This is a genomic window from Burkholderia pyrrocinia, from assembly GCF_018417535.1.
Lineage (GTDB): Bacteria > Pseudomonadota > Gammaproteobacteria > Burkholderiales > Burkholderiaceae > Burkholderia > Burkholderia pyrrocinia_E.
The window spans coordinates 2,578,932-2,635,779 of record NZ_CP070977.1; the positions used below are offsets into that span (position 1 = coordinate 2,578,932).

Here is a 56,848-nt window from a genome sequence, read left to right on the forward strand (position 1 = left end):
CCCGAGCAACCCGCAGCACGCGGGCATCACGCTCGACGTGCTGCGCGAATTTTCGGGCAAGAAACCGATCCTCGGCGTCTGCCTCGGCCACCAGGCGATCGGCGAAGCATTCGGCGGCCGCGTCGTCCGCGCGACCACCATCATGCACGGCAAGGTGAGCCGGATCGAAACGGACTGCCGCGGCGTGTTCGCCGACCTGCCGAAACATTTCGACGTCACGCGCTACCACTCGCTCGCGATCGAGCGCGAATCACTGCCCGATTGCCTCGAGGTGTCCGCGTGGACCGACGACGGCGAAATCATGGGCGTGCGCCACAAGACGCTACCGATTGAAGGCGTGCAGTTCCATCCGGAATCGATCCTGTCCGAGCATGGCCATGCGCTGCTCGAGAATTTCCTGAAGCTTGCGCGCGCCGCGGCCGCGCAAGCCGCTTGACGGGAGCCTCACGATGACGATTACTCCGCAGGAAGCGCTGCAGCGCACGATCGAACACCGCGAGATCTTCCACGACGAGATGCTGCACCTGATGCGGCTCATCATGCGCGGCGACATGTCGCCCGTGATGGCCGCCGCGATCATCACCGGGTTGCGCGTGAAGAAGGAGACAATCGGCGAGATCGCCGCGGCCGCAACCGTGATGCGCGAATTCGCGAACCACGTCGAGGTGCAGGACAACTCGAACTTCGTCGACATCGTCGGCACGGGCGGCGACGGCTCGCACACGTTCAATATCTCGACCGCGTCGATGTTCGTCACGGCGGCCGCCGGCGCGAAGGTCGCGAAGCACGGCAACCGCGGCGTGTCGAGCAAGTCCGGCAGCGCCGACGTGCTCGAGGCGCTCGGCGTGAACATCGACCTGCAGTCGGACCAGGTTGCCGCGTCGATCGCCGAAACCGGCATGGGCTTCATGTTCGCGCCGAACCATCACCCGGCGATGAAGAACATCGCGGCCGTGCGCCGCGAGCTCGGCGTGCGCACGATCTTCAACATCCTCGGCCCGCTGACCAATCCTGCCGGCGCGCCGAACCAGTTGATGGGCGTGTTCCATCCCGACCTCGTCGGCATCCAGGTGCGCGTGATGCAGCGCCTCGGCGCGCAGCACGTGCTCGTCGTGTACGGCAAGGACGGAATGGACGAGGTATCGCTCGGCGCCGCGACGCTCGTCGGCGAATTGCGCGACGGCAAGGTGCACGAATACGAGATCCATCCGGAGGACTTCGGCCTGCAGATGGTGTCGAACCGCACGCTGAAGGTGGAAAATGCCGACGAATCGCGCACGATGCTGCTCGGCGCGCTGGACAACCAGCCGGGCGTCGCGCGCGAGATCGTCACGCTGAACGCGGGCACCGCGCTCTATGCGGCGAACGTCGCCGAATCGATCGCGGACGGCATCCAGCTCGCCCGCGAAGCGATCGCGAGCGGCAAGGCACGCGCGAAAGTCGACGAACTCGTGCGCTTCACGCAGCAGTTCAAGCGCTGACTCCCCTTACGAATCAAGCAGGAATCCACATGAGCGACATTCTCGACCGAATCATCGCCGTCAAGCGCGAAGAAGTCGCGGCGGCCATGCGCAGCACGCCGCTCGAGGCACTGAAGCTGGACGCATCCGCGCGCGACCTGCGCGACTTCGTCGGCGCGCTGCGTGCGAAGCACGCGGCCGGCGACGCCGCGGTGATCGCCGAAATCAAGAAGGCAAGCCCGTCGAAGGGCGTGCTGCGCGAGCATTTCGTGCCGGCCGACATCGCACGCTCGTATGCGGCGCACGGCGCCGCGTGCCTGTCGGTGCTGACCGACGAACAGTTTTTCCAGGGCAGCGTCCGCTACCTCGAAGAAGCGCGCGCGGCCTGCACGCTGCCGGTGCTGCGCAAGGACTTCATCGTCGACGCGTACCAGATCCTCGAAGCACGCGCGATGGGCGCCGACGCGATCCTGCTGATCGCCGCCGCGCTCGACACGCCGCTGATGCAGGACCTCGAAGCGTATGCGCACTCGCTCGGCCTCGCCGTGCTGGTCGAAGTGCACGACCGCAACGAAATGGAACAGGCATTGACGCTCAAGACGCCGCTGCTCGGCATCAACAACCGCAACCTGCGCACGTTCGAGACGTCGATCCAGACCACGCTCGACATGCTCGACATGATTCCGCAGGACCGGATCGTCGTGACCGAATCGGGCGTCCTGTCGCGCATCGACGTCGACACGATGCGCGCGGCGAACGTGAACACGTTCCTCGTCGGCGAAGCGTTCATGCGCGCCGAGCAGCCGGGCGAGGAACTCGCGCGGATGTTCTTCTGATGGCGATCGAAAAGGAAATCAAGCTCGCGCTGCCGGCCGGTCAGGCCGAGGCCGCGCGGCGCTTCTTCGAGACGCTGACCGGCGAACCCGGTCACGACATCACGCTCGCGAACGTCTATTACGACACGCCCGATCTCGCGCTGGCGCGCTCGAAGAGCGCGGTGCGCGTGCGCCGCACGCCGCACGGCTGGTTGCAGACCTTCAAGACGGTCGGCAGCGCGGAAGGCGGCCTGCATCGCCGCCACGAATGGGAACTGCCCGTCGCCGGCGACGCGCTCGAGATCGATGCGCTCGTCGCGGCCTGCGACGTGCCGGAAGCCGCCGCCGCGCTGAATAGTGCGGCCGGCGCGCTGTCCGCGCTGTTCCGCACGGATTTTTCGCGTACGCTGTGGCGCATCGCAATCGGCGGCGCAACCGTCGAAGCCGCGGTGGACCTCGGCGAAATCGTCGTCCAGGCGGAACACGAAACGCGCCGCGAACCGATCAGCGAAATCGAACTCGAACTGATCGACGGCCCGGAAGCGTCGCTCGCGACGCTCGCCGCCGAACTGCAGCAGGCGCTGCCGGGCCTCGCTCCCGAAAACATCAGCAAGGCGCAACGCGGCTACCGGCTGCGCGCGCAATAAACACGCATCACGCATGGCAACCCGCAAGACTTCCCGCGCGCCGCAACAGGCGTCGCTGTTCGATGATCCCGTGCCGGAAACGGCACCGGCCGATCTTCCGTCCCCGGCTTCCGCGTCGTCCACCGCCGGACGCAAGCCCGCCAGGAAAGCCGCTGCGCCGGCCCCGGCCTCCACGGCACCGCAGTCCGTTGCCGCCGACGTCCCGCACCTCGCCGCGCAATTCGACGCGCTGCCGGCCATCTGGCGAGATGTACTGAAACCCTTTACCGACAGCGACGCGTACGCGCCGCTGTGCCGCTTCGTCGACGACGAGCGTGCGGCCGGCAAGACGGTCTACCCGACCGACGTGTTCCGCGCGCTGCGCCTCACGAGCCCGGACGACGTGAAGGTCGTGATCCTCGGCCAGGACCCGTACCACGGCGACGATCGCGGCACGCCGCAGGCGCACGGCCTCGCGTTCTCGGTGCCGCCTGCCGTCCGCACGCCGCCGTCGCTGCGCAACATCTTCAAGGAAATCGCCGCGAACTTCGGTCACGACACGCCGCGCCACGGCTGTCTCGACACGTGGGCGCGCCAGGGCGTGCTACTGCTCAACACCGTGCTGACGGTCGAGCGCGGCGCGGCCGCGAGCCACGCGAAGCGCGGCTGGGAGCAATGCACGGACACGCTGATCCGCGAACTCGCCGGCCGCCATCGCGGGCTCGTCTTCATGCTGTGGGGCGCGCACGCGCAGGCGAAGCGCGCACTGTTCGACGCGAGCGCGCACTGCGTGCTCGAGGCGCCGCATCCGTCGCCGCTGTCGGCGCACCGCGGCTTCCTCGGCTGCCGCCATTTCACGCTCGCGAACGACTATCTGGTCGAAGCTGGCCGCGAACCGATCGACTGGCGCCTGCCGGAAGTGGCCGAAACGCTCGCGTAACGGCCGCGCCGGTTCTGTCGCCGGCCTGAATGCAAAAACGCCGCGCCCCTTCGGGGACGCGGCGTTTTTTGTTGGACGATGCGGCGGGTGCGTCGCACCCGCATCGACCTTACGCGGCGGCGATCGCTTCGCGTGCGCTGGCGAGCGCGGCGCTCTGCGCATCCGGGCCAAGGTTCAGGCCTTCCGCGAAGATGAAGCTCACGTCGGTCATGCCGACGAAGCCGAGGAACGTGCGCAGGTACGGCGTCTGGCTGTCGTTCGGCGTACCGGCGTACTTGCCGCCGCGGGCCGTCACCACGTGGACCTTCTTGCCCTTGATCAGGCCTTCCGGACCATTCTCGGTGTAGCGGAACGTGACGCCTGCACGTGCGATCCAGTCGAAATACGTCTTCAGTTGCGACGAGATGCCGAAGTTGTACATCGGCGCGCCGATCACGATGATGTCGGCGGCTTGCAGTTCGGCGATCAGCGCATCGCTCTTCGCGACGATCGCATTCTGCTCCGCGCTGCGCTGGTCGGCCGGCGTGAAGAACGCGCCGAGCACCGATTCGTCGAGGTGCGGCAGCGCATCGGCCAGCAGGTCGCGAACCACGACCTTCGCGCCGGGGTTCGATTGTTGCAGCTTTGCCGTCAGTTCGTTGGCCAGCAGCGTGGATTGCGCGCCTTGCGAACGCGCCGCGGAATTGATTTGCAGAATGGTCGTCATGTCAGGCTCCGGTTGGGTTGCGCTTCGGTAGCGCGAGTGACGCCATTGTGCGTGGCCGCATGAGCGCGAAAAAGCGGGTTCAGGGCGACGGATTGTTGCAGCAGCAGAACAATTACGACTCGTGCCCCGATTCCCGCTACCGTGCGCTCAGCCCTTCAGCCAGGCTTCGCGGGCCTTCGATACCGCGGCCGGCTTCGCTGCCGCCGTCAGCCGGTAGCGCGTGACTTCCGGGCCATCGAGCTTCAGTTTCGCGGTGCGCAGCTCGTCGCGGCGGAATGCGTGAACCTCGACCTTGTCGCCCGGCCGGTAGCGTGCGAGCAGCGTGTCGAGGTTGGTGCCCGTGACGCGCAGCCCGTCGACCGCGATCAGCGTGTCGCCGGCCGACAGCCCCGCGCGATGCGCGGCGCCGCCTTCATAGACAGCCGCGAACGTGCAGTCCGCACCGCCGCGCAGGCGCGCGCCGATCGTCGGCTTCGCGGCCGCGCCGTTCGCGACATCGGGCGCGAGCGTCACGCCGAATGGCGCGAGCAGCTCGCCGAGCGGCAGGTCGCGCGTGCCGTGCACGGCGTCGGAGAACAGGCGGCCAAGCGCGACGCCCGTCGCTTCTTCGATCAGCGTCTCGACTTCGTCTTCCTCGACGCCCGCCTGCTTGCCGCGATAGAAATCGCGACCGTAGCGTTGCCACAGCAGGCGCATCACGTCGTCGAGCGACTTCCGGTTGCGCGTCTGCGCGCGGATCGCGAGATCGAACGCGAGCGCGACGAGCGAACCCTTCGTGTAGTAGCTGACGATCGCGTTGGTCGCGTTCTCGTCCTGGCGGTAGTACTTGATCCACGCGTCGAACGAGCTTTCCGCGACGCTCTGCTTGAGCCGACCCGTGCCGCGCAGCACGCCGCCGACCGTGCGGCCGAGCGCCGCGAAATATTCGTCCTGCGACATCAGCCCGCAGCGCACCAGCATCAGGTCATCGTAATACGACGTGAAGCCTTCGAACAGCCACAACAGCGACGTGTAGTTCTCGCGCGTCAGGTCGTACGGCACGAACGCCGCCGGCTTGATGCGCTTCACGTTCCACGTGTGGAAGTACTCGTGGCTGCAAAGGCCGAGATACGTGCGATAGCCTTCCGTCGTCTCGGGCCGCCCTTTCACCGGCAGGTCGGTGCGGTTGCAGATCAGCGCGGTCGATGCGCGATGCTCGAGGCCGCCGTAGCCGTCGCTGACTGCGAGCGTCATGAACACATAGCGGTCCATCGGCGCCTTCTTCGATTTCGGCTCGAACAGCGCGATCTGCGCTTCGCACACGCGCTTCAGGTCGGTTCGCAACCGCTCCAGGTCGAGCTGCGTCACGCGCCCCGCGATCACGATGTCGTGCGGCACGCCGTGCGCGTCGAACGTCGCGAGCGCGAAGTCGCCGATCGTCACCGGATGGTCGGAAAGCTCGTCGTAGTTCGACGCGCGATACGCACCGAAGCCGTAGCGCTTCGTGCCGCGTGCCTCGGGCAGCGCGGTGCCGACGCGCCACGCGCGGAATGCCGCGCCGGCCGGCTTCGCGATGTCGACTTCGCACGGCGCGTCCTCGCGGCCGGCGACGCTCAGGAACACAGCCGTCGCGTTGAAGAAGCCACCCGATTCGTCGAGATACGCGGAGCGCACCGACAGGTCCCACGCATACACGTCGTAGCGCAGCGTCAGCGCGCCGGTCACGGGCGCGGCCTGCCACGTGTGCTTGTCGGTCTTCGCGATCCGCACCTTGCGGCCCGCGTCGTTGAACGCGCCGAGCGTCACGATGTTGCGCGCGAACTCGCGTACGAGGTAGCTGCCCGGAATCCACACCGGCAGCGAGAAGCGCTGGCCTTCGGGATCGGGATCGGCGACCGTCACCGACACTTCGAACAGGTGCGCGGCAAGATCTTTCGGGACAATCGAATAGCGGATCGGCTGGGTCATCGTGGCAATCGGTCGGTCGAATACGGCGGCGAAAACGAAGAGAGGCGCCGGCAGATCATGCGGGCGCCCCTCGCTGGCCGGGCCTGCGGCCCGGCATGTCGGTCGGTTACTTGCTCGAGGCGAGCGCCTGGTTGAGCTGGTCGGCCGATACCGCGCCCGGCAGGCGGCGGCCGTCCGGCAGGAAGATCGTCGGCGTACCGGTGACGTTCATCCCGCGGCCAAGCGCGAGGTTCTTGTCGAGTGCGCTGGTATCGCAGGTACCGGCGCCGGACGGCGCACGGTGGTCGAGCATCCAGCCCTCCCACGTCTTTGCGCGGTCGGTCGCGCACCAGATCGCCTTCGACTTCACGGTCGAATCCGGCGACAGCACCGGGTACAGGAACGTGTAGACGGTGACGTTGTCGACCGACTGCAGCGTCGTCTCGAGCTTCTTGCAGTACGGGCAGTTCGGATCGGAGAACACCGCGATCTTGCGTGCGCCGTTGCCCTTGACGATCTTGATCGCATTCGCGAACGGCAGGCTCGCGAAGTCGATCTTGTTGATTTCGGACAGGCGTGCGTCGGTCAGGTTCTTGTGCGTCTTGGTGTCGACGAGATCGCCGAGCAGCACGTAGTCGCCCGCCGCGTCGCTATAGATGATCTGCGAGCCGAGGTTCACTTCGTAAAGGCCCGCAACCGGCGATTTCGACACGCTCTTGATCGGTGCGTCGTTACCGAGACGGGCCTGCAGCGTGGCTTTCAGCTTGTCGGTGGTCTGGTCGGCCTGCGCGGTGCAGCCCAGCGTCGCCATCGTGACGGCCAGCGCCAGCGACGCGATGCGGATCGTTTTTTTCATCGAAATCTTCCTTCAGCTCAATCGGTGTGCACGGCACAGTGTACGCCGTAACGGAACCGAGTCCGACCGGCGAAGCGGCCGAAGGTTCGATCAGCCGAGCGCGGCCGACACGAGCCAGCGCTTCACGAGCGGCTGCGCCCCGACGAATGCCATGCCCGCATTGCGTACCGCCTTCGCGAGCGAGCCCGGCACCGCGAACAGCCGCTGCAGGCCGTCGGTCGCGACCATCAACGCGCGGATGTCCTCGCGGCGCGAACGCTCGTAGCGGCGCAGCAGCACCGTATCGCCGAGGTTGCGGAAGCTTTCCTTGCCGGCGATCGCGTCGGCGAGCGCCGCGACGTCGCGCAGCCCAAGGTTCATCCCCTGTCCCGCGAGCGGGTGGATCAGGTGCGCGGCGTCGCCGACGAGCGCGACGCGCGGCGCGATCAGCTTGTCGACCGTCTGCAGCGCCAGCGGGAAGCCGGCGGCCGGCGTCACGCATTCGAGCGTGCCGACCTGGCCGTGCGACACGCGCTCGACCTCGGCCGCGAGCTGCGCCGGATCGAGTGCGAGCAGTTTGTCCGCATGCGCGGTGTGCGCGGACCACACAAGCGACACGTGGCCGTCCGGCAGTGGCAGCAGCGCGACGATCTCGCCTTCGTGGAACCATTGGTAGGCCGTCTCGCGGTGCGGCAGCGACGCCTTGAAGTTCGCGACGACGCCCGTCTGCCGGTAGTCGCGCCGTTCGATCCTGGCCCCCATTTGCGAACGTACCCACGAATGCGCGCCGTCGGCACCGACGACGAGGTCCGCTTCGAGCACCTGCCCCGACGACAGCGTGAGCACGGCCGCATCGTCGCGCACGTCGAAGCCCTGCGCGCGCGCATCGAACCACGTAAGGTTCGGCTGGAACCGCAGCGCGGCGTCGAGCGACGCCTCGACCAGCGACGATTCGGCGATCCACGCAAGCTGCGGCACGGAGGCCTGGTACGCGGAAAAATGAAGCTCGGCGTGCGCATCGCCGTACACGCGCATGTCGTAGACCGGCGCGAGCCGGCTGTGGTCGAGCGCCTGCCAGACCCGCAGCCGCTCGAGCAAGGCCTGCGAGCTGGACGACAGCGCGTAGACGCGCGTGTCGAACGCGAGATCGGCGGGGCGCGGCGTGGCCGGCTGGGCGAGCAAGGCAGTCTTGTAGCCGGACTGGGTCAGCGCGAGCGCGGCCGTCTTGCCGACGAGCCCGCCGCCGACCACGGCAACATCGAAGGTGTGGTGGGCAGTCATGGCGGGCATTATAGCCGCGGGGCCAAACCCTTACGCGGCCGGACTTTGCGGGAAATCAGCAGAATCGCAGGCGGACGCGGCGGCGCGGCGGCCCGCCGCATCGGCCGTTCGGCGCAACCCCGGAATCCGGGGCGTCGGCACGGTACAATAGCGTCTTTGACCGTCGGCCTGCCGCGCCCCAAGCGCCGGCCGCCCTTTTTTCCCGCGCCGCCGTGCCCTGTCCGGCCGCGCCGCCTTACCCGTCCGAAGGATTCCATGAGTCTCAAATGCGGCATCGTCGGCTTGCCCAACGTCGGCAAGTCCACCCTGTTCAATGCGCTGACCAAGGCCGGCATCGCCGCCGAGAACTACCCGTTCTGCACGATCGAGCCGAACGTCGGCATCGTCGAAGTGCCCGATACGCGCCTGAAGGGGCTCTCCGAGATCGTCAAGCCCGAGCGCGTCGTGCCGGCCGTCGTCGAATTCGTCGACATCGCGGGCCTCGTCGCGGGCGCAAGCAAGGGTGAAGGCCTCGGCAACCAGTTCCTCGCGAACATCCGCGAAACCGATGCGATCACGCACGTCGTGCGCTGCTTCGAGGACGAGAACGTCATTCACGTCGCCGGCAAGGTCAGCCCGATCGACGACATCGAGGTGATCAACACCGAACTCGCGCTCGCCGATCTGAGCACCGTCGAGAAGGCGCTCACGCGCTATTCGAAGGCCGCGAAGTCGGGCAACGACAAGGAAGCGGCCAAGCTCGTCGCGATGCTTGACAAGGTGCGCGCGCAGCTCGACCAGGGCAAGGCCGTGCGCGGCCTCGCGCTGTCGGACGACGAAGAGGCGCTGCTCAAGCCGTTCTGCCTGATCACCGCAAAGCCGGCGATGTACGTCGCCAACGTGAAGGACGACGGCTTCGAGAACAACCCCCACCTCGATGCGGTGCGCAAGTACGCGGAAAGCGAGAATGCGCCGGTGGTCGCCGTATGCGCGGCAATCGAGGCGGAAATCGCCGATCTCGACGACGCGGACAAGGAAGCGTTCCTCGCCGACATGGGCATGGCAGAGCCGGGCCTCGACCGCGTGATCCGCGCGGGCTTCAAGTTGCTCGGCCTGCAGACCTACTTCACCGCGGGCGTGAAGGAAGTGCGCGCGTGGACGATCCATGTCGGCGACACGGCGCCGCAGGCGGCCGGCGTGATCCACACCGACTTCGAGCGCGGCTTCATCCGCGCGCAGACGATCGCGTTCGACGACTTCATCACCTACAAGGGTGAACAGGGCGCGAAGGAAGCCGGCAAGATGCGCGCGGAAGGGAAGGAATATGTCGTGCACGATGGCGACGTGATGAACTTCCTGTTCAACGTCTGAGCACATCAACCGACGCTGTTTCGTGCGGCGTCACAGTAACCCGGAACGGCCCGCGAGCAGCGGGCCTTTCTTTATTCCGGAGCGACTCATGAAGGTTTGCGGGAAGCGCTCGTCGACAATCTTTTCGTCATTTCCTTCGTAGCCGCCGTCGCGCAGATCGCCTGTGCCGCAGGACGCATCGAACCATCGCCCCATGCGTTGCGCGCCGATTTTTCGCATGATGTGTCGCGCGCCTTCTTCCACTTTGCGATCCGTGCGTCGAACGCCTTCCTGCGCTGTGGCCGCTCATTCACTTGCTTGTCGACAACCTGCTGCAATTCTTGCTCGGCGACGAGTTGATCGCGCCACGCACAGAAATTCATGCTTGTCTGATTCGAATCGCAGTCGCTGAGCAGTGCGTTGACCTCGCTCGCCGGCAAACCGCTGCGCGCCGCTATCTCATCGGCCGGCGTCTGGCCAGCAAACGCACTCACCGACGCCAGCACGAACAACCCGATCATGGCCCTTCTCACTGCGCCCCCTGCTGTGGCTGGAACGGCGCCGATTCGAGCCGACGCCGGTTAACAAGGCCGGTCGAACGAACAGGTGCCAAGCGGCGCCCATTCGCGTCTCGCGGATGAATCCAGACACGCTGATTCATGTGCGACACCACGCCAGTGTCGTTGCTCTGATTCGCGGAACGGAGCGGGCCAGTGCGCCAGTGCGCCAGTGCGCCAGTGCGCCAGTGCGCCAGTGTTGCCGGCATTGTAGGTATAGCTGACGAGTTCGTCGAATTGCAACTGCGTCAATTGCCGAGTCGGGACATGTCGTCGCACGGCGGCCTCCGCCCGGCCGACACGGACCGCGAGTTGCGCATTCACTTGCGACGGCGTAACCGGCCTCCGCAGTTCTTCCGCGGTGCACGGCCCGGTATGAGCGAGCGTCCCGACGCCATAGGTACAGTTGTTCGCCTGATCGTTGTAGTACGCCATGACCGCGCTTTCCCGCAGACGCAGCTCGGCGCAACCCGCTTCACTCAACCGCATGTTCTCATTCGCCATCTGCCACCCTCCCGGCACGACCGCTAATCGCGCGTCGACTTCATCATTCACTTCGGTTGTCTAAATGATCAATGTAGGAAGTTGTTGCCGCCGACGAAATCAGACGAGTTCGATTTCTGTGACTCCAAATGTCAATGCCGCGCCCTATTGCCGAACGCCCTGCGTTACCACGAGTAAGTGCATCCGCTTACCCCCACAAAACAAATGGCCCGACCGGCTAACGCCGATCGGGCCACTTTCACGACAGGCGGCTCACCGCCATGCCGTCACATCACTGCATCACATCGCCGACACCCGCCGCCCCGCGTTCGCCTGCGCATCGCGACCGCGCTTGTTCAGCCACGACGCCAACAGCACGATCAACGCCAGCACGGCCGTCGCACCGACTTCCATCCGGTGATCCTCGCTGACGAACATCACGGTCAGCGTGCCGCAGATGAACAGGATCACGGCCCACGTGAGCCACGGGAACATCCACATCCGCAGCGTCAGGTCAGCGCCGCTCGATTCGAGCGTCTTGCGCATCCGCAGTTGCGAGATCGCGATCACGAGATACACGAGCAGCGCGATCGCGCCCGACGTCGCGAGCAGGAAGCCGAACACCTGCTCCGGCATCAGGTAGTTCGCGATCACGGTCACGAAGCCGAATGCGGTCGATGCAAGCACGGCCGCACGCGGCGTGCCGGTCGAATCGGTGCGGTGCAGGAACGCAGGTGCGTCCTTGCGCTTCGACAGCGAGAACAGCATCCGCGACGCCGTGTACAGCGCCGAATTCAGGCAGCTCGCGACCGACACGAGCACGATCACGTCGATGATCGCCTTCGCGTTCGGGATGCCGATCAACTCCATCGCGCGCTGATACGAGCCGTGCTTCGGCAGCAGCGGGTCGTTCCACGGCACGATGGCCGCGACGACGAGGATCGAGCCGAGATAGAACAGCGTGATGCGCCAGATCACCGAGTTCGTCGCACGCACGATCTGGCGTTGCGGGTTGTCCGATTCGGCGGCCGCGATCGTCACGATCTCGGTGCCGAGGAACGAGAACATCGTCGTCAGCATCGCCGCCAGCACGGCACCGGCGCCGTTCGGCATGAAGCCTTGATGCGCGAACAGGTTCGACACGCCCGATACGGCCGGCGCCGGAATGATCCCGACGATCGCCGCGCCGCCGATGCACAGGAACACGACGATCGCGACGACCTTGATCAGCGCGAACCAGAATTCGAATTCGCCGTAGTTCTTGACGGAAAAGAGGTTGGTGACGGTGAGCAGCAGCGTGATGCCAAGCGCGAAGATCCAGGTTGCGATACTCGGGAACCATGCATTGAGGATGGTCGCGGCGGCCGTTGCCTCGATCGGGATCACGAGCACCCAGAACCACCAGTACAGCCAGCCGATCGAGAAGCCGGCCCAGTGGCCGATCGCGCGATCGGCATAGGTCGAGAACGACCCGCTGTCCGGATGCGCGACGGCCATCTCGCCGAGCATGCGCATCACCAGGACGACCAGCACACCCGCGATCGCATACGCGAGTATCGACGCCGGGCCGGCTTCCGCGATCGCGTGGCCGGAGCCGACGAACAAGCCCGCGCCGATGACGCCGGCAATCGACATCATCGTCACGTGACGCTGCTTCAGGCCCGTGCCGAGGCCTGTGTTGCTTCCACTCATCTGTCTCTCTCCAATAAACGGTTCCGGTACGACCGGGTGTCGCGTGAAGGCGGCGCGGGGAGTTGTCGTTCTTGAATCCGGCTACGACCGCGCGTGCGTCGCACGCGGGCATGAAGCCGGACTGAGCCGTTCAGGTCGGTGCGCCGCGCAGTCTGCGAAGCTGCGGGTGCGATGCGGCACGCAGGGCGCCGGCGCATCGCGTACGCCCTTTCCATCGGCTTTCGTCAGCCGCCTTCGAAGCGAAGGAGTGTAAGCATCAAACGGTTCTTCACTAAGAACCAATTGAAGAATTTCGATGGAACCACTTGTTGCGTCGACGCGAACCGACGCAACGCTTGGTCCGGTCGGCGCCGGCTCGCGCGCCGTCAGGCCGCTTCCGTCGAAGGCAATCCGGCCGCTTGGCGTGCCGGATACTCAGTTCCCGCCGCGCGCCGCTTCGTCCCGCCATTTGGCAGGCACGATGGCGTGCCATTCTCGCAGAAGCAGGTTTTTCACGGCGTCGGGATGCGCGACAGACAGGCGCACCAGCACGATCGGCCAGCCCGCGTAGTGATCGGTCACGTAATACACGTCGGGCTCCGACTCGATCAGCCACGCGCGTTCGTCGGGGCCGACGCCCTTCACGACGAGCGTGTCGCCGTCCTCGCGCAGCCGCACGAGCATCTTGCCCTTCACCTTGAGTGCGGGCGTGCCGTACGACGTGCCTTCCTCGACGCCGCGCCACGCCAGCGCGATCTGCCGGACTTCGTCGAATGTCACAATGCCTCCCCGACCGTTGGTCGATGGTTGACGGTCCGGCCACCCTATCGGAAATCGCGCGGCACGCCCAGCGGCGCGTGCCTATCCGCCGGCCGCACGTGCGGCCACCGGCGCGCGTCCGGTGGTCGCGACGATGGCGAACGCGATCGCGTTCGCAACGGCGCTCGCGAGGATCGGCACGAGATAGCCGCCCCCCGCATCGTAGATAAAGCCGGCGGCGGCCGGCCCGATCAGCGTGCCGAACGCGACGCTCGTATACAGGATGCCGATGATCGCGCTCACGTTGCGTCCGCCGAAGTAGTCCATCACGACCGCCGGCAGCACGGCGACCCAACCGCCGTAGAACACGCCGAACACGAGTGCGAACGCGGTCAGCGTCGCGACGGTGCCGGCACCCGCCCACGCGACGAGCGCAACGGCCATGCCCGCAAACATCGCGAGCAGCGATGCGCGGCGGCCGAAGCGGTCGGCAAGGCCGCCGAGGAAGAAGCGGCCGGCCGTACTGCCGACGCCGATCGCGCCGAGCAGCAGCACGGCCGTCGACGGCGCGACGCCATGATCGAGCGCGTACGGCACGAGGTGAACGAACGGGACGAACACGCCGAACGAGCACACGAGGCATGCGGCGTAGAGGCTCGCGAACGGCCGCGACGTGACGGCCTCGCGCACCGTCGCGCCTGCGTGCACGGTCGCGCCGGCCGCGGAAGCACCGGCCTTCCGGCCGCCGTCGCCGGCGGTATCGCCGTCCGGCAACAGTCCACGCCCGCGCGGATCGTTCTCGATCAGCAGCGACATGCCCGCCCCCACGACCACCGCGATCACGGCCAGCGTGAAATACGCGCCGCGCCAGCCGACATGCGCGATCAGCGCGGACGCGAGCGGCGGCATCACGAGCGTGCCGACGCCGATCCCCGCGACCGCGAGCCCCGACGCGAAGCCTCGCCGCCGCACGAACCAGCGCTGCACCGCGCCGACGGCCGGCACGTATGCGCAGCCGACGCCGAGACCGACGCCGAGACCGTACGCGACATAAACCTGCACCAGCGTGTGTGCGGCGCCGGCGGCCGCGAGCCCGGCACCCGTCAGCAGCATCCCGGCGACCGCGAGCCGCCGAGAGCCGAAGCGATCGGCCAGCGGTCCGCTGACGATACCGAAGCCGAAATACAGGAAGCCGGCGAGCGAGAATACGAGCGAGATCTGCCCGCGCGATGCAGCGAAATCGCGCTGCAACGACTCGACGAACGCGCTGAACGTATACGCGCTGCCGAATCCAACGAACGTGACGGCGAACGCGGCCGCGACCACGTACCAGCCGTAGAAGAGGCGCGATGCGCCCGGGCGGTTCATGACGATGCTCCTCTCAGGTCCCATCGGCCGCCGCGCGGCGGCCGGATTGCCTCATGGATATAGTTGAACTATGTTGATCGCATCGGCCGCCGCAAGGCAGCCGCGAAGAATGCGATCCGATGCGACAACGGTACTCGCGCGTACGCGTCGCCTCAAACGATATTTCGTCGACCTTTCGCTTTAGAAAAACTAATGAATCGTTCCCGCCTGCCGCCACTCAACGCGCTGCGAGCATTCGAAGCGGCCGCCCGCCACCTGTCGGTGAAGTCGGCGGCCGAGGAACTGTCGGTCACGCCCGGCGCGGTGAGCCAGATGATCCGCACGCTCGAGACGCATCTCGGCGTGCAACTGTTCGAGCGCGTCAACCGCGGCATCCTGCTGACGGCCGCCGGCCGCGACTACCTGCCGCCGGTGCGCAACGCGTTCCGGCAGATCGCCGATGCGTCGCAGCGTGTGTCGGGCACCGCCGACAGCGGCGTGCTGACGGTGAGCGTCACGCCGTTCTTCGCGTCCGCGTGGCTCGTACCGCGCCTCGCGCAATTCCGGTACGCCTGCCCGGACGTCGACCTGCAGATCGTCACGAGCCACGCACTCGCGGATTTCGCGCGCGACGGCGTCGACGTCGCGATCCGGCATGGCCTCGGGCGCTACATCGGGCTGTGCAGCGAGCGCCTGCTGACGGTGGAGATCGTCGCACTCGCGTCGCCCGAACTCGTCGCGCGGCTCGGCATGCCGGCGACGCCGGCCGATCTCGTCGGCTGGCCGCACCTGCACGACGCCGAGCGCAAGGGCTGGCACATCTGGTTCGGCGCGCAGCGGATCGACGATTTCGGCCCGCCGCGCGGCCCCGCGTTCGACGACTCGGGCCTGCTGCTGCAGGCGATCGTCGCCGGCCAGGGCGCCGGGCTGCTGCCGGCCGCGATGGTGCGCGGCGAGCTCGAAAGCGGCCGGCTCGTGCAACTCGCCGACGTCGCGTGGCTCGATGATTTCGCGTACTACCTCGTCTATCCGCCGCATCACGCGGAACGGCCGAAGGTCGCCGCGTTCCGCCGGTGGATTCTCGACGCCGCGCAGGCCGACGGCGCGGCATCGATGTCCGGCGCGGCGTAGCGTCACGCCACTGCGCGGCGCCGGCGCCGATTCGCAGTCGATCGGCTAACATGCGGCGCGGGCCATCGGCCCGACATCGATAACAACAGACCGAGAGAGACCATGCCTGCCCTGCTCCGCCGCGCGACGCACGTTGCGACCCTGTCGATCGCGCTCTTCGTCGCCTGCGCTGCCGTGCCCCCTTCCGCGCATGCGTACCGCGCGCCACCCGGCTACGGCAACGAAGCCGATCTCGACCGTCACGACACGTATCGCAACCGCGACGGCGAAACCGTGCATGCGCCCGCGCATTCGAAATCGGGCCGCGTGCCCGAAGGTGCAAGCGCGCGCTGCCGCGACGGCACGTACAGCTTCAGCCGCCACCGGCGCGGCACGTGCTCGGGACACGGCGGCGTCGCCGCGTGGCTGTGAACGCCGCGCGCCCGAATGCCTGCGCTGCGCCAGCGACACCCGGCGGCGAAGTACAATACGCGCTCGCGCCGCCGACACGCGGCGACGCCGCCGCGCCTTGCGCGGCACGCTCCATACCGAATCACCCGACGACGCCACGCCAGCGCGCTGCGCGACCGTCTCAACTTCTGACTTTCACACCCAAATGGCCCAATACGTTTTCACGATGAACCGGGTCGGCAAGATCGTGCCGCCCAAGCGTCAGATCCTGAAGGACATTTCGCTGTCGTTCTTTCCCGGCGCGAAGATCGGCGTGCTCGGCCTGAACGGCTCGGGCAAGTCGACGCTGATCCGCATCATGGCGGGCGTCGACAAGGACATCGAAGGCGAAGCGACGCCGATGCCGAACCTGAACATCGGCTACCTGCCGCAGGAACCGCAGCTCGACCCGACGAAGACGGTTCGCGAAGCCGTCGAGGACGGCCTCGGCGACCTGTTCCAGGCCAACAAGAAGCTTGAGGAAATCTACGCGGCGTATGCCGAGCCGGACGCCGACTTCGACGCGCTCGCAGCCGAACAGGCGAAGTACGAGGCGATCCTCGCATCGAGCGACGGCGGCAGCCCCGAGCAGCAGCTCGAAGTGGCCGCCGACGCGCTGCGCCTGCCGCCGTGGGACGCGAAGATCGAGCACCTGTCGGGCGGCGAAAAGCGCCGCGTCGCGCTGTGCAAGCTGTTGCTCGAAAAGCCCGACATGCTGCTGCTCGACGAACCGACCAACCACCTCGACGCCGAATCGGTCGACTGGCTCGAGCAATTCCTGGTGCGCTTCCCGGGCACCGTCGTCGCCGTCACGCACGATCGTTACTTCCTCGACAACGCGGCCGAGTGGATTCTCGAACTCGACCGCGGCCACGGCATTCCGTGGAAGGGCAACTACAGCAGCTGGCTCGACCAGAAGGAAGAGCGCCTGAAGCAGGAAGAAGCGTCGGAATCGGCGCGCCAGAAGGCGATCAAGAAGGAACTGGAGTGGGTGCGCCAGAACCCGAAGGGCCGTCAGGCGAAGTCGAAGGCGCGTATCGCGCGCTTCGAGGAGCTGAACAGCCAGGAATACCAGAAGCGCAACGAAACGCAGGAAATCTTCATTCCGGTCGGCGACCGCCTCGGCAATGAAGTGATCGAGTTCAAGAACGTCAGCAAGGCGTTCGGCGACCGCCTGCTGATCGACAACCTGAACCTGAAGATCCCGGCCGGCGCGATCGTTGGCATCATCGGCCCGAACGGCGCCGGCAAGTCGACGCTGTTCCGGATGCTGACGGGCAAGGAGCAGCCGGATTCGGGCGAAGTCGTGATGGGCCCGACGGTGAAGCTCGCGTATGTCGACCAGAGCCGCGACGCGCTCGACGGCGCGAAGACGGTGTTCGAGGAAATCTCGGGCGGCGCCGACGTGCTGACGGTCGGCAAGTACGAAACGCCGTCGCGCGCGTACATCGGCCGCTTCAACTTCAAGGGCGGCGATCAACAGAAGATCGTCGGCAACCTGTCCGGCGGCGAACGCGGCCGCCTGCACCTCGCGAAGACGCTGATCTCGGGCGGCAACGTGCTGCTGCTCGACGAACCGTCGAACGACCTCGACGTCGAAACGCTGCGCGCGCTGGAAGACGCGCTGCTCGAATTCGCGGGCTCGGTGATGGTGATCTCGCACGATCGCTGGTTCCTCGACCGGATCGCGACGCACATCCTCGCGTTCGAAGGCGATTCGCAGGTCACGTTCTTCGACGGCAACTACCAGGAGTACGAAGCCGACAAGCGCGCGCGCCTCGGCGAAGAAGCCGCGAAGCCGCACCGACTGCGCTACAAGCCGATCAGCCGCTGACCGGCGCGGCCCGGGCGCCCGGCACTGCGGCAACGCGGAGCCGGATGCCGAAGGTGGCCGCTTCCGGATCGGCAAAACGACAAAGCGGGCCCGTGGCCCGCTTTTTTTATCCGCCGGGCGCTCGTCCGCTGCTTGTTATGCGAGCGCGCCCAGTTCGCGCAGCCGCGCCTCGGTCTGCGCCGCGCTCGTGTGATGGATGCCGTGCCAGCCAAGTGCCGTCGCGGCCGCGGCGTTCTTCGCGTTGTCGTCGATGAATACGAGCTCGTGCGGCGCGATGCCCGGCAGGTGCGGTTCGATCCGCGCCTGCATCTCGCGGTAGATCGCCGGATCGGGTTTCACGAGCTTCACGCGGCCCGACACGACGATGTCCTTGAACCGCCGCAGGACCGGGAAGTTGTCCCACGCGTACGGAAACGTCTGCGCGGACCAGTTCGTCAGCCCGAACAGCGGCATCCCCTGCGCGTCGAGCCGGTCGACGAGCGCGGCGCCTTCGTCGAGCACGCCGCCGATCATCTCGTGCCAGCGCGCGTAGAACGCGCGGATCAGCGTCTCGTGCGCCGGAAACTTCGCGACGAGCTCGGCCGTGCCTTCCTCGATCGTCTGCCCGCCGTCCTGGCGGACCACCCAATCCATCGCGCAAACGTGCGTGAGAAACCAGCGACGCTCGGCGTCGTCGGGAATCAGTTGCCGGTAAAGGTAGTCGGGGCTCCAGTCGATCAGCACACCGCCGAAATCGAACACCACGGCCTTGATCGTCATGCGAACTCCGTCGCAAGCACGTCGGCGAGCGGCCGCGGTGTCACCGCGTTGCCCGACAGCGAATTGTTTTGCCAGACGAAGTGGTGATGCGCGACGATCTGCGCGGCCGACAGGTGCGCGCGCTCGTTCGTCGTATGCAGGTCGGACACGACGGTCGTCCGGTAGCCGAGCAGCGCCGCGCGGCGCGCGGCCGAATCGACGCAGAACTCGGTCGCATAGCCGCAGATCAGCACCGAACGGATGCCGTGGCGCTCGAGCTGCGCCGCGAGCGGCGTGCCGTGGAACGAATCGCTCACCTGCTTGCGCACGCGCCAGTCGTCGCTCCCGACGACCAGCCCCGCATGCAGCTCCCAGCCCGACGTGCCGGGCACGATGTCGTCGTCCGCATCGCCGTCGTGCTGCACGAAGCACACGGGCGCGTTCGCCGCGCGTGCCGCCGCCGTCAACCGGTTGATGCCCGACACGACCTCGTCGAGCCGGTACGCGGGCTGCGCCCGCTCCACTAGCCCGCGCTGCATGTCGACCACGATCACTGCGGTGTCCGCCATGTGTTGCCCTCGCTGTTGTCGTTCGGCCGGCGTCCGGCCGTTATCGCACGTCGCGTCTCAGATCGGCTGCGTGCGCGCGTCGAGCCACGCCTTTGCAGCACCGCTCAGATGCCGGCCGACACGCTCGCGCACCGTCGCGTGATACGTGTTCAGCCACGCGCGCTCTTCGTCATGCAGCATCTCGATCAGCACGCAGCGCGTGTCGATCGGGCACAGCGTCAGCGTCTCGAACGCAAGGAAATCGCCGAACTCGGTGTGCCCGGCCGCGCGGTTCACGACCAGGTTCTCGATCCGGATGCCCCACTGGCCGGGCCGGTACACGCCCGGTTCGATCGACGTGATCATGCCCTCTTCCATCGCAGTGTGCGGCTCGGCCGGTGCGTAGTGCGAGATGACCTGCGGGCCTTCGTGCACGTTCAGGAAGTAACCGACGCCATGCCCCGTGCCGTGGCCGTAGTCGAGCCCGGCTGCCCACATCGGCGCACGGGCGATCGCGTCGAGCATCGGCGAACGGATGCCGCGCGGGAAGCGTGCGCGCGACAGCGCCATCATCGACTTCAGCACGATCGTGAAATCGCGCCGCTGCAGGTCGCTGACGGTACCGACCGGCACGACGCGCGTGATGTCGGTCGTGCCCGTCACGTACTGGCCGCCCGAATCGATCAGCAACAGGCCGTCGCCGGCGATCGTCGCGTGCGACTCGGGCGTTGCGTGGTAATGCGGCATCGCGCCGTTCGCGTTGAAGCCGGCGATCGTCGCGAAGCTCGGCGACACATAACCGGGGCGCCGTGCGCGCGCGGCCGTGAGTTTCTCGTCGATCGTCAGCTCGGTGATCGTCTCGCGGTTCACGGCCTGCTCGAACCATGTGAAGAATTCCGCGAGCGCGGCGCCGTCGTGCTCCATCGTCACGCGCACGTGCTCGATCTCGGCGGACGTCTTGCGCGACTTCGCGAACGTCGAAGGATTCACGGCCTCGACGAGCTTCACGCCGGCCGGCACGGCCTCGAGCGTGCCGAACGTCACGCGGCGCGGGTCGACCAGCAGCGTCGCGCCATCGGGCAACGCCGCGAGCGACGCGCGCGCGGCGTCGTATGCACGGACGTCGACGCCGTCCTGCGCAAGCGACGCGGCCAGCGCCGGCGACACCTTGCCGTCGGCGACGAACAGCGTCGCGCGATCGGCGCCGATCATTGCGTGCGCAACGAACACGGGATTGAAGTTGACGTCGGCACCGCGCAGGTTGAACAGCCACGCGAGGTCGTCGAGCGTCGACACGAAATGCCACTGCGCGCCCTGCGCGCGCATCGCGCGGCGCACTTCGGCCAGCTTGCTCGCGCGCGTCGTGTCGGCCTGCGGCGCCGCGTGCTCGAACACCGCGTCGCCGGGCAGCCCCGGCCGCTCGGGCCAGATCGCGTCGAGCAGGTCGAGATCGGTGCGCAGCGCGATGCCGCGCGCGCTCAGTGCGGCCGTCAGCCCGCGCGCGGCCGCGACGCCGAGCACGGCGCCGTCGACGCCGACCGTCGCGCCCGCCGCCACGTTCTGCGCGAGCCAGTCGACGTGCGGCGCGCTCTGCTGCCCGCCCGTCATCTTCATCAACTGCACGCCCGTGCCGGCCAATTCGGCATCGGCCTGCACCCAGTAGCGGCTGTCGACCCACAGCCCCGCGAAATCCGCGGTTACAACCAGCGTGCCGACCGAGCCCGTGAAGCCGGACAGCCAGCGGCGGGCCTGCCAGCGCTCGGGCAGGTATTCGGACAGATGGGGATCGGCGGACGGCACGAGATAGGCGGCCAGGTCCTCGCGGACCATCGCGCCGCGCAGCAGCGCGAGGCGGGCCGGTACCGGCGAGACTTCGGGAAGACGGGCATTCATGATTTCACCTGAGAGCAATCACCGACGGGCCGACAGCGCGACCGTCACGGCTACGGCGAGGAACGCGACACCGGTACAGACCGGCCATTCGAGCGTCTCGCCATCGTAAAACAGTCCCGAGAGATTGCCGGCCATGCGGGCGGCAGCCGCGCCCACGACGCCGACGAGCACCGCGATCCACCACGCCGGCCGGCCCGTGCGCCGCATCGGGTGCAGCCATCGGCCGAACAGCCCGACGGCTGCTCCCAGGACAAGGATTCCAAACCAGTTCATTCGACGCCTCGATAAATTCGGATTCGTCCCATAGGCGTGAACGTTGCCAGCGGCTAGCATCGATTCATCCATCGAACCCGAGACCAGCCGGGTGCCGCGAACATTCGAGTGTAGGGGCCGACTCGACGTTATGGCAAGCGCGCACCAGCTGCCGTATTGAAGAAATTCTCATGCGAATCGCTCTGATCGATCCGGAGGCGCGCCATGCCGCACTCTTGAACCGCCTGCTCTTCGCGGGCGGTCACGTGTGCCACGCGTTTCCGTCCAGCACCGCGTTCTTCGAGTGGCTCGCCACCGACACCTGCGACATGCTGATCACCGGCAACTGGGCCGGCGACCAGCCGGCCGAGGAAGTCATACCGCGCGCGCAGACGATCCTGCCCGGGCTGCCGGCGATCGCCGTGATGCAATTGCCGCGCGAAAGCGAAATCGTATCGTGCCTGCACGCGGGCGCCGACGATTGCCTCGTGCGCCCCGTGAGCGGGCCCGAGCTGCTCGCGCGCGTCAACGCGCTGAGCCGGCGTGCCGGCGTGCGCCGGCCGCCGACCCGCTCGCGCGAAATGTATGGCGAATACGCTTTCGACGCCACGCACTGCCTTGTGCGCTTCGGCAACGCAATCGTTTCACTGACGCCCAAGGAGTTCCGCTTCGCGCAGTTGCTGTTCGCGAACCTGTCGCGCCCCGTGTCGCGCGCCCATATCCTCGAAACGGTGTGGGCGCGCCGCCGCGACATGAAGTCGCGCACGCTCGACACGCATGCGTCCCGGCTGCGCAGCAAATTGCAGTTGCTTCCGGAGCGTGGCTACCGCCTGTTGCCGCTTTACGGCTACGGCTATCAGCTCGACCGCGTGCCGATCGAGCCCCCAAATTCCCGGCCCCGCCACGCCGATGCCCGGTATGCGACGAGTGAGGAAATCGCTGAAACGCTATAATATGAGGCTAAACGATAGCCCTCGATATGCAACTCCTCACGATCGGAATCAATCACCACACTGCGCCTGTCGCCCTGCGCGAACGCGTGGCGTTTCCGCTCGAGCAAATCAAGCCGGCTCTCGTCACGTTCAAAAACGTGTTTCTCGGGCCCCAGGCGCCCAATACGCCCGAAGCGGCGATCCTCTCCACCTGCAACCGCACCGAACTGTATTGCGCGACCGATGATCGCGCGGCACGCGAAGGCGCAGTCCGCTGGCTGTCGGAGTATCACCGGATTTCGGTCGACGAGCTCGCGCCGCACGTGTATGCGCTGCCGCAGTCGGAAGCGGTCCGTCACGCATTCCGCGTCGCATCCGGCCTCGATTCGATGGTGCTCGGCGAAACGCAGATTCTGGGCCAGATGAAGGACGCCGTGCGCACCGCGACGGAAGCCGGCGCGCTCGGTACCTATCTGAACCAGTTGTTCCAGCGCACGTTCGCGGTGGCGAAGGAAGTGCGCGGCACGACCGAGATCGGCACGCAGTCGGTATCGATGGCCGCCGCCGCCGTTCGCCTCGCGCAGCGGATCTTCGAAAAGGTGTCCGACCAGCGCGTGCTGTTCATCGGCGCCGGCGAGATGATCGAGCTGTGCGCGACGCACTTCGCCGCTCAAGGCCCGCGCGAACTCGTCGTCGCGAACCGCACGGCCGAACGCGGCCAGCGGCTCGCCGAACGCTTCAACGGCCGCGCGATGCCGCTCGCAGATCTGCCGGCCCGCATGCAGGAATTCGACATCATCGTGTCGTGCACGGCGTCGACGCTGCCGATCATCGGCCTCGGCGCAATCGAGCGCGCGGTGAAGGCGCGCCGCCACCGGCCGATCTTCATGGTCGACCTCGCGGTGCCGCGCGATATCGAGCCGGAAGTCGGCAAGCTGAAGGACGTGTTCCTCTACACCGTCGACGATCTCGGCGCGATCGTGCGCGAAGGCAACGCATCGCGCCAGGCCGCGGTCGCGCAGGCCGAGGCGATCATCGAGACGCGCGTGCAGAATTTCATGCAATGGCTCGACACGCGCAGCGTCGTGCCGGTGATCCGTCACATGCATACGCAGGCCGACGCGCTGCGCCGTGCCGAAGTCGACAAGGCGCAGAAGCTGCTCGCGCGCGGCGACGATCCGGCCGCCGTGCTCGAAGCGCTGTCGCAGGCGCTGACCAACAAGCTGATCCACGGCCCGACGAGCGCGCTCAACCGCGTGAACGGCGCCGATCGCGAATCGCTGATCGACCTGATGCGCGGCTTCTACCAGCACGCGCCGCGCTCGAACGACCAGTCCGGCCACTAGCGCCGGCCGGTCGCCCTGCCGTCGGCCGCGAGCCGGCCTATCCTTTCCGAATACCCTTGCCCCGGGAGCGCCGCTCCACACCATGAAGACGAGCATGCAACGCAAGCTCGACCAGCTATCCACACGGCTGGCCGAACTGAACGACCTGCTGAGCCGCGAAAACGTCACGGCCGATCTCGACCAGTACCGCAAGCTGACCCGCGAACATGCGGAACTCGGTCCGGTCGTCGAGCAGTACGCACTGTGGCGCCAGTCGCGCAGCGACGAGACGGCCGCGCAGGAACTGGTCACCGATCCGTCGATGCGTGATTTCGCCGAAGACGAGATCCGCAGCGCACGCGAGAGCATGGCCCGCCTCGAGATCGAACTGCAGAAGATGCTGCTGCCGAAGGATCCGAACGACGACCGCAACATCTTCCTCGAAATCCGCGCGGGCACGGGCGGCGACGAATCGGCGCTGTTCGCGGGCGACCTGTTGCGCATGTACCTGCGCTTCGCGGAACGCCAGCGCTGGCAGGTCGAGATGATGTCGGAGAGCGCGTCGGATCTCGGCGGCTACAAGGAAGTGATCGTGCGGATCGCGGGCCAGGGCGCGTATTCGCGCCTGAAGTTCGAATCGGGCGGCCATCGCGTGCAGCGCGTGCCGGCGACCGAGACGCAGGGGCGCATCCATACGTCCGCATGCACGGTCGCGGTGATGCCGGAAGCCGACGAGATCGGCGAGGTCGAGATCAATCCGGCCGACCTGCGGATCGACACGTTCCGCGCGTCCGGCGCGGGCGGCCAGCACATCAACAAGACCGATTCGGCGGTGCGCGTCACGCACATCCCGACCGGGATCGTCGTCGAATGCCAGGACGACCGTTCGCAGCACAAGAACAAGGATCGCGCGCTGAAGGTGCTCGCCGCGCGCATCAAGGACAAGCAGTATCACGAGCAGCACGCGAAGGAAGCGGCGACGCGCAAGAGCCTGATCGGCTCCGGCGACCGCTCGGAGCGAATCCGCACGTACAACTTCCCGCAAGGCCGGATGACCGATCACCGGATCAACCTGACGCTGTACCGGCTCGAGGCGATCATGGACGGCGATCTCGACGAACTGATCGGCGTGCTCGTCAGCGAGCACCAGGCCGAACTGCTCGCGTCGCTCGGCGACGCCGACTGAGGCCGCGATGCCCGACACCACCGCCGACGAATTGCTGCGCGCGTCGCCGCTCGACGCGGTCGATGCGCGCGTGCTGCTCGCGCACGCGCTCGGCTGGACCCGCACGCAACTGATCACGCGCGGCGACGCGCCGCTCGACGCTGCCGCGGTCGAACGCTATCGCGCGCTCGAAGCGCGCCGCATGGCCGGCGAGCCCGTCGCGCAGCTCGTCGGGATGCGCGAATTCTTCGGCCGGCCGTTCGACGTGACGCCCGACGTGCTGATCCCGCGCCCTGAAACCGAACTGCTCGTCGAAGCCGCGCTCGATGCAATCGACGGGCTGCCGTATCCGGCCGTACTCGATCTCGGTACCGGCAGCGGCGCGATCGCCGTGTCGATCGCCGCCGAGCGCCCCGATGCACGCGTGTGGGCGCTCGACCGTTCGCCGGCCGCGCTCGCAGTCGCGCAACGCAACGCGGACAAGCTGCTCGACACGCACCGCCCCGGCGGCCCGCTGCACTGGCTGCAGAGCGACTGGTATGCGGCGCTCGATCCGGCGCTCGCATTCGACACGATCGTCAGCAACCCGCCGTACATCGCGCAGCACGATCCGCACCTCGCGCAGGGCGACCTGCGTTTCGAGCCGCGCGGCGCACTCACCGACGACGCCGACGGCCTCAGCGCGATCCGCACGATCGTCGCGGGCGCCGGCGCCCACCTGAAACCGGGCGGCACGCTCTGGATCGAGCACGGCTACGACCAGGCCGAGGCCGTCCGCACGGTGCTGTCGTCGCACGGCTTCACCGCGGTCGAATCGCTCGCCGATCTGGCCGCGATCGAACGCACGACCGGCGGCCGCCTGCCGGGCTGATGCCCGGCCCGCCCGGTTGAAATCCGCTATCATTTCGATCTAACGCCCCGCAAACGCAAGGTCAGTCATGGACACCCAACAACGTATCAAGCAAATCGTCGACGAAAACCAGGTCGTGCTCTTCATGAAGGGCAACGCGCAATTCCCGATGTGCGGCTTCTCCGGCCGTGCCGTGCAGGTGCTGAAAGCCTGCGGCGTTGACCAGTTCAAGACGGTCAACGTGCTCGAGGACGACGAGATCCGCCAGGGCATCAAGGAATTCTCGAACTGGCCGACCATTCCGCAGCTCTATGTGAAGGGCGAATTCGTCGGCGGCTCGGACATCATGATGGAGATGTACCAGTCGGGCGAGCTGCAGCAACTGTTCGCCGCCGCGTAACGCGCCCCACCCGCGCCCCTTTCGATGGCATCTCCCAGCGCGCCGCCACGCCGGCTGATCGTCGCGATCACCGGCGCCACCGGCGCGATCTACGGTGTGCGGCTGCTCGACCTGCTGCGCGCCGCCGGCGGCGTCGAAACGCACCTGCTGATTTCGAACGCCGGCTGGCTCAACATCCAGCATGAACTGAAGCTGCCGAAGGCCGATGTCGAAAGCCGTGCGGACGTCGTGCACCCGGTGCGCGACGTCGGCGCGACGATCGCGTCGGGCTCGTTCGCGACCGACGGGATGGTGATCGCGCCATGCTCGATGAAGACGCTCGCGAGCGTCGCGCACGGGCTGTCCGACAACCTGATCACGCGCGCGGCCGACGTCACGCTGAAGGAACGTCGCCGTCTCGTGCTGATGGTGCGCGAAACGCCGTTCAACCTCGCGCATCTGCGCAACATGACCGCCGTCACCGAAATGGGCGGCATCGTCTTTCCGCCGTTGCCCGCGTTCTACGCAATGCCGGAGACGATCGAGGAACTCGTCGACCAGACCGTCATGCGCGTGCTCGACCTGTTCGCGCTCAGCGCGCCGCTGACTACACCATGGGCCGGCATCCGGCACGCGCAGTAAGCCGACCGCCGCGCCCGCTCTTCGCGCATCTTCGCCGATTCCTCTGGCAACTCATCCGATTTCACGCGTACCGCCCCCTACCCGCGTCAATGCGCGTTGCATCTCACCGATTATCAACAAACGAGAGTCAATCAAATTCCAGGGCGCGGATTTATCAATGCGCGGTGCACGCCTATAGTCACAGGCAAACCCTTTTGCAGGCCACCACCATGAACCGCTTGCCTTCGCTGTACCTGTCCCACGGCGCCCCGACGCTGCCGATCGACCCGACGCTGCCGTCCGGTGCGTTCACGCACCTCGGCGCCGAATTGCCGCGCCCGCGCGCGGTACTGATGCTGTCCGCGCACTGGGGCACGCAACAGCCGGTCGCGAGCGTCGCCGCGCACCCGGAAACGATCCACGACTTCTACGGCTTTCCGCGCGCGCTGTACGAGATCCGCTATCCGGCGCCGGGCGCCCCCGACGTCGCCGAGCGTGCGGCCGCGCTGCTGAACGCGGCCGGCATCGCGACCGCGACGACCGAGCACGGGCTCGACCACGGCGCGTGGGTGCCGATGCTGCTGATGTTCCCGGAGGCCGACGTGCCCGTCGCGCAGTTGTCGATCCAGCCGCGCGCGGATGCGGCCCACCACTTCGCACTCGGCCGCGCGCTGCGGCCGCTGCGCGACGAAGGCGTGATGGTGATCGGCTCGGGCCAGATCACGCACAACCTGCGTGCCGCCGACTTCGGCGCGGCACCCGAGGATGCGGACCCGCGCGTCGCGGAATTCACCGACTGGTTCGAAGCGAAGCTCGCCGCGCGCGACGTCGACGCGCTGCTCGACTACCGCCGGCAGGCACCGCATGCGGCGCTGATGCACCCGACCGACGAGCATCTGCTGCCGGTGTTCACGGCGCTCGGCGCGGCGGACGACGACTACCAGCTCGGCATCCAGTCGCTCGGCACCTATCAGCGCGTGCTCGCGATGACGAACTACGTGTTCGCGAGCGCGGCCGGCTGAATTCCGCGAGACAACCGGCGACAACCAACAAAAAGCCCGCCCGAGCATCGCTCGGGCGGGCTTTGTTTGCTGCTTCCTGCCGCCGCCGAATCCGGCGGCAGGTCAGGCATCAGGCGCCGACTCCTTCGAGAATCTCGTCGTGCGACTCGCGCTCGTCGAGATACTTGGTCCGGTAGCCGGATTTCGCGCCCCAGAAGTAGAACACCAGCGCGATTGCCGCGACGATCAGCATGTCCCAGCCGTACGGCAGGACGCCGTAGCCGCCGAACTCCTTGCTGCCGATCAGCGACAGCACGGCCATCGTCGGCAGGTACGCGACCAGCCACCATGCGGCCTTCAGGTCTTCACCCCAGCCGGTCCAGCCCGACTTCGCCTGGAAGAAGAAGTACACCGGCAGCGCGACGATCATCAGCAGGATGATTTCGCCGGTCAGCGGCCACTTCGCCCAGTACAGGATCAGCGACGCGCAGACGAACGCGAACGGTGCAATCAGCTTCATGCCCGGGATCGACAGCGGCCGCTCGATGTCGGTTGCCGAACGGCGCAGCGCCATCAGGCTGATCGGGCCGGTCAGGTACGAAATCACCGTCGCGACCGAAATCACCGCCGCGAGCGAACTCCAGCCGCGGAAGAAGAACAGGAAGATGAACGAAACCAGCAGGTTGAACCACATCGCCTGACGCGGCACGCCGTAGAGCGGGTGCACGTTGCCGAACATCTTCGGCATCGTGTTGTTGCGCTCCATCGCGTAGATCATCCGCGTCGTCGTCGCCATGTAGGTCGTGCCGGTGCCGCTCGGGCTGACGAACGCGTCGACGTACAGCATGATCGCGAGCCAGTTCAGGTTCAGCGCGATCGCCAGTTCGGCGAACGGCGACTTGAAGTTGAAGTGCGACCAGCCCTTCGCGATGTCGGTCGGATTCACCGCGCCGATGTACGCGACCTGCAGCAGCACATAGATCACGAGTGCGATCAGGATCGACGTAATCACCGCGAACGGCACGCTGCGCGACGGGTTGCGCGCTTCGCCCGCGAGGTTGACCGGGCTCTGGAAGCCGTTGAACGCGAACACGATGCCGCTCGTCGCGACCGCGGTCAGCACCGCCGACCAGCCGTACGGCGCAAAGCTTGCATTGGATGCGGTGCCGAGATTTTCCGAGTGGAAGCTCGTCAGCATCAGGCCGAGGATCGTGAGGCCGGGAATCAGGAACTTGAAGATCGTGATCGCGGTATTCGCACGCGCGAAGGCCTTCACACCCCAGTAGTTCAGCATGAAGTAGATGACGACCAGCACGGCCGACAACAGCAGGCCGGGTGTCGTCAACTCGCCGTTCACGAACAGCGCGTGTGCCCACGGATACGGCCACGTGCTCATGTACTGGATCGACGCTTCGGCCTCGATCGGGATCACGGAGACGATCGCGATCCAGTTGGCCCATGCGCTGATGAAGCCCACCAGCGAACCGTGCGAGTAGCGCGCGTAGCGCACCATGCCGCCCGACTCGGGGAACATCGCGCCCAGTTCGGCATACGTCAGTGCAATTGCGAGAATCACGACCGCGCCGATGATCCATGCGCAGATCGCCGCCGGACCGGCGATCTTCGCGGCCTTCCAGGCACCGAACAGCCAGCCCGAGCCGATAATCGAACCCAGCCCCGTCAGCATCAATGCAAACGGGCCGATGTTCCGTTGAATAGAACTCTTCACATCCTCTCCTGTGTCTCAAAAAGCATGGTCGGCCTGCGGTCCGGGATCGGCTCGGACAGCACCGCGCACGCATTCTTGGGGGGACGAGTCATCCGATCGGGGCAACCCGTCCGCGCGGCGCGTAGTTTAACGGTTGCACCTCAAACGTGGCGCCTAAATCGATCGGCCCCTACAAAAAATTCGCATCGCTTGCAAGCTTTGTAAACCTGATCTACGCAATAACCCTGAGTGCATGGAAATCCGGTTGACCACGCAGTCGATTAGCCGTATAAAGGACTTCGCAGGATTTCAAGCGGCGAGTGAATTGGTTCTTTCGTAGTTCGCCCATCAACGGTACTCCGGTTGGTCCTATTACCCCTTCCTTGATTTTCCGCACCCCATGGGCTTCGGCCCCGTTTTATCTTTTTAGGAACAAGTAACATGGCAACCGGTACCGTCAAGTGGTTCAATGACGCAAAGGGCTTCGGCTTCATCACCCCGGAAGGCGGCGGCGACGATCTGTTCGCGCACTTCTCGGAAATCCGCGTCGAAGGCTTCAAGACGCTGCAAGAAAACCAGAAGGTTGAATTCGAAGTGAAGACGGGCCCGAAGGGCCTGCAAGCTGCGAACATCCGTCCGGTCTAAGCTTGGCGCGATAATTCGTGTTAAAAAGCCCCGCTTCGGCGGGGCTTTTTGTTTTTCTGCGCCAGTCCGGCACGGCGGCAATACAGCCGTCCGCCGTTCACCCAAAGAGGCGCTGCGCGTGAATGCCGAGCCCCGTCGCGACACTCGCCAGGCGGTCGCCGAACACCGGCTGCGCATCCGGGAACGCACCCGCGAGCGCGCCCGACAGGAACGCGAGCCCGGTCGAGCCGCCGGTGAAATACAGTGCGCCGACGTCGCGCGGCGCGACACCCGCAAGCCGCACCGTCTCGCGCGCGGCGTCGACGATACGCGCGGTGTCGTCGCGACTCGCATCGACGAGGCGATCGGAATCGAACGCGATCAGCAGATCCTCTTCCACATCGTTCAGGTCGATCATCGTCTCCCCGCCCGCCGCGACGCCGATCTTCGCTTCTTCCGCGCGCGCCATCAGCGCATGCCCGAGCCGCTGCTCGACCACACTCGTGAGCCGGTCGTATTGCCGCACATCCTGGTACAGGTGCTTCATCAGCTTCAGCTCGCCGAGCCGCTTCGGCGTGTAGACCGTGTTGATCAGGTGCCAGGTCGCGAGATCGAAGTAGATCTTGTTCGGCAGTTCACGCCCTTCGGGGTCGAGCGAACGGTAGCCGAACGCGGGCAGGATCGCCGCCAGCTCGACACGCCGGTCGTAATCGGTGCCCGCGACGTGCACGCCATGGTGGGCCAGCACGTCCTCCTTGCGCTCGAGCCGCGCCATCCGCTCGGGCCCGACGCGCACCAGCGAGAAGTCGGACGTACCGCCGCCGATGTCGGCGACGAGCACGAGGCGCTCGGCCTGCTGGCGCGATTCGTAGTCAAACGCGGCGGCGATCGGTTCGTACTGGAAGTGAACATCCGCGAAACCGACCGACTGCGCGGCCGCCTCGAGCTGGTCCTGCGCGAGGCGGTCGGCGCGCGGATCGTCATCGACGAAAAACACCGGCCGGCCGAGCACCGCACGGCCGATCGGCGCGCCCGCGCGCGCTTCGGCCTTGCGCTTCAGGTGCGTCAGGAAGCGCGCGATGATTTCGGTGTACGCGATCGCGCTGCCGTCGCCGAGATCGGTCGTCGTTTCCGCGAGCGGCGAGCCGAGGATGCTCTTCATCGAACGCATCAGCCGGCCGTCGAAACCGTCGATATAGGATGCCAGCGCCGCGCGGCCGTACTCGACCGTCTCTTCGTCATTGTTGAAGAAGATCGCGGTGGGCAGCGTCAGGTGGTCGCCCTCGACGGGCGCGAGGCGCATGCCGTCGCCGTCGGGCAGCGCCACGGCGGAATTGGACGTGCCGAAATCGATCGCGCAGTAAGTCATGGGAAGTTGCCGCAGCAGGGCCGACGCGAAAACGGAAAGGACGGGCTTTTTAACATGAAGCCCGCGGGATCACAACCGGGGCCGGCCACTGGTACCGCGGAACGGGCGTCGGTGGCGACGGCGCGCGGCTGGCGCGCCGGGGATACGCGCGGACGGGACGCACGATGCATGCCACCCGCTTCGCAGGTCAGGCTGCCGCGTCGAAGCTCTTCTTCCACGCGCCCGCATACACGACCTCGCCGATCGCATGACGCGTACGCGGCGCCTTCTCGCGATCGCGCAGCACGGGATCGAGCTTGTCGACGTTGCCGTAGTGGCCAAGCGAGATGATCGACAGGATCGCGACGTCGGCCGGAATCGCGAACGCGTCGCGGAACCCCTTCGCGTCGAAACCACTCATCTGGTGCGCGGCAAGGCCCAGCGCGTGTGCCTGCAGCACGAGCGACATCGCGGCCGCGCCGGCGTCGTACAGCGCGGTCGGCGCCGGTTCGCCCTTCGGCGTGAGCGTGTGCGCGGTCACCGCGATCAGCACGGGCGCCGGCGCATTCCAGCCCTGGTTGAACGGCACCAGCGTCGCGAACGCGCGCCTGAACGCATCTTCGTCCTGCGTGCGATCGAATACGATGAAGCGCCACGGCTGCGCGTTGTACGCGGACGGCGCCCAGCGCGCGGCTTCAAGCACCGCGTGCAGATCACCGGCGCTGACGGACTCATCCGAATACGCACGCGGGCTCCAGCGGCCCGCGATCAGATCGTGAATCGAAACGGTGGTGGGAGCAGGTTTGACGGACATGCGGTTCCTCGCTGACATCGATGAAGGGGCGCGAACGCCTGGCGAACCGCAAGCATACCCGCTCGGGCGGTTGCGCGCCCGATCCGCCCACGCTATGCAAATCGTCGATCCTGCATAGGCCGGCCGCATGCGGCGCGGCCGGCCGGGCACCGCCGTCAGGCTGCCTGCGCGGCTGCGCGTGACGGGCCGCGGTTGATCCGCAGCACGATCAGCGCGCCGACGATGCACAGCCCGCCCGAGATCATCGACGCGATCGTGTAGGTGCCGAGGCTCGCACGCAGCAACCCCGCGCCGAGCGCCGCGAACGCCGCGCCGAGCTGGTGACCGGCGACGATCCAGCCGAACACGACCGGCGCCGCAGCCTTGCCGAACACGTCGGTCGCGAGCCGCACGGTCGGCGGCACGGTCGCGATCCAGTCGAGCCCGTAGAACATCGCGAACAGCGGCAGCCCGAAGAAATCGATCCCGAACGCATGCGGCAGGTAGATCAGCGACAGCCCGCGCAGCCCGTAATACCAGAACAGCAGCACGCGGTTGTCGTAACGGTCGGACAGCCAGCCCGACAGCGTCGTGCCGAACAGGTCGAACACGCCCATCGCGGCGAGCAGCGACGCGCCCTGCACTTCGGTCATCCCGTAGTCGCTGCACATCGCGATCAGGTGCGTGCCGACGTAGCCGTTGGTGCTCGCGCCGCAGATGAAGAAGCTAAAGAACAGCAGCCAGAAGTCGCGCGAGCGGCTCGCCATCAGCAGCGTGCGGAACGCGACCGCGAGCGGGTTATCCTTCGTCGCTTCGGGCGCGGGCGGCGCATCGGCCGGCTCGCCGTACGGGCGCAACTGCACGTCGGCCGGCCGTTCGGGCAGCAGGAACGCGACGAGCGGAATCACGATCGCGGCCGCCACCGCGACGACCAGCACGACCGGCCGCCAGCCATGGCGCTGCGCGATCGCCGCGAGCATCGGCAGGAACACGAGCTGGCCGGTGGCCGTGCTCGCGGTCAGGATGCCCATCACGAAGCCGCGCCGCGCATGGAACCAGCGCGTGACGAAGGTTGCGGACAGCGTCAGCGCGACGACACCCGTCGAGCAGCCGACCATCAGGCCCCAGATCACCACCATCTGCCAGCTCTGCGTCATCATCGACGACAGCGCGACGCCCGCGCTCATCGTCACGAGCGCGGTGAGGATCGTCGGGCGCAGCCCGAAGCGCTGCATCGCGGCGGCCGCGAACGGGCCCGTCAGCCCGTACAGCGCGATGTTCACCGAGATCGCCAGCGAAATCGCCGCGCGGCTCCAGCCGAGTTCGCGCTCGAGGGGCACCATCAGTACGCTCGGTGTCGCGCGCGTGCCGGCTGCCGCCAGCAGGATCAGGAATACCACCGCCGCCGCGAGCCATCCGTAGTGGAAGCGCCCGCGGATTCGTGTCACTGCCCAGTTCATCTTCATGTTCTCCAGTTGGCGGCGCCGGTGCCATCGCCCCTGCCCCGCCCAGCCAGGCCACCTCCGCCGCACACTGCATCGGCTGACCCGGGCCGACGCTTGGCATTTGTCTGTCGATCCGGCCGGCATTGTTACCGATCGGTCACAAGTGTGTTGCGATCGTAGTTACCAGTCGGTAACATGTCAAGCAATTCATCACGCAGTCGAGGGTCATCATGTCCGGCATCGAGATCGCCAAACCGCCAGCACGCCGCACGCGCCGGCCGATCGACGGGGCCACCGCGCACGAGCACCTGCTGCGCGCCGCCGAGGAGCTGTTTTACAGGGAGGGCGTTCGCACGGTCGGCGTCGAGGCGGTCGTCGAGCGCGCGGGCGTCAACAAGATGAGCCTGTACCGCCAGTTCTCGTCGAAGGACGAGCTGATCCTCGCGTATCTGGAGCGGATGGACGCATGCTTCTTCGAGCGTCTCGACACGAGCGCCGCCAAGCATCCGGGCCAGCCGAAGGCGCAATTGATCCAGTATTTCGTCGATCTTGCCGAGCGCGCGACGCAGAAGGACTATCGAGGCTGCCCGTTCGTCAACGTCGCCGCGGAATTCCCGGATGCGTCGCACCCGGCGCGCGAGCGCGTCGCGCAGAACAAGGAACAGTTGATGAAGCGGCTCGTCGGGCTGTGCGAAGGCGCCGGCGCGCGGCAGCCGCAGGCGCTCGCCGATGCGCTCGCGCTGGTGGTCGAAGGCATCTACGCGGCGAGCCAGACCTACCGGCACGGCGAAACGCCGATCGGCACCGCGCCCGCGCTCGTCACGCAGTTGATCGAGGCCGCCTGCGCATGACGGGCGGCGCGCGCCCGTGTGCGGCGCGCCCGTTACAATGCGGCCTCGCCGTTCTTCCGCCCGTTACGTCCCGCCATGACCGACACCCGCCCCGAATCGCACGACGACATCCTCGCCGCCACGCGGCACTGGCTCGCGCGCGCGGTGATCGGGCTCAATCTGTGCCCGTTCGCGAAAAGCGTCTATGTGAAGGAACAGGTGCGCTACGCGATCAGCGAAGCGACGACGCTCGAAGACGCGCTCGCCGAGCTCGAAACCGAGCTGCGCGCGCTCGACGCGGCGGACCCGCAGCAGGTCGACACGACGCTCGTGATCTTCCCGCATGCGTTCGCCGATTTCGTCGACTACAACGATGTGCTGTTCTTTGCCGACCGGCTCGTGCAGCAGTTGCGGCTCGACGGCGTGCTGCAGATCGCGAGCTTCCATCCGCAATACCGGTTCGAAGGCAGCGAACCCGACGACATCGAGAACTACACGAACCGCGCGCCGTACCCGATCCTGCACCTGCTGCGCGAGGACAGCATCGCGCGCGCGGTCGAAGCGTTCCCGGACGCGTCCGCGATCTACGAAAGGAACCAGGAAACGCTGCGCCGCCTCGGCCACGACGGCTGGCGCGAATGGATGCGCCGGCCTGGCGACGACGTGTGACGCGCCACGCGGGCGCGCCGGCCGTTACGCGGTTCGGCCCGCCCGCGCGTCAGCCTGCGGCCGGTTCGACGGCCTCGCCGCCCGCCGCGGCCTCCGGCACGAAGAAGCGCTCGTTCAGTTCGGCGAGCCCGAACATGCCGAGGATCTCGTTCAGCCGTTCGCCGGGGCGCCGGCGCGGCAGGTTCTTGTACTGCGCGATGATCAGCTCGTTCTTCATCGAATGCTCCCAGCCGACCAGCTCGGTCACGCTGACCTGATAGCCGTGCGCTTCGAGCTGCAGGCAGCGCAGCACGTTGGTGATCTGGCTGCCGAATTCGCGCGTATGCAGCGGATGCCGCCACACCTCGGTCAGCGCGCTCGCGAGCGACTTACCCTTGTTCCTGCGCAGCACGCCCGCGACTTCCGCCTGGCAGCACGGCACCAGCACGATGTGCTGAGCGCGCTTCGCGAGCGCGAAGCGGATTGCGTCGTCGGTCGCCGTGTCGCACGCGTGCAGCGCGGTGACGACGTCGACCGTTTCGGGCAGCTGCGGCGACGTGATCGAATCGGCGACCGACAGGTTCAGGAACGACATGCCGCCGAACCCGAGCCGCGCGGCGAGCTCGGCCGAGCGCGTGACGAGCTCCTCGCGCGTTTCGATCCCGTACACGTGCGACGCGAACGCCGGCGTGCCGTGCCCCGGCTGCTGCTTGAAGAACAGGTCGTACAGGATGAAGCCGAGATACGACTTGCCGGCGCCGTGATCGACGAGCGTCACGCTGCCCTTGTCGGCCTGCACGCCGGCAAGCAGCGGCTCGATGAACTGGAACAGGTGATAGACCTGCTTCAGCTTGCGGCGGCTGTCCTGGTTCAGCTTCCCGTCGCGGGTGAGGATGTGCAGTTCCTTCAGCAGCTCGACGGACTGCTCCGGGCGGATTTCGTGGGTCTTGTTGGACATCGTGAAGCGGCGCCGGGCCACGGTCGGTCGACCACGGCCCGGCGACGGGAATTCGTGAGGAATGGCGACAGTTTACCGAAAATGCGCGGTCAGGCTCGTGCGCCGAGCCGCCACAGCGACGTGACCTCGGCGCGGCGCGCCGCGTGCAGCGGATCGTCGGCGTCGGTCGACTTCGGGTGCGCGGGGCGGATGTCGTCGCGGCCGAGCACGATGAGGCCCGCCTCGTCGATCCATTGCAGCAGCGTGTCGCGCGGCCGCAGGCCGAGATGCTCGGCGAAATCGGACAGGATCAGCCAGCCCTCGCCGCCCGGCTCGAGATGCGCGGCGAGCCCGGCGAGGAAACCGCGCAGCATGCGGCTGTCGGGATCGTAGACCGCGTATTCGATCGGCGCGCTCGGCCGGGCCGGCACCCATGGCGGGTTGCAGACCACGAGCGGCGCACGGCCGGCCGGAAACAGGTCGGCTTCGACGATGTCGACCCGATCCGCATGACCGAGCCGTGCGACGTTCTCGCGCGCACAGGCGAGCGCACGCTGATCCTGGTCGGTCGCGACGACGCGCTCGACGCCGCGCGACGCAAGCACGGCCGCGAGCACGCCGGTGCCCGTGCCGATGTCGAACGCGAGCGACGTCGCGGGCAGCGGTGTGCGCGCGACGAGTTCGACGTATTCGCCGCGCACCGGCGAGAACACGCCGTAGTACGGATGGATCGGCGCGCCGCCGAGCGCCGGGATCGGCACGCCCTTCTTGCGCCATTCATGCGCGCCGACGAGGCCGAGCAGTTCACGCAGCGACACGACCGACGGCGCGCCGCCGGGGCCGTACGCCTCCTCGCATGCGGCGCGCACGTCGGGCGCGCGGCGCAGCGGGATCGTGTAGTCGGCGTCGAGCGGGATCAGCAGCATCCCGAGCGTGCGGGCGCGCTGCGACTGCGCGAGACGATGCAGGTTGAATGCGTCGACGCCGGCCGCGGCTTTCGCCTTCTTCGGCTTGCGCTCGACACGGCGTGCCATCGCCTGCACGAGCTGGCGCGCATTCTGGAAGTCACCCTGCCAGACGAGCGCGGTACCCTCGCACGCAAGGCGGTAGGCCGCGTCGGCAGTGACGCGGTCGTCGGCGGGCACCGCGCGCTTCGGCGGTTGCACACCGGCTTCGGAGCGCCAGCGCACGGCATGATCGGCGCCGTCGGCGTCGGTCCAGTGGAAAACGGGGAAATCGGTCACGCGAGCTCGGTTACGGTTGACTTCAACGGGCGGCGGCATCGCGCCGCGCGGCCCACACCTTACCGCGCTTTGCCTGCGCGGCAAAGCGCGGGCGGCGGCACGCACCGCCGCCCGGGACGCGCGCGTCAGGTCTCGTCGTCGAGCGCCGCGTCGGGCGCGTTCTGCTTCACCGACGCGATGCCGTTCTCGCGGCCCGCTTCGGCCTTGTACAGCTCGCTCGTGCCGATGATCTCGTGATTACCGGCCTTCAGGTTGAACATGAACTGGCCGTTGCTCGCGGTCTTGCGCTCATAGCGCGCGTCGTCCGGCGCGTTCTTGCGCACCGACGCGACGCCGTTCTCCGCCGACGCCTTGGTCTTGTAGAGCTCGCTGCGCAGGATGATCTCGCCGTTGCCGGCCTTCAGGTGGAACAGGAACTGACCGTCGCTCGCTTTCTTGATGACGAATTTCGCTGCCATTGGGATCCCCCTCGGGTGAAAGTTCGTCCGGCCCTCCGGACCCGGCCAGTTTAAGCGCGATCCCGCCATGAAAACGCAAGGTCGACGCAATTCAATCGTCAGGGAACGTCAAAGTCGGCGCGCGCCGCTTCGTCCGGCATGGCGCCGACATCCGGGCGGCGTGCGGGCTATCCGCCCCATCCCGGCATCGCGGGCAGGCGCAACGTACCCGCGTCGTTGAAGTGCACGGTGCCAAGCACGCCGCCGGCGAGCCGGCCGCGCAGCGCATACGGCAGCTCGCCGTTCGCGGCCGCGCCGGGCAGGTTCCATGCCTGCCGCGCGGCGGCGAACGCCGACACGGAAACGGGCACGTCGAGCACGGCCTCGCCGAAACGCGGCACGGTGCCCGAGCGATCGCTGACGCCGCTCGCGAACGGCGTGCCGTTCAGGTCGAGCGCAACCGAGATGCCGTCGTATTCGATCGGCGCATCGTTCGGGTTCTGCACGCGCAGCTTCAGGCTGAAGCGCATCTCGAGCCCCTGCCCGACGAGCGGGTCGAGCCCGGCGACCGACACGCGCACGGGGTCGCGCGTCAGCCCCGCACAACCGCCGAGCAGGAACACGGCGGCGAACAGCAGCAGCACGGCGCGCAACGGCGCGATACGGAACAGGGCTCGTGGCATGGGAAGGCCTCCTCGCGGCAATCGGTGAGCGGGTCGTCGATGCATTGTACCGAGCCTGCCGCGGCTCACCGGTTTTCGTAGTTTTCGCAGCCGCGCCAGATCGTTAATAGATTAAAACTACGAAATCACCAGACAAACGGAAAGCGTATTAATGACTTCCAGCATTCAATGAAGCGCAGAAAAATCAATAGACGCACTTTCTAAATTTTTCGTTTCCTTTACCTAAAACCATCAAGTATATTTACGCATCCTTCGAGCAAGCCGACAAACCTTGAAGCCGCATGACGGCGAATTTACGGAACGGCGACACGCCTTCCTGCCGTCCTGCGGCCTGGCCCGGCCAGCCCCGTAGGTCGTCGGTTCAAAGGGATTGCGCGCCCGCGCAGGGCGTGCGGCCCCGTGTCGTGCGCGCGAAATCAATTCAGTACAACACGCGCCCGTCCATTTTGAACCGGCAAGTTAACCGACATCCGGAAATCCAGAGGGGGCAGTAAACCATGATTACCTTCACGTAGTCGGCCGCCGTCTTTTCGAATAATCCGCCATTGGCATTTTTCATCGCTGTTGATTAACGGCGAGGGGATTGCTTTTGCCGGCGTTTTCGCAGCACTGAACGATTCTTTCATCAATCGAGGTTTCAGTCATGTCGATCAACATTCGCAAGATGCGTTATCTGCCGCTCGTCGCCGCACTCGCGCTCGCCGGGTGCGGCGGCGACGATGGCGGCGTGGGCTCGGCTTCCGCGCTCAGCTCCGCCGGCGCGCCGCACTCGGGCTCGTCGCCCGCCGTCACCGCGCCGCCGAGCGCATCCAACGTCGACAAGAGCGTATCGCCTGTCGAGTTGCCGGACACCGTCGTTCCCGTGAACTACCGGCTGTGGTTCCGCCCGAACGAAGCACTGAACGCGTTCGACGGCCGCGCCGACGTCGAGATCAAGGTGCTGAAGCCGGTCAACAACATCGTGATCGCCGGCCACCGGATCAAGTTCACGAACGGCCGCATCACGCTGCAGCCGGGCAACATCCAGTTGATCGCGACGCCGCAGGACAAGGGCGACTTCTACCAGTTGCGCCCCGTGAGCGGCACGATCTCGCCGGGCAACTATTCGTTGCACATGGAGTGGTCGGGCATCATCAACTTCAAGTCGTATGACGATCCGGTCGCGAAGACGGGCGGCAGTTGCGGCGACGATCCGTATCCGGGCTGCTCGGCCGCGGAAGGCATCTTCCGCGTCGACCTGAAGAGCACCGACGGCACGACGAGCGGCGCGATCCTCACGCAGGGCGAAACCAACCTGTCGCGCCAGTGGTTCCCCGGCTGGGACGAGCCGGCGTTCCGCCCGACCTATGAAGTGACGGCCGAAGTGCCGCAGAACTGGCGCGTCGTGTCGAACGCGGCCGAGAAGCCGTCGACCGGCATCGGCGGCGGCTACAAGCTCGTGCAGTTCGAGAAGACCCCGCCGATGCCGTCGTACCTGCTGTTCTTCGGCGGCGGCCTGTTCGACACCTACGAGGACGACTTCACGAGCCCGTTGCCGGGCGGCAAGGGCGGCCTGCACCTGCGCGTGTTCACGCCGCCGGGCATGAGCGACTGGGCGAAGCCGGCGATGGACCGCACCAAGCAGGCGCTCGACTACTACTACCGCTACACGGGCATCGCGCTGCCGCTCACGAAGTTCGACACGGTGGCCGCGAACGACGCATTCAAGGAGCAGAAGGACCTGAACTTCGGCGGGATGGAGAACTGGGGGTCGATCCTCGAGTTCGCCGACGACATCCTGCCGCAGCCGGGCCAGCCGATGTCGCGCTACGGCAACGAGGTGCTGACGCACGAAGTCGCGCACCAGTGGTTCGGCGATCTCGTCACGACCGACTGGTGGGACAACGTATGGCTCAACGAATCGTTCGCGACGTTCTTCGAGACGAAGACGACGATCCAGTTCTTCCCCGACGAGTTCAGCTGGCTCGACCAGGTGAAGAACAAGTACCGCGTGATCAATCGTGACATCGGCCCGAACGCGTTCCCGGTCGCGCCGAACTTCAACGGCTGGGCGTCGAACGACTTCGTGCTGAGCGCCAGCGCGTTCACGTACGACAAGGGCGGCCACGTGCTGAAGACGCTCGAGAACTATCTCGGCGAACAGACGCTGCGCAAGGGTCTGCAGCAGTACCTGGTCGACTACTCGTTTGGCAACGGCACGCCGAGGCGCCTGTGGGATGCGCTGTCGAAGGAGAGCGGCCAGTCGGTCGGCCCGATCGGCGACAGCTACGTGCGCCAGACCGGCGTGCCGCTGATCTCGCTCGACACGCAGTGCGACCTGACGAAGAACCAGACGATCGTCACGCTGAAACAGCAGCCGTTCCCGAACAAGAACACGTATCCGGGCCTGCAGTGGACGGTACCGATCACGCTCGCGTACGGCCAGGGTCTCGCGAAACACACGACGCTCGCGCTGAAGGATACGCAGACGCAAACGCGGATCGACGGTTGCACGGGCGTGGTCGCGGACCCGAGCGGGCTCGACTACTACGTCGTGAACTACAGCGACGCGGCCTGGAGCGGGTTGCTCACGCAGGTCAACGGCTCGACCGATCCGGTGCTGCTGTCGAACCTGAAGAGCGAGGCCGCGCTGCTCGTCGCGAACAACCTCGCGCCGGCTTCGCGCTCGACGTCGATCGGCTCGGTCGCTTCGCCGGCCGCGATGAAGCTGCGCCAGACGCCGACCTTCGGCGGCATCGCGCCGACGACGAAGGAACGCCCGGCACTGCAATACCAGGGCATCTTCAAGCCGCGCAAGGTAGTGACGCAGTAACGGTGCGCGCCCGGCCGGTGCCGCGCAGCCTGCGGCGCCGGCCGGCGTACCGGCCTTCCCGACCTTTGACGGGCCTCGCAAAGCGAGGCCCGTTTTTCTTTCGGCACGGCGCTATCGCCCGACGCCCCTTCCTGCCGTCACGCCCACGCGGCATCCCACGCCGGCTGCGCGAACCAGGTGGCGAGGAACGCGACGAGCCGCGACGCACGCGCGCTGCCGTGCGCCTGCTGGCGCAACACGTGGATCGTCGCGGGCTCGGGCGCCGCCGCATACTGCGGCAGCACCGCGCGCAACCGTCCGTCGCGCAGCGCATCCCCCACGAGCCAGGTCGGCAGGTGCGCGAGACCGAGCCCGTCGATCGCCGCTTCGAGCAACGCCTCCGAATGATTGCTGCGAAACCGCGGCTGCACCGGTACGTGGCGGCGGTCGCCGAAGCGCCACGCGCCCGGCGGCGGCGCGCCGTGCCACGCGAGACAGTCGTGTCCGGCGAGCGCGTCGGGCGATTCGGGTTCGCCGCGCCGCGCGAGGTAGGCCGCGCTCGCGCACAGCACGCGCCGCTGCGGCGCCAGGACGGTCGCGACAAAACGCGTGTCCTCGAGCGGACCGATGCGCACCGCGAGATCGACGTCGGAGCCGAGCCGCGCACCCTGCAGGTCGATCATGCTGTCGGTCAGCACCAGGTCGACCTGCAACGCCGGATGACGCTGCATGAACGCGGCCAGCGCGGCCATCAGGTGCAGCCGGCCGAACGGCGCCGGACAGTCGACGCGCAGCAGCCCGCTCGGTTCGTCGTGCTGGCTGTGCAGGTCTTCCTGCAGGCCGCGCAGCTCGGCCAGCATCCGCGTCGCGCGCCCGTACAGCAACTGCCCGGCCTCGGTCGGCCGCAGCGCATGCGTGGTGCGATGCAGAAGGCGGATGCCGAGCTGCGTCTCGAGCCGGTCGATGCGCCGCGTGACCGACGACGCGGCGACACCCAGCCGGCGCGCGGCCGCCGAGAAGCTCTGCTGGTCGACCACGTCGACGAACAGCGCCAAATGCGGGGAGAGGAAGTCGTCCATTCGGGGCCTTCGGATTTTGCTATGCGTAAAACGCAAAGCAATCATCCGCCTTTGCACGTTTCCGCGTCAAATCGGGACGACTAGACTGCTTTCATCCTTTCCACCCGTTGCACGCGCCGGCCCGTCAGGCAGCGCGGCAACCATCCGCCACGGAGATCATCATGCGCAGCATCCGCTTCGACGCCCCCGCCGCCGACATCGAGTCGCTCGACGCGCGTGTCAGGGAAATCGACCCACCCGTGCCGGCCGACGGCCAGATGCTGATCGAGGTACGCGCGGCCGGCGTCAACCCGAGCGACGTGAAGGCCGCGCTTGGCCGCATGCCGCACGCGGTGTGGCCGCGCACGCCCGGGCGCGACTGGGCCGGCATCGTGCGCAGCGGCCCGGACGGCTGGATCGGCGCGCCCGTATGGGGATCGGGCGGAGATCTCGGCGTGGGGCGCGACGGCTCGCACGCGGAATGGCTCGTGCTCGACGCGGCACTGGTGCGCCGCAAGCCGGCCGTGCTGACGCTCGACGAAGCAGCCGGCGTCGGTGTGCCGTTCGTCACCGCGTACGAGGGTTTGCGCCGGGCCGGCATGCCGACGGCCGACGACGTCGTGCTGGTGTTCGGCGCGAACGGCAAGGTCGGCCAGGCCGCGATCCAGCTCGCAACCGCGCGCGGCGCGACCGTGATCGGCGTCGAGCGCGGCCCCGACGGCTATCGCGGTCATGCATCGGGTGACGTGCACATGATCGACGCATCGAGCCAAACGGTGGCCGACGCGGCGCGCGCGGCGACCGGCGGCCACGGCGCGGACATCGTCTACAACACGGTCGGCAGCCCGTATTTCGAAGCCGCGAATGCGTCGATGGCGATCGGTGCGCGGCAGATCTTCATCTCGACGATCGACCGCAGCGTGCCGTTCGACATCTTCGCGTTCTATCGCGGCCAGCACACGTACGTGGGTGTCGATTCGCTGCAGCTCGGCGCCGCCGCGGTCGCGCAGATCCTCGACACGCTCGCGCCCGGTTTCGGCAACGGCACGCTGCGCCCGTTCCCGATCGGCGACGACTACGTGTACCCGCTCGAACGCGCGCACGACGCGTATCGCGCGGTGCTGGCCGGTGCACGCGAGCGCGTCATCCTCAAGCCCTGACGCCGGCCCACACGGGAGACCGCCATGACGGATTACGTGATTTCGCTCGCGGTGGGCCTTGGCGTCGGCGTGCTGTACGCGCTGCTGCACGTCCGCTCGCCGGCCCCGCCGCTCGTCGCGCTCGTCGGCCTGCTCGGCATGGTGATCGGCGAACGCGCGATCGCGCTGCTGCGTTGACGAGTTGATGCGGCGCCGGCGCTAGCGGTCGTCGCGACGGCGGAACGCCCACCATGCGGCAAGCGCCGTGAAGCCCGCGACGAGCAACACCATCATCCAGAAGCCGTGCTTGTTCTCCGAGAACGGCACACCGCCGACGTTCATCCCGAAGAAGCCGGCGACGATGTTGATCGGCAGCGCGATCACGGTCACGAGCGTCAGCGTGAACAGCGTCCGGTTGTTCTGCTCGTCGAGACGCGACCCGATCTCTTCCTGCAACAGCTTGATCCGCTCGTTGAGCCCCGACAGGTCGGCGAGCACCAGCGAGAACGCTTCGGTCGATTCGCGCAGTTCCTGCAAGTCTTCCGCGTGCAGCCACGCGGGCGGCTTCGCGAGCAGCCGGAAGATCGACCCGGGCTCCGGCGCGAGCATGCGCTGCAGGCGCGTCAGCGTGCGGCGCATCGCACCGAGCTCGATGCGGCTCGACGTGAGCCGCTGCGACAGGAAGCGATCCTCGATGCGATCGACGTCGACGCTCGTGCGCCGCATGATCTGGATCAGCAGGTCGGCCTGGTCATGCAGCAGGTGCACGAGCAGTTCCGCGGGCGACCGAAACCGCTCGCCGTCGCGCACGCACGCGCGCAGCGTGTCGACCGAGCGCAGCGGCTTGAGCCGCGCGGTGACCATGATGCGCTGCTCGACGTGGACGAACAGCGTCGCGATCTCCGACGGCGTCAGCTCGAGGTTGAACATCACGTCGTTGACGATCGCGCGCAACGCACCGTCTTCCTGCTCGATGCGCGTCGAGCGCGAACCTTCGTGGAGAAATTCGAAGAAGCTGTCGGGCAGCCCGAGATGCGTGCGCATCCAGCGCTCGCTCGCGCCGTGTGCAAGATTGAAGTGCAGCCAGACGAAATCGTCCGACGCGGCCGCATCGCGCGCGCGGCACGTGCGCAGCCACGCGGCGGCCGCGTCGGCGTCGAGCGTCGCGCCGGATCCGCCCGGAACGAAGCGGAAACCGCACACCATGCCGGACGTATCGGCGCCGTAAGTCTGTACGATCAGGTCCATCGTGTCGAAAGTCGTGCGGCGCGCGGCGCGCCGCACATCGCGGGTCGCGGGCCCGCGCCGGGAAAGGAAAGGAGACGTATGCCCGACGGGCGTGACGCACGCGTGACAGCGTCACACGGCATGATACCGGCAGCTTCCGCGCCCCAAATGCAACGCGCCGCCCAACAGGCGGCGCAGGTGCGACATCGCGGCGTGCACGAGACGTATTACTGCCGTGTCTCCGACTGCGCGGCGTTCGGGCACGCGGGGTCCTTGCCCCAGTGGCCGTCGCAGACGCGCCAGCGGCACAGCTGATCCTGGAAGAAGCCGCGCTCCGAACACTCCTTCACGCGCGCCCCAAGCGAGCCGGTCGCCGCCGCCGTCTTGGTCGGCACGGCCTGCGCCTTCTGCGCGGCGAGTTTCTTGTCGGCCGGCTTCGTGCGCGCGACGAGCGCCGCAAGCAGATCGGCATCCGGATCGTCCTTCCCGGCCGCCTTTGCGCTCGCGGTACGGGTCGACGCCGAGTCGCGGCGCTTCTTCGCCTGCGCGAGCTCGGCTTCCTGTTCCTTGCGACGCTTGCGGGCTTCGGCCTTCGTCTCGGCCTTCGTGTCGGCCTTGCCGTGCGCCGCGACCGTCGCGTTCTTCGCGGCGTCGGCCTTCGCGGTTTTGGTCGTCGCCGCTGCGGCGGCCGTGGCGGCTGCGGCCGCACCGGCCGTGGCCGCGCCCGATGTGTCGTCGGCGCCATTGGCGAGCGCGCGCGACAGACGGCTGTTGTCCGCGGCGGACGCGGACGATGCGGATGCAACGGTCTGGGAGGCCGTATCGTCGTTGACGATCGTGGCCGGTTGCACGGCGGACGCGCCATTCTGCGCGACCTGCACGGCGGTGTCGCTGGCCGGTGCGGCCTCCTTGGCCGGCGCCGCTGCGGGCGCGGCCGCAGCCGTGACAACGGCGGCCTGCTCGCCCGAATGCTGCTGCATGCGCCACGCGCCCCAGCCGCCGACGGCAACCACCAATGCCACGACGGCCGCGATCGGCGCCTTCAGCGAACGGCGCGGCGATTCGGCCGGCGGCGTGACACGTCCTTCCAGATTCGCGAGAATGCGCGATTGCTGAGCTCCTCCGTCGCCTGCCGGTTTCGTATCGGACAGCAAGCTGGGCGGAGTTTTCGAATTTGAATTTTCCGGCGCACTCATTCAGCGTCTCATTGAATCCTGGTTTAATTCACCGCGATAATATAGCCCGGCCTCTCGAAGCAGCCTGATTCTAAGAGCAAGCATTGCAAAACACAATCAATTCCAATTTCCGGGGATTTCGTTGATTGCCGTCGCACTCATCGCCTATTTCGCCCTTGCCGTCGCGGTTGCGGCACTGTTGCTTTTACCGGGTATCCGCGCGGCCGTTTTCGAATCCGTCGCCCAGTTTCACGGCCGTCTTACGCGCCGTGCGAACGATCGCGCCGCGCGTACGCGAAGTCAGATTGTTAAATCGGCAAGCGCTACGCGCGGCGCATTAAACGATGTGCAAAATTTACTGGTTCGGCGGCGCTTGATGATTATGGTATCGGCAGGTATTCTTGCGACGCCGCCATTGGTCGCCATTGCGTTACGCGGCCGGCAATTGTTCCAGTACGACGACACGGCGCGCGTGCCCGACGAGAAGATCGCCGCGCTGCTGCAGGGCGAACAGCTCGTGCCGCCGCCGCCGCTGCCGCCGGAAGTCTTTGCCACCAGGGAAGTCGAACAGGTGCGCCCGGCGCTGAAGGATGCGAGCCGCGACTGGAACCTGCTGGACCCGGATTTCCGTACGCGTTTGCTGCTGGTCTACAAGATCATGCACGAACAACATGGTTATGAAATGGCGCTGCTGGAAGGTTACCGGAGCCCGGAACGGCAAAACCGGCTGGCGCAGATGGGCGGCAACGTGACCAATGCGGCGGCCTTCCAGAGTTATCACCAATTCGGGCTGGCGGCCGACAACGCATTCCTGCGCGACGGCAAGCTGGTCATTTCCGAGAAAGATCCGTGGGCGATGCGCGGCTACCAGTTGTACGGCCAGGTCGCCGAGCAGGTCGGCCTGACCTGGGGAGGCCGATGGAAAATGATGGATCTCGGGCACGTGGAATACCATAAACCCGGTTTTAAACTGGGACGCGGCAGCTAGCCAGGGCTGCCGGACAGGAAATAATGAGGGCGGCATGGGGCTTTTTAATATCCCGGCAGGAAACGATATGGGCGACGCAAAAAATCGGGCATTCCGGTGCGCGATTTTTTCCGGCCGCCGCTTCCGTTTTAAATCTCACAGCGTCCTTTCATTAATGCGCGCGCCCTCTCCGATGCCGCGGGCGCATTGATGCCAGCCCCCTTCATCCCGTTTGACAGCATGGCGACACACCGCGGCGCCACCCTTGCCGCTGGGCGCGCCTGCGTCGCCTCACCGAATCGCACCGGAACCTGAACGTCCTATGCAACGCATCCTCAACGTGCTGACTCATCCGCGTACGCTCTCGATCGTCGGGATCGTCGCGCTAGCGGCCATCCTCTTCATCGTCGCCGACATGCTGCAACTGCCGCTCCTGTGGGCGGCGATCGCCTTCGCGGCGATCCTCGCGCTGTGGCTCGTCGCCGCACTGTGGCGCCGCTGGCGCGTGAAGCGCGCGAACCAGCAGCTCGGCCAGGTTCTGGAAGAGCAGGCGGAAACCGGCAAGATCGCCGCGCCGGCTGCCGCCGCGCTCGCGCCCGACGCGAAGACGGCCGATCTCGACGTGCTGCGCACGCGCCTGTCGGACGCGGTGAAGACGATCAAGACGTCGAAGATCGGCCAGGTCTCGGGCGGCTCCGCGCTGTACGAACTGCCGTGGTACATCGTGATCGGCAACCCTGCCGCGGGCAAGAGCAGCGCCGTGCTCAATTCCGGCCTGCAGTTCCCGTTCGCGGACAAGAACAGCGCCGTGATCCACGGCATCGGCGGTACGCGTAACTGCGACTGGTTCTTCACGACCGAAGGGATCCTGCTCGACACGGCCGGCCGCTATTCGGTGCACGAGGAAGACCGCAGCGAGTGGCTCGGCTTCCTCGGCCTGCTCAAGCGCTATCGCCCGAAGGCACCGATCAACGGCATCATCGTCACCGCGAGCATCGCCGAACTCACCGGCAACCGCCCCGAATTCGCGATCAACCTCGCGAAAAACCTCCGCCAGCGCGTTCAGGAGCTGACGGAGAAGCTCGAGGTGTTCGCGCCGGTCTACGTGATGTTCACGAAGGCCGACCTGATCACCGGCTTCACCGAATTCTTCAGCAGCAGCGACAAGCACGAGTACGACCGCGTGTGGGGCGCCACGCTGCCCTACGAGCCCGACGACAAGCGCGACGTCGTCGCGCAGTTCGACACGCACTTCGAGGAACTCTACGAAGGGCTGAAGGAGATCAGCGTCGCGCAGTTGTCGCTGTCGCGCGGCAACCAGCTTTCGCCGGGCCAGTTGAGCTTCCCGCTCGAATTCTCGACGATCAAGCCGTCGCTGCGCGCGTTCCTCGCGACGCTGTTCGAGAACAACCCGTTCCAGTACAAGCCGATCTTCCGCGGCTTCTACTTCACCAGCGCGCTGCAGGAAGGCGAAACCAGCAGCACGGCCGCGCAGCGTATCGCGCAGCGCTTCGGCCTCGACGCGAACGCGCTGCCGAAGCCGCACAGCGCGTTCTCGAAGAACGGTTTCTTCCTGCGCGACCTGTTCTCGAAGGTAATCTTCGCGGACCGCCAGACGGTGCGCCAGTTCGCCAGCCCGACCAAGACGCGGCTGCGCTACGCGACCTTCTTCGGCTTCGTCGCGGCGCTCGCGATCGCGCTCGGCGGCTGGACCTGGTCGACGATCGGCAACCAGCAGCTCGTCTCGAACGTGCAGGCCGACCTCGACAACGTCACGCGCCTGCAGCAGGGCCGCAACGACCTGCAGTCGCGCCTGCAGGCGATGGACATCCTGGAAGACCGGATCGAGCAGCTCGAGCAGTTCCGCCGCGACAAGCCGCTGTCGGTGTCGCTCGGCCTGTACCAGGGCGACCGTCTCGAGCAGCACCTGCTGACCGAGTACTACAACGGCGTGCGCCAGATCCTGCTGGCCCCCGTGTCGCAGAACCTCGCGTCGTTCATGAAGGACGTGAACGCGCACCCCGAACAGCTCGTGCCGATGACGCGCCCGCCCGAGTCGGGCGCCGTGCAGGCCGGCGCGCTGCCGGTCTCGACGAATGCGGCAGGCGCCGCGCCGCAGGCCGGTGCCGTCCTGGCCGCGTCCGGCACAGCGCCGGCCGCCGCGCCGCAACAGCCGGCCGCACCGCAGGGCGGCCTCTACAGCGACGCGTCGCCGACCAACGTGCAGGACGCGTACAACGCACTCAAGACGTACCTGATGCTGTCCGACAAGCGCCACGTCGAGCAGGCGCACCTGACCGACCAGCTCGCCCGCTTCTGGCGCGGCTGGCTCGAGACGAATCGCGGCAACATGCCGCGTGACGAGATGATCAAGAGCGCGGAGCGCATGATCTCGTTCTACCTGTCCCGCGTGAGCGACAACGACTGGCCGATGATCGACGCGAACCTCGCGCTCGTCGACCAGACCCGCGAGAACCTGCGCCGCGTCGTGCGCGGGATGCCGGCCCGCCAGCGCGTCTACGAGGAAATCAAGGCACGCGCATCGACCCGCTTCGCGCCGATGACCATCGCGCGCATCGTCGGCGACGGCAACCAGGGGCTGGTGGCCGGCAGCTACGCGATTCCGGGCACGTTCACGCGCGAAGCGTGGTTCGACTACGTGCAGCCGGCGATCCGCGACGCGGCGACCAAGGAACTGCAGGCGAAGGACTGGGTGCTGAATACGTCGACGCAGGACGACCTGACGCTCGAGGGCAGCCCCGAGCAGATCCAGAAGACGCTGGTCGGCATGTACAAGACCGAATACGCGCAGCACTGGCAGAAGTTCATGCAGGGCATCGCGGTGCAGGGCTTCAGCAGCTTCGGCCAGGCCGTCGACGGGATGAACCGCCTCGGCGACCCGCAGGATTCGCCGATCCGCAAGATCCTCGAGACCGCGTACGACCAGACGTCGTGGGACAACCCGTCGCTCGCGAACGTGGCGATCAAGAAGGCGCAGACGGGCGTCGTGAACTGGGTCAAGCAACTGTTCTCGCGCTCGCAGGCCGGCCAGGTGGCAGCCGCCAACATCGACATCAACGGCAATCCGGCCGAGGTGCCGATGGGTCCGATCGGCCAGGAGTTCATCGGGCTCGCGCGGATCGTCGCGACGCACGACGGCACGTCGATGCTCAAGGGCTACATGGATTCGCTGTCGAAGGTCCGGACCCGCTTCAACGTGATCAAGAACCAGGGCGACCCGGGCCCCGGCGCGCGCCAGCTGATGCAGCAGACGCTCGACGGCAACGGTTCGGAACTCGCCGATTCGCTGAAGCTCGTCGACGAGCAGATGCTGACGGGTCTCACCGATTCGCAACGCAAGTCGCTGCGCCCGCTGCTCGTGCGGCCGCTGATGCAGGCGTTCGCGGTCGTGATCCAGCCGGCCAGCGCCGAAGTCAACAAGGTGTGGAACGCGCAGGTCTACCAGCCGTTCCAGAACTCGCTCGCGACGAAATACCCGTTCGCGGCGAACGCGAAGGTCGAGGCCGGTGCCGGCGAGATCGCGCAGGTGTTCGGCCCGGACGGCTCGATCGCGAAGTTCGTCGGCACGACGCTCGGGCCGCTCGCGGTGCGCCGCGGCGACACGCTCGCCGCCCGCACGTGGGGCGACATGGGCATCGGGCTCACGCCGGACTTCACGAACGGCTTCGCGCGCTGGGTCGCGCCGCTCGCGGGCGGTGCGGCAGGCGGCGCGGCCGCGGCGTCCGAGCCGCAGACCGTGTTCCAGATCCTGCCGCAGCCGAGCACGGGCACGACGGAATACACGATCGCGATCGACGGCCAGCAACTGCGCTACCGCAACACGCCGCCGCAGTGGACCAACTTCGTGTGGCCGAACCCGCAGGGCTCGCCGGGCGCGACGCTGTCCGCGACAACCTTTGACGGCCGCACGGTGCAGCTCGTCAACGAGCCGGGCCGCTACGGTCTCGAGAAGCTGATCAACTCGGCACAACGCAAGCGCCGTCCGGACGGCACCTTCGACCTGACATGGGTGCAGGGCAGCGTGAACGTGTCGGTGACGATGCGCATCATCAGCACGTCGCAACCGACGGGCGGCGGCGGCGACCAGCCGCAGCAGCAGAGCCTGCGCGGCCTGCAGCTGCCGTCGTCGGTCGCCGACGCGAGCGCGGGTGCCGCACAGAACGCGACGCAGTCCGGCACGGGCACGCCGGGCGCAGCGCCGGCCATCGCGGCCGCCAACGCAACGAATGCACAGGGGGCGCAATGACGCAAACCGTACAGGCGCAAATCGCCTACTTCGGCAAGATCCCGTCGCGCGGCGACTTCGTGAAGAGCCCGCACAATCCGCAGCTGCTGCAGACGCTCGATCGCTGGATCGCGCAGGCGCTCGAACTGCTCGCGGAAGATCCGCGCTGGAAGCTCGTCTACGAGGAAGCGAAGCCGATGCATTTCGCGTTCCTCGGCTCGCGCAGCAAGCTCGCGATCGCGGGCCACATGGTCGCGAGCCACGACGTGTCGATGCGCCGCTTCCCGTTCCTCGGCGCAACCGCGCTCGAGGTCGACCGGCCGCTCGCGTTCCTCGCGCGCAGCCCGCTCGCGTTCGCGCGGCTGTGGTCGCGCGTCGCCACGCAGATCCCGCCGCTGCTCGGCAAGGACGAGCCGCCCGGCGCGCTGCAGGCGCTCGGCGACACGCAGGTGCCGATCGACGTCGGCGGCCCGGGCACGTCGCATGACGGTACCTTCAACGATTTCGTCGAACACCAGTCACTGTATGGCCTGCAGCAGATGCTGCTCGAAAGCGGCCACCCCGTGCGGCTGCGCGGCGCGATGCTCGCGCTCGGCTCGCTGCTGCGGCCGGTGATGCAGAGCGGCTCGTCGCACATCGAGCGCGGCCTCACGCTGCCGCTGCCGGTCGATCCGTTCTACCGCAGCCTCGTCGCCGCGTTCTGGCTCGAACTGATCGCGCCGTTCGTCGCGCAGGCCGATTTCGAGCTCGCGATCTTCATCGGCTCGATCGCCGAGCGCGAACGGCTCATCATCGGCTTCAACGGTGCGTCGGCGAAGACGCTGCTGAGCGTTGTCGACCCGCAGACCTACGCCGCCCACAACATCGACATCGACGATCCCGAGTGGATCGACGCCCATGCGCAAAACGATCACCAGATCAGCAAGCTCGTCAGCTACCTCGACCAACCGCAACTCTCGCTGCGCGTCGCCATCGACGCGTTCCGCGAAGCGTTCATCGGAGGCTGACGGGATGCATCGCACGATTCACGTCCGGCGCGCGCGCTTGTCGCCCGCCATCGCCGCCCTGCTCGCCGCCGGCCTCGTTGCGAGCGGCGCGAGCTTCGCGCAGAACACCGGCGCGACCGTCACGCCGGTCGGCAACGGCACGGTCGCGACGACCGCGCTGCCGTCGTCGAACGCGAACCCCGGCGCCGCGCCGGCGACCGCATCCGGCACGGTGGTACGCGGCACGGCCGGCACCATCACGCCGCCGCCCGCGAACGCGGTGCCCGGCCAGGTGGTCGTCGGCGGCAAGGTGCCCGACGAGGCGACCAAGGCCGCCGTGCTGCAGAAGCTGCGCGATACCTACGGCGCGACGAACGTCGTCGACCAGATCGAGGTTGGCGACGTCGCGACGCCGCCGAACTGGAGCGCGAACGTGCAGAAGCTGCTCGGCGCGCAGCTCAAGCAGATCAGCAAGGGGCAGTTGAAGATCAACGGCACGCAGATCGAGATGAAGGGCGAGGTGCACAACGAGGCGCAGCGCCAGCAGCTCGCGAGCGACATGGCGAACACGCTGAACCCGACCTACACGATCAAGAACGGGCTGCGTGTGTCGGCGTCCGAGCAAGGTGTGCTCGACCAGACGCTCGCGAACCGGACGATCGAGTTCGAGACGGGCAGCGCGACGCTGACGCCGCAGGGCCGGTTGATCCTCGACCAGATGGCGGCCGCGCTCTCGAAGATGCAGAACCGCACGGTCGACATCATCGGCCACACCGACAACTCGGGGAACCGGACATCGAACATCGCGCTGAGCCAGGCGCGCGCGGATGCGGTGAAGGGTTACCTGATCACGAAGAGCATTCCGCCGCAGCAGATGACGACGACGGGCGTCGGGCCGGATCAGCCGATCGCGCCGAATGACACGGCGGATGGAAGGGCGCGGAATCGAAGGATCGAGTTCCGGGTGGGGCAGTAAGCGGACGAAGAACCGGCCGCTCCTTCGCGGGGTGGTCGTGCGGACAACGGGCGGCAGCGATGCTGCCGCCCGTTGTCTGTTAACGACCGTCCGCGGAGGCTGTCGTGGCGACAGGTGCGCGTGCCTTCCGACGGTCAACGCCGTCAGTGTGTCGGCGTCGCGCCTCCCTTGTAGCCCCGCACCCACTCCTGGCTCTGCTTGGCCGCCTGGTCGATGCGCGCAGCGGCGAGATCGTCTTTCTTGCGCTGCGCCGCTTCCCTGGCGAAATTGCTCGAGCCGAATTCGTCCTTGTCCCGCGTGCGGAAGTACAGCGACGGCGCAAGCACATGGTCCTGCCAACTCGTCAGCAACGTGTCGTGAACGAGCATGTCGAACAACGCCATCACGTCCGGCGGAAGCGGGTGCTTACCTTCGATCCCCTCCTTCCAGGCCGACACCAGCTCCATCTGGGCTTCGGGCAGCATGAACGCTTCGACTGCGTCCGCGCTCGCCTTGTTGCTGGAATCCCACGAATCCGGCATGTTCCGGATGTGCTCCGCGGATTGCCGCAGGCCGTCCTGATAAGTTGCCTGGCGCAGCTTCTTTGCTGCCTCCTTCTCGAGACGCTCCCATACCGTCGTATAGTCCTTTGGCGCTTCGGCGATCAGCTTTTCGTAGCGCTTCTGTGCCGCATCGCTGGCGGCTTTCATCCCCCGCAGCGTCGCCTGATCGGCCGGGCTGCGGCTGGCCAGCATGCTCATGTTGATGCCCTGCCGCTGCAGCTCCCAGTCGAGCTGCGATTTCGCCGTCTTGCGCTGCAGGTCGGCGTCGGCCATGTTGCGCTTCCAGTCGGCAACCGGATCGGACATCGTGCGACGGAACTCGGGGTCCAGGTAGCGGGCCGCGATCCAGCGCATGAAGACTTTCGAATGCTCCATGAAGTCGACGCCGGGTTTGCGGGGGACGAGGGTGCGATAAGCGTCGACGAGTTGCTTGATGCGGTATTGCTTGCCGCCGCAGTTGATGGGTTGGGCGATCGTGAATCGATCGAACGTATCGTTCTTGAGGAGATAGAGATCCTCCATCGTGTCCATCACCGCACCCGCTTTTAACGCCTCCATCAGCATGTCGCGCAGGGGTACCCGCATTAATTCCGCATTCAGGCCGAGCGAACCATTTGGCGCGCCACCGACGACATCGCAGCTCGTGCCGGGATAGAGAAACTGCTCGCCGCGGGTTTTTTCAAGACTATCGAGACGCTGATAAAAGCGCATTTCATGCGCCGCGCCAAAATGCACGCAGCGTTGAACGCTGGCGGGTATGCCGAGGGGGCGATCCTTGAAGCTAGTTTTGAGCATTCCAAGGTAAGGCACCATGCCAATCAGTTCGCCCGCCTCTTCCGACATGACCGACGAAACGGCATCGAGCAAACCCACAAACTTGATCTGGATCGATACGCCATCGATGGCGAGATCCGTGTCGTCCCTGCGCTTGTATTTCTCCGCTAGGTCGTTGACGAACGCACGCGCGAGCACGCACCCTCGGTCCGCGCCGAACACCGATACCTCGATGGCACGAACTTTCGGCATCCGCTTCTTGACCGCCTTGTACGCGGCCTCGAACTGATCTTTGGCTGCGATCAACCGGGTATCGACGCCCGTTCCGAAAGCTTTGGCCATGACGGAATTGTCACGCACGATCGGCACGTTCTCCATCGCGATGCCGACAAAAAGACTGCGTGCAACCGCCCAGCCCGCCTTCATCGGGGCTCCCTTGACGTTGTTCTTGAAGTCGTTCTTCGCGTTGCGCCACAGCAGCGTTCCGGTAGCCTTGGTTCGCTCCCAGTATCGTTCCGGCGACGCATTCAACACATTCATGACACGTCGCGCCTGAGCGGGAATGTGCTCGATATCCTTCCGAAGATCCTGGAATGCCTTATCGATGGGTCGAAGCGAAAAATCCCCCTCGACGAATCCATCGAATAACTGCTTCTTTACGTCGTCGACACGCTTCTTGACGCCGGCCTGTTTGATCGGCGTATTGACACGCGCGAACGACTCGGCGACCGACTTCGCTCCGCTCAACGCTTTCTTGCCTGCCATCTTGGCCGCAGCTATGCCGGCATTGGCCAACGGATCGGCCTTGGCCGACTCGTTGAGCGGCGTGCCCAATCCTGAATAATAGAAGCGGTACCAGAACTGATTGACCGGCCGACGCGAATCATCGTTATCGCGATGAGCCTCCCACAAGCGACAGATATTCGAGTATTGAGAACTCGCCTTGTCGTCGAGATCGGCATGGCGGCCAAAGGCATCGAAGAAGAATCCCATGCGTATGGTTGCTCCGCATGGCAAGCAATCTCCCTTGGGATACATGGTCGCACTTTGGCGGGCCACCTGCATGTACACGGATGTTGGTGTCGCATCATCCGGATCGAGCTTGATTTTCTCAGCCATGCTGCTTCTCCCCTACTCGCGGCGGCGGCAACAGCCCTGCGGCAACAGCAGGCACCGCCACCGCCTCGAATTTATCGCTTCTGAGTTCGGACGAAACGCTCTTTGGCAGCGCTTGCATCGACTTCGCAAATAAACCCGGCTGACCCACCGCCGTCTGCAAGATATGCTGGACCTCAGGATGCGCATCAAACCGATCGTTGACGAGCAGACCAAAGTACGCGTACTGCTTCAGATCGTCGAGATCAGTCAGCCGGTATTTCAGCCATGCGACCGCAACGACGCGCGCGACGCGACGAAACTGTTGGTCTTCGCGCTCGTCATATCGCTTGTCCAGTTGTGATTGGTACTGCTTCATCCACCTCACGACATCGACAATCGGCAGGCGAGCATCGTCAAGCAACTGGCCGGGAAATTGAAACTCGACATGCTGGTCCGGGAAGAAATGCACTTCGAGAATTCGGGAACCCACCTCGTCGGGCAACTGGGACTGCGGCATCGACACTTTCGTCTCGCCGTGGAACATCTGCTTGTCCCCTTTGTGCCATTGGTCGACATCGTAGTAGTTCCACTTGACGACAAATTCCGTGCCCTTGAGCTTGTAGCAACATTTCACGCTACCGCTCCCCGCTCCCGGTGGGTCGTCGCCGCCTCCGCTCGCCTTGTTTCCAAATGCATCGGTAATGGTGAAGCCACTCATGTTGTACGGCAGATAATTCCGGCCAATGACGGAAATCCCGCTGTATGTCGGTTCCGACTTACCACACGCCGCCACGGCCACCAGTAACAGACATGCCGCCAAAACACGGTCGATCAAGCGAAACAATCTCATTTCTCTACGCATTGAAGGTTTTCCTCTGAGGGGCATCTCGTTCGCCCTGCTGCTGTGGGCAGGTTGCGATTGTCAGCATGCACGCCATACCAGACACCGTGGGCACTGCTGCCTGCACTTCACCTCTCAGGCACCGATGCGACGCCACTACGTATGTCAAATCGGCCATGCTTACCCGCTTGCCGACATAGAACCGGCATGCCATGCTGATTGTCGCTCGAACGTCTGTCCGTTCGAGCCCTGACATCTCAGCCATGCTGCTCTCCCTCCATACGTGGCGGCGGTATCAGGCCATCAGGAATCGTCGGCACCACCACCGGCTCAAACCTGTTGCTCATCAACGCAGAAAGTACATTCTTCGATAGCGATTGCATAACCTTTGCAAACATCCCCGGCTGACCGGCGGCCGTTTGCAAAATACGCTGGACATCAGGATGCGTATCGAACCGATCGTTGACGAGCAGATCAAAGTACGCGTACTGCTTCAGA

The 56,848-nt window shown here is 66.5% G+C and carries 52 protein-coding genes and 2 pseudogenes (2 of these 54 only partly in view); 26 read left to right on the forward strand and 28 right to left on the reverse strand.

Translation table 11 applies throughout. From position 1 onward, the window contains the following. The 5 genes in view from JYG32_RS11965 to JYG32_RS11985 are tightly spaced (at most 29 nt apart) and all read left to right on the forward strand, a layout consistent with a single transcriptional unit that may run on beyond the window. Nucleotides 1-436 carry the 3' portion of an aminodeoxychorismate/anthranilate synthase component II gene (locus JYG32_RS11965; protein WP_174382037.1) on the forward strand. 155 nt of this gene lie to the left of the window's left edge, so only the last 436 of its 591 coding nucleotides appear in the window; the start codon falls outside the window, past its left edge; it ends in the stop codon at nt 434-436. Nucleotides 437-449: 13 nt separating this feature from the next. Next, a complete protein-coding gene (gene trpD / locus JYG32_RS11970; protein WP_043191545.1) occupies nt 450-1,481 on the forward strand; it encodes an anthranilate phosphoribosyltransferase in 1,032 nt (343 codons plus the stop codon). Nucleotides 1,482-1,510: 29 nt separating this feature from the next. Further along, a complete protein-coding gene (gene trpC / locus JYG32_RS11975; RefSeq protein ID WP_213263655.1) occupies nt 1,511-2,296 on the forward strand; it encodes an indole-3-glycerol phosphate synthase TrpC in 786 nt (261 codons plus the stop codon). After that, nucleotides 2,296-2,922 (forward strand): CYTH domain-containing protein, encoded by a 627-nt coding sequence (locus tag JYG32_RS11980; RefSeq protein WP_213263656.1) that lies wholly within the window; start codon nt 2,296-2,298, stop codon nt 2,920-2,922. Before trpC ends, JYG32_RS11980 begins: the two co-directional genes overlap by 1 nt. A gap of 13 nt (nt 2,923-2,935) precedes the next feature. Further along, nucleotides 2,936-3,841: a uracil-DNA glycosylase gene (locus JYG32_RS11985; RefSeq protein WP_213263657.1), complete on the forward strand. Its 906-nt coding sequence runs from the start codon at nt 2,936-2,938 to the stop codon at nt 3,839-3,841. Nucleotides 3,842-3,950: 109 nt separating this feature from the next. Here the strand turns inward: JYG32_RS11985 and JYG32_RS11990 are convergent, their stop codons facing one another. From JYG32_RS11990 to JYG32_RS12005, 4 genes are all read right to left on the reverse strand, one after another. After that, nucleotides 3,951-4,547: an FMN-dependent NADH-azoreductase gene (locus JYG32_RS11990; protein ID WP_072443039.1), complete on the reverse strand. Its 597-nt coding sequence runs from the start codon at nt 4,545-4,547 to the stop codon at nt 3,951-3,953. Nucleotides 4,548-4,694: 147 nt separating this feature from the next. After that, nucleotides 4,695-6,494, reverse strand: coding sequence for a M61 family metallopeptidase (locus JYG32_RS11995; RefSeq protein WP_213263658.1), 1,800 nt, complete (start codon nt 6,492-6,494; stop codon nt 4,695-4,697). A 106-nt stretch (nt 6,495-6,600) separates the two neighbouring features. Continuing rightward, on the reverse strand, nt 6,601-7,329 hold the full coding sequence (locus JYG32_RS12000) for a DsbC family protein (protein ID WP_213263659.1): 729 nt from the start codon (nt 7,327-7,329) through the stop codon (nt 6,601-6,603). Nucleotides 7,330-7,419: 90 nt separating this feature from the next. After that, a complete protein-coding gene (locus JYG32_RS12005; RefSeq protein WP_174382031.1) occupies nt 7,420-8,598 on the reverse strand; it encodes a UbiH/UbiF family hydroxylase in 1,179 nt (392 codons plus the stop codon). A gap of 246 nt (nt 8,599-8,844) precedes the next feature. Between JYG32_RS12005 and ychF the strand changes: the two genes are divergently transcribed. Beyond that, entirely contained in the window at nt 8,845-9,939 is a 1,095-nt protein-coding gene (gene ychF, locus JYG32_RS12010; RefSeq protein ID WP_174382030.1) for a redox-regulated ATPase YchF, read from the forward strand. 86 nt (nt 9,940-10,025) lie between these two features. Here the strand turns inward: ychF and JYG32_RS12015 are convergent, their stop codons facing one another. The 5 genes and pseudogenes from JYG32_RS12015 to JYG32_RS12035 all read right to left on the reverse strand — a co-directional run bounded on the left by JYG32_RS12015 (nt 10,026) and on the right by JYG32_RS12035 (nt 14,756). Then, a complete protein-coding gene (locus JYG32_RS12015; protein WP_213263660.1) occupies nt 10,026-10,451 on the reverse strand; it encodes a lysozyme inhibitor LprI family protein in 426 nt (141 codons plus the stop codon). After that, nucleotides 10,448-10,979 (reverse strand): annotated as a pseudogene (locus tag JYG32_RS12020) (lysozyme). Before JYG32_RS12020 ends, JYG32_RS12015 begins: the two are co-directional and overlap by 4 nt. 279 nt (nt 10,980-11,258) lie before the next feature. After that, complete coding sequence (gene gabP, locus JYG32_RS12025) at nt 11,259-12,650, reverse strand: GABA permease (protein ID WP_213263661.1); 1,392 nt, start codon at nt 12,648-12,650, stop codon at nt 11,259-11,261. Nucleotides 12,651-13,064: 414 nt separating this feature from the next. Beyond that, nucleotides 13,065-13,409, reverse strand: coding sequence for an MmcQ/YjbR family DNA-binding protein (locus tag JYG32_RS12030; RefSeq protein ID WP_213263662.1), 345 nt, complete (start codon nt 13,407-13,409; stop codon nt 13,065-13,067). Between the two features lie 81 nt (nt 13,410-13,490). Then, the gene (locus tag JYG32_RS12035) at nt 13,491-14,756 is read right to left on the reverse strand and encodes an MFS transporter (protein ID WP_213263663.1); all 1,266 of its coding nucleotides are present in this window, start codon (nt 14,754-14,756) and stop codon (nt 13,491-13,493) included. Between the two features lie 192 nt (nt 14,757-14,948). Between JYG32_RS12035 and gcvA the strand changes: the two genes are divergently transcribed. From gcvA to ettA, 3 genes are all read left to right on the forward strand, one after another. Then, nucleotides 14,949-15,866, forward strand: coding sequence for a transcriptional regulator GcvA (gene gcvA / locus JYG32_RS12040; RefSeq protein WP_174382026.1), 918 nt, complete (start codon nt 14,949-14,951; stop codon nt 15,864-15,866). Between the two features lie 102 nt (nt 15,867-15,968). Then, complete coding sequence (locus JYG32_RS12045; RefSeq protein WP_174382025.1) at nt 15,969-16,277, forward strand: DUF3761 domain-containing protein; 309 nt, start codon at nt 15,969-15,971, stop codon at nt 16,275-16,277. Between the two features lie 184 nt (nt 16,278-16,461). Beyond that, the gene (gene ettA, locus JYG32_RS12050) at nt 16,462-18,129 is read left to right on the forward strand and encodes an energy-dependent translational throttle protein EttA (protein WP_174382024.1); all 1,668 of its coding nucleotides are present in this window, start codon (nt 16,462-16,464) and stop codon (nt 18,127-18,129) included. A gap of 135 nt (nt 18,130-18,264) precedes the next feature. Here the strand turns inward: ettA and JYG32_RS12055 are convergent, their stop codons facing one another. Genes JYG32_RS12055 through JYG32_RS12070 form a run of 4 tightly spaced genes read right to left on the reverse strand, consistent with a single transcriptional unit; the run spans nt 18,265 to nt 21,581 of the window. Then, nucleotides 18,265-18,888 (reverse strand): HAD family hydrolase, encoded by a 624-nt coding sequence (locus JYG32_RS12055; RefSeq protein ID WP_174382023.1) that lies wholly within the window; start codon nt 18,886-18,888, stop codon nt 18,265-18,267. Then, a complete protein-coding gene (locus tag JYG32_RS12060; protein ID WP_213263664.1) occupies nt 18,885-19,436 on the reverse strand; it encodes a cysteine hydrolase family protein in 552 nt (183 codons plus the stop codon). The genes JYG32_RS12055 and JYG32_RS12060 overlap by 4 nt, the downstream gene beginning before the upstream one ends. Before the next feature lie 57 nt (nt 19,437-19,493). Continuing rightward, the gene (locus JYG32_RS12065) at nt 19,494-21,308 is read right to left on the reverse strand and encodes an aminopeptidase P family protein (RefSeq protein ID WP_213263665.1); all 1,815 of its coding nucleotides are present in this window, start codon (nt 21,306-21,308) and stop codon (nt 19,494-19,496) included. A gap of 18 nt (nt 21,309-21,326) precedes the next feature. Beyond that, on the reverse strand, nt 21,327-21,581 hold the full coding sequence (locus JYG32_RS12070) for a hypothetical protein (RefSeq protein WP_174379435.1): 255 nt from the start codon (nt 21,579-21,581) through the stop codon (nt 21,327-21,329). Between the two features lie 170 nt (nt 21,582-21,751). Between JYG32_RS12070 and JYG32_RS12075 the strand changes: the two genes are divergently transcribed. The 7 genes from JYG32_RS12075 to JYG32_RS12105 all read left to right on the forward strand — a co-directional run bounded on the left by JYG32_RS12075 (nt 21,752) and on the right by JYG32_RS12105 (nt 27,854). Then, a complete protein-coding gene (locus tag JYG32_RS12075; RefSeq protein WP_174379434.1) occupies nt 21,752-22,513 on the forward strand; it encodes a response regulator transcription factor in 762 nt (253 codons plus the stop codon). 26 nt (nt 22,514-22,539) lie between these two features. After that, entirely contained in the window at nt 22,540-23,838 is a 1,299-nt protein-coding gene (gene hemA / locus JYG32_RS12080) for a glutamyl-tRNA reductase (protein WP_213263666.1), read from the forward strand. Nucleotides 23,839-23,920: 82 nt separating this feature from the next. Then, nucleotides 23,921-25,003 (forward strand): peptide chain release factor 1, encoded by a 1,083-nt coding sequence (gene prfA, locus JYG32_RS12085; protein ID WP_174379432.1) that lies wholly within the window; start codon nt 23,921-23,923, stop codon nt 25,001-25,003. A gap of 7 nt (nt 25,004-25,010) precedes the next feature. Further along, nucleotides 25,011-25,853 carry a peptide chain release factor N(5)-glutamine methyltransferase gene (gene prmC, locus JYG32_RS12090; RefSeq protein WP_174379431.1) on the forward strand — a complete coding sequence of 281 codons (843 nt, stop codon included), beginning with the start codon at nt 25,011-25,013 and terminating at the stop codon, nt 25,851-25,853. A 67-nt stretch (nt 25,854-25,920) separates the two neighbouring features. Beyond that, entirely contained in the window at nt 25,921-26,232 is a 312-nt protein-coding gene (grxD, locus tag JYG32_RS12095; RefSeq protein WP_006753626.1) for a Grx4 family monothiol glutaredoxin, read from the forward strand. Between the two features lie 24 nt (nt 26,233-26,256). Further along, nucleotides 26,257-26,853, forward strand: a complete 597-nt coding sequence (locus JYG32_RS12100; protein WP_213263667.1) for a UbiX family flavin prenyltransferase — start codon at nt 26,257-26,259, stop codon at nt 26,851-26,853. Nucleotides 26,854-27,062: 209 nt separating this feature from the next. Next, nucleotides 27,063-27,854 (forward strand): DODA-type extradiol aromatic ring-opening family dioxygenase, encoded by a 792-nt coding sequence (locus tag JYG32_RS12105; RefSeq protein ID WP_213263668.1) that lies wholly within the window; start codon nt 27,063-27,065, stop codon nt 27,852-27,854. Between the two features lie 109 nt (nt 27,855-27,963). Here JYG32_RS12105 and JYG32_RS12110 read toward each other — a convergent pair whose 3' ends face one another. Beyond that, nucleotides 27,964-29,562: an APC family permease gene (locus JYG32_RS12110; RefSeq protein ID WP_213263669.1), complete on the reverse strand. Its 1,599-nt coding sequence runs from the start codon at nt 29,560-29,562 to the stop codon at nt 27,964-27,966. A 420-nt stretch (nt 29,563-29,982) separates the two neighbouring features. On the opposite strand from JYG32_RS12110, the gene JYG32_RS12115 reads away from it, so the two are divergent. After that, nucleotides 29,983-30,186, forward strand: a complete 204-nt coding sequence (locus tag JYG32_RS12115; RefSeq protein WP_006477070.1) for a cold-shock protein — start codon at nt 29,983-29,985, stop codon at nt 30,184-30,186. Between the two features lie 97 nt (nt 30,187-30,283). Here the strand turns inward: JYG32_RS12115 and JYG32_RS12120 are convergent, their stop codons facing one another. The 3 genes from JYG32_RS12120 to JYG32_RS12130 form a co-directional block, all read right to left on the reverse strand. Further along, a complete protein-coding gene (locus JYG32_RS12120) occupies nt 30,284-31,534 on the reverse strand; it encodes an Hsp70 family protein (protein ID WP_213263670.1) in 1,251 nt (416 codons plus the stop codon). A gap of 187 nt (nt 31,535-31,721) precedes the next feature. Next, entirely contained in the window at nt 31,722-32,327 is a 606-nt protein-coding gene (locus JYG32_RS12125; protein ID WP_174379426.1) for a nitroreductase family protein, read from the reverse strand. A 155-nt stretch (nt 32,328-32,482) separates the two neighbouring features. Further along, on the reverse strand, nt 32,483-33,766 hold the full coding sequence (locus JYG32_RS12130) for an MFS transporter (protein WP_213263671.1): 1,284 nt from the start codon (nt 33,764-33,766) through the stop codon (nt 32,483-32,485). A gap of 215 nt (nt 33,767-33,981) precedes the next feature. Between JYG32_RS12130 and JYG32_RS12135 the strand changes: the two genes are divergently transcribed. Then, entirely contained in the window at nt 33,982-34,602 is a 621-nt protein-coding gene (locus JYG32_RS12135; protein ID WP_174379424.1) for a TetR/AcrR family transcriptional regulator, read from the forward strand. 75 nt (nt 34,603-34,677) lie between these two features. Beyond that, a complete protein-coding gene (locus JYG32_RS12140) occupies nt 34,678-35,250 on the forward strand; it encodes a DUF1415 domain-containing protein (protein WP_174379423.1) in 573 nt (190 codons plus the stop codon). A 49-nt stretch (nt 35,251-35,299) separates the two neighbouring features. Here JYG32_RS12140 and JYG32_RS12145 read toward each other — a convergent pair whose 3' ends face one another. From JYG32_RS12145 to JYG32_RS12165, 5 genes are all read right to left on the reverse strand, one after another. Beyond that, nucleotides 35,300-36,187: a class I SAM-dependent methyltransferase gene (locus tag JYG32_RS12145; protein WP_174379422.1), complete on the reverse strand. Its 888-nt coding sequence runs from the start codon at nt 36,185-36,187 to the stop codon at nt 35,300-35,302. 89 nt (nt 36,188-36,276) lie between these two features. After that, nucleotides 36,277-37,410: a methyltransferase gene (locus JYG32_RS12150; RefSeq protein WP_213263672.1), complete on the reverse strand. Its 1,134-nt coding sequence runs from the start codon at nt 37,408-37,410 to the stop codon at nt 36,277-36,279. Nucleotides 37,411-37,535: 125 nt separating this feature from the next. Continuing rightward, nucleotides 37,536-37,868: a YegP family protein gene (locus JYG32_RS12155; RefSeq protein ID WP_034183695.1), complete on the reverse strand. Its 333-nt coding sequence runs from the start codon at nt 37,866-37,868 to the stop codon at nt 37,536-37,538. Nucleotides 37,869-38,035: 167 nt separating this feature from the next. Continuing rightward, a complete protein-coding gene (locus JYG32_RS12160) occupies nt 38,036-38,530 on the reverse strand; it encodes an LEA type 2 family protein (RefSeq protein WP_034183694.1) in 495 nt (164 codons plus the stop codon). 416 nt (nt 38,531-38,946) lie between these two features. Beyond that, on the reverse strand, nt 38,947-39,156 hold the full coding sequence (locus JYG32_RS12165; RefSeq protein WP_174379420.1) for a hypothetical protein: 210 nt from the start codon (nt 39,154-39,156) through the stop codon (nt 38,947-38,949). Nucleotides 39,157-39,173: 17 nt separating this feature from the next. Here JYG32_RS12165 and JYG32_RS12170 point away from each other — a divergent pair, with 17 nt between their 5' ends. Continuing rightward, nucleotides 39,174-41,342 carry a M1 family metallopeptidase gene (locus JYG32_RS12170; RefSeq protein ID WP_213263673.1) on the forward strand — a complete coding sequence of 723 codons (2,169 nt, stop codon included), beginning with the start codon at nt 39,174-39,176 and terminating at the stop codon, nt 41,340-41,342. Nucleotides 41,343-41,479: 137 nt separating this feature from the next. On the opposite strand, the gene JYG32_RS12175 is transcribed toward JYG32_RS12170, so the two are convergent. Beyond that, nucleotides 41,480-42,400 (reverse strand): LysR family transcriptional regulator, encoded by a 921-nt coding sequence (locus JYG32_RS12175; RefSeq protein ID WP_213263674.1) that lies wholly within the window; start codon nt 42,398-42,400, stop codon nt 41,480-41,482. 161 nt (nt 42,401-42,561) lie between these two features. On the opposite strand from JYG32_RS12175, the gene JYG32_RS12180 reads away from it, so the two are divergent. Together JYG32_RS12180 and JYG32_RS12185 are read left to right on the forward strand one after the other, a co-directional pair. Continuing rightward, nucleotides 42,562-43,539: a quinone oxidoreductase family protein gene (locus JYG32_RS12180; RefSeq protein WP_213263675.1), complete on the forward strand. Its 978-nt coding sequence runs from the start codon at nt 42,562-42,564 to the stop codon at nt 43,537-43,539. A gap of 24 nt (nt 43,540-43,563) precedes the next feature. Then, a pseudogene (locus JYG32_RS12185) lies at nt 43,564-43,713 on the forward strand (DUF1427 family protein); the annotation flags it as partial. Between the two features lie 24 nt (nt 43,714-43,737). On the opposite strand, the gene JYG32_RS12190 reads toward JYG32_RS12185, so the two are convergent. Both JYG32_RS12190 and JYG32_RS12195 read right to left on the reverse strand, forming a co-directional pair. Further along, nucleotides 43,738-44,766: a transporter gene (locus tag JYG32_RS12190; protein WP_174379416.1), complete on the reverse strand. Its 1,029-nt coding sequence runs from the start codon at nt 44,764-44,766 to the stop codon at nt 43,738-43,740. A 206-nt stretch (nt 44,767-44,972) separates the two neighbouring features. Beyond that, entirely contained in the window at nt 44,973-45,941 is a 969-nt protein-coding gene (locus JYG32_RS12195; protein ID WP_213263676.1) for a phage tail protein, read from the reverse strand. Nucleotides 45,942-46,062: 121 nt separating this feature from the next. On the opposite strand from JYG32_RS12195, the gene JYG32_RS12200 reads away from it, so the two are divergent. The 4 genes from JYG32_RS12200 to JYG32_RS12215 all read left to right on the forward strand — a co-directional run bounded on the left by JYG32_RS12200 (nt 46,063) and on the right by JYG32_RS12215 (nt 53,095). Then, nucleotides 46,063-46,908 carry a M15 family metallopeptidase gene (locus JYG32_RS12200; RefSeq protein WP_213263677.1) on the forward strand — a complete coding sequence of 282 codons (846 nt, stop codon included), beginning with the start codon at nt 46,063-46,065 and terminating at the stop codon, nt 46,906-46,908. Nucleotides 46,909-47,209: 301 nt separating this feature from the next. Next, nucleotides 47,210-51,154, forward strand: a complete 3,945-nt coding sequence (tssM, locus tag JYG32_RS12205; RefSeq protein WP_174379413.1) for a type VI secretion system membrane subunit TssM — start codon at nt 47,210-47,212, stop codon at nt 51,152-51,154. Next, nucleotides 51,151-52,140: a type VI secretion system-associated protein TagF gene (gene tagF / locus JYG32_RS12210; protein WP_174379412.1), complete on the forward strand. Its 990-nt coding sequence runs from the start codon at nt 51,151-51,153 to the stop codon at nt 52,138-52,140. The genes tssM and tagF overlap by 4 nt, the downstream gene beginning before the upstream one ends. A 4-nt stretch (nt 52,141-52,144) precedes the next feature. Beyond that, entirely contained in the window at nt 52,145-53,095 is a 951-nt protein-coding gene (locus tag JYG32_RS12215; protein WP_213263678.1) for an OmpA family protein, read from the forward strand. A gap of 143 nt (nt 53,096-53,238) precedes the next feature. On the opposite strand, the gene JYG32_RS12220 is transcribed toward JYG32_RS12215, so the two are convergent. From JYG32_RS12220 to JYG32_RS12230, 3 genes are all read right to left on the reverse strand, one after another. Continuing rightward, a complete protein-coding gene (locus JYG32_RS12220) occupies nt 53,239-55,530 on the reverse strand; it encodes a DUF2235 domain-containing protein (protein WP_213263679.1) in 2,292 nt (763 codons plus the stop codon). Beyond that, a complete protein-coding gene (locus JYG32_RS12225; RefSeq protein ID WP_213265421.1) occupies nt 55,523-56,359 on the reverse strand; it encodes a hypothetical protein in 837 nt (278 codons plus the stop codon). Before JYG32_RS12225 ends, JYG32_RS12220 begins: the two co-directional genes overlap by 8 nt. Nucleotides 56,360-56,607: 248 nt before the next feature. Further along, nucleotides 56,608-56,848 carry the 3' end of a DUF3304 domain-containing protein gene (locus tag JYG32_RS12230; RefSeq protein ID WP_433960853.1) on the reverse strand. Its footprint extends 542 nt past the window's final position, so only the last 241 of its 783 coding nucleotides appear in the window; the start codon falls outside the window, past its right edge; its stop codon occupies nt 56,608-56,610.

Excerpts from the sequence above, each read along its gene's own strand:
- trpD (WP_043191545.1), top strand. The coding sequence starts at position 450 with ATGACGATTACTCCGCAGGAAGCGCTGCAGCGCACGATCGAACACCGC.
- trpC (WP_213263655.1), top strand. The coding sequence starts at position 1,511 with ATGAGCGACATTCTCGACCGAATCATCGCCGTCAAGCGCGAAGAAGTC.
- JYG32_RS11980 (WP_213263656.1), top strand. The coding sequence starts at position 2,296 with ATGGCGATCGAAAAGGAAATCAAGCTCGCGCTGCCGGCCGGTCAGGCC.
- JYG32_RS11985 (WP_213263657.1), top strand. The coding sequence starts at position 2,936 with ATGGCAACCCGCAAGACTTCCCGCGCGCCGCAACAGGCGTCGCTGTTC.
- JYG32_RS11990 (WP_072443039.1), bottom strand. The coding sequence starts at position 4,547 with ATGACGACCATTCTGCAAATCAATTCCGCGGCGCGTTCGCAAGGCGCG.
- JYG32_RS11995 (WP_213263658.1), bottom strand. The coding sequence starts at position 6,494 with ATGACCCAGCCGATCCGCTATTCGATTGTCCCGAAAGATCTTGCCGCG.
- JYG32_RS12000 (WP_213263659.1), bottom strand. The coding sequence starts at position 7,329 with ATGAAAAAAACGATCCGCATCGCGTCGCTGGCGCTGGCCGTCACGATG.
- JYG32_RS12005 (WP_174382031.1), bottom strand. The coding sequence starts at position 8,598 with ATGCCCGCCATGACTGCCCACCACACCTTCGATGTTGCCGTGGTCGGC.
- ychF (WP_174382030.1), top strand. The coding sequence starts at position 8,845 with ATGAGTCTCAAATGCGGCATCGTCGGCTTGCCCAACGTCGGCAAGTCC.
- gabP (WP_213263661.1), bottom strand. The coding sequence starts at position 12,650 with ATGAGTGGAAGCAACACAGGCCTCGGCACGGGCCTGAAGCAGCGTCAC.
- JYG32_RS12035 (WP_213263663.1), bottom strand. The coding sequence starts at position 14,756 with ATGAACCGCCCGGGCGCATCGCGCCTCTTCTACGGCTGGTACGTGGTC.
- gcvA (WP_174382026.1), top strand. The coding sequence starts at position 14,949 with ATGAATCGTTCCCGCCTGCCGCCACTCAACGCGCTGCGAGCATTCGAA.
- JYG32_RS12045 (WP_174382025.1), top strand. The coding sequence starts at position 15,969 with ATGCCTGCCCTGCTCCGCCGCGCGACGCACGTTGCGACCCTGTCGATC.
- ettA (WP_174382024.1), top strand. The coding sequence starts at position 16,462 with ATGGCCCAATACGTTTTCACGATGAACCGGGTCGGCAAGATCGTGCCG.
- JYG32_RS12055 (WP_174382023.1), bottom strand. The coding sequence starts at position 18,888 with ATGACGATCAAGGCCGTGGTGTTCGATTTCGGCGGTGTGCTGATCGAC.
- JYG32_RS12060 (WP_213263664.1), bottom strand. The coding sequence starts at position 19,436 with ATGGCGGACACCGCAGTGATCGTGGTCGACATGCAGCGCGGGCTAGTG.
- JYG32_RS12065 (WP_213263665.1), bottom strand. The coding sequence starts at position 21,308 with ATGAATGCCCGTCTTCCCGAAGTCTCGCCGGTACCGGCCCGCCTCGCG.
- JYG32_RS12070 (WP_174379435.1), bottom strand. The coding sequence starts at position 21,581 with ATGAACTGGTTTGGAATCCTTGTCCTGGGAGCAGCCGTCGGGCTGTTC.
- JYG32_RS12075 (WP_174379434.1), top strand. The coding sequence starts at position 21,752 with ATGCGAATCGCTCTGATCGATCCGGAGGCGCGCCATGCCGCACTCTTG.
- hemA (WP_213263666.1), top strand. The coding sequence starts at position 22,540 with ATGCAACTCCTCACGATCGGAATCAATCACCACACTGCGCCTGTCGCC.
- prfA (WP_174379432.1), top strand. The coding sequence starts at position 23,921 with ATGAAGACGAGCATGCAACGCAAGCTCGACCAGCTATCCACACGGCTG.
- prmC (WP_174379431.1), top strand. The coding sequence starts at position 25,011 with ATGCCCGACACCACCGCCGACGAATTGCTGCGCGCGTCGCCGCTCGAC.
- grxD (WP_006753626.1), top strand. The coding sequence starts at position 25,921 with ATGGACACCCAACAACGTATCAAGCAAATCGTCGACGAAAACCAGGTC.
- JYG32_RS12100 (WP_213263667.1), top strand. The coding sequence starts at position 26,257 with ATGGCATCTCCCAGCGCGCCGCCACGCCGGCTGATCGTCGCGATCACC.
- JYG32_RS12105 (WP_213263668.1), top strand. The coding sequence starts at position 27,063 with ATGAACCGCTTGCCTTCGCTGTACCTGTCCCACGGCGCCCCGACGCTG.
- JYG32_RS12115 (WP_006477070.1), top strand. The coding sequence starts at position 29,983 with ATGGCAACCGGTACCGTCAAGTGGTTCAATGACGCAAAGGGCTTCGGC.
- JYG32_RS12120 (WP_213263670.1), bottom strand. The coding sequence starts at position 31,534 with ATGACTTACTGCGCGATCGATTTCGGCACGTCCAATTCCGCCGTGGCG.
- JYG32_RS12125 (WP_174379426.1), bottom strand. The coding sequence starts at position 32,327 with ATGTCCGTCAAACCTGCTCCCACCACCGTTTCGATTCACGATCTGATC.
- JYG32_RS12130 (WP_213263671.1), bottom strand. The coding sequence starts at position 33,766 with ATGAACTGGGCAGTGACACGAATCCGCGGGCGCTTCCACTACGGATGG.
- JYG32_RS12135 (WP_174379424.1), top strand. The coding sequence starts at position 33,982 with ATGTCCGGCATCGAGATCGCCAAACCGCCAGCACGCCGCACGCGCCGG.
- JYG32_RS12140 (WP_174379423.1), top strand. The coding sequence starts at position 34,678 with ATGACCGACACCCGCCCCGAATCGCACGACGACATCCTCGCCGCCACG.
- JYG32_RS12145 (WP_174379422.1), bottom strand. The coding sequence starts at position 36,187 with ATGTCCAACAAGACCCACGAAATCCGCCCGGAGCAGTCCGTCGAGCTG.
- JYG32_RS12155 (WP_034183695.1), bottom strand. The coding sequence starts at position 37,868 with ATGGCAGCGAAATTCGTCATCAAGAAAGCGAGCGACGGTCAGTTCCTG.
- JYG32_RS12160 (WP_034183694.1), bottom strand. The coding sequence starts at position 38,530 with ATGCCACGAGCCCTGTTCCGTATCGCGCCGTTGCGCGCCGTGCTGCTG.
- JYG32_RS12165 (WP_174379420.1), bottom strand. The coding sequence starts at position 39,156 with ATGAAAGAATCGTTCAGTGCTGCGAAAACGCCGGCAAAAGCAATCCCC.
- JYG32_RS12170 (WP_213263673.1), top strand. The coding sequence starts at position 39,174 with ATGTCGATCAACATTCGCAAGATGCGTTATCTGCCGCTCGTCGCCGCA.
- JYG32_RS12175 (WP_213263674.1), bottom strand. The coding sequence starts at position 42,400 with ATGGACGACTTCCTCTCCCCGCATTTGGCGCTGTTCGTCGACGTGGTC.
- JYG32_RS12180 (WP_213263675.1), top strand. The coding sequence starts at position 42,562 with ATGCGCAGCATCCGCTTCGACGCCCCCGCCGCCGACATCGAGTCGCTC.
- JYG32_RS12190 (WP_174379416.1), bottom strand. The coding sequence starts at position 44,766 with ATGGACCTGATCGTACAGACTTACGGCGCCGATACGTCCGGCATGGTG.
- JYG32_RS12195 (WP_213263676.1), bottom strand. The coding sequence starts at position 45,941 with ATGAGTGCGCCGGAAAATTCAAATTCGAAAACTCCGCCCAGCTTGCTG.
- tssM (WP_174379413.1), top strand. The coding sequence starts at position 47,210 with ATGCAACGCATCCTCAACGTGCTGACTCATCCGCGTACGCTCTCGATC.
- tagF (WP_174379412.1), top strand. The coding sequence starts at position 51,151 with ATGACGCAAACCGTACAGGCGCAAATCGCCTACTTCGGCAAGATCCCG.
- JYG32_RS12215 (WP_213263678.1), top strand. The coding sequence starts at position 52,145 with ATGCATCGCACGATTCACGTCCGGCGCGCGCGCTTGTCGCCCGCCATC.
- JYG32_RS12220 (WP_213263679.1), bottom strand. The coding sequence starts at position 55,530 with ATGGCTGAGAAAATCAAGCTCGATCCGGATGATGCGACACCAACATCC.
- JYG32_RS12225 (WP_213265421.1), bottom strand. The coding sequence starts at position 56,359 with ATGAGATTGTTTCGCTTGATCGACCGTGTTTTGGCGGCATGTCTGTTA.